The sequence below is a fragment of the Actinoplanes sp. NPDC051411 genome (genome assembly GCF_040682075.1).
Classification (GTDB): Bacteria; Actinomycetota; Actinomycetes; order Mycobacteriales; family Micromonosporaceae; genus Actinoplanes.
This window is the reverse complement of record NZ_JBFBAD010000019.1, coordinates 55,170-107,022: the sequence shown is the minus strand read 5'-3', so window position 1 is coordinate 107,022 and position 51,853 is coordinate 55,170. Positions and strand designations below refer to the sequence as shown.

At 70.4% G+C, this 51,853-nt stretch carries 43 protein-coding genes (1 of these 43 running past the window's edge); 22 read left to right on the top strand and 21 right to left on the bottom strand.

What is annotated here, in order from left to right; all coding sequences use genetic code 11:
- Positions 1 to 115: 115 nt before the first annotated feature.
- From AB0M88_RS13540 to dnaK, 8 genes are read right to left on the bottom strand one after another with little or no spacing between them, the layout of a single operon-like run.
- A complete protein-coding gene (locus tag AB0M88_RS13540) occupies positions 116 to 703 on the bottom strand; it encodes an HdeD family acid-resistance protein (protein ID WP_364100284.1) in 588 nt (195 codons plus the stop codon).
- A gap of 17 nt (positions 704 to 720) precedes the next feature.
- Positions 721 to 2,382: an FAD-dependent oxidoreductase gene (locus AB0M88_RS13535; protein WP_364100281.1), complete on the bottom strand. Its 1,662-nt coding sequence runs from the start codon at positions 2,380 to 2,382 to the stop codon at positions 721 to 723.
- On the bottom strand, positions 2,379 to 2,813 hold the full coding sequence (gene trxA, locus AB0M88_RS13530) for a thioredoxin (protein WP_364100278.1): 435 nt from the start codon (positions 2,811 to 2,813) through the stop codon (positions 2,379 to 2,381). Before trxA ends, AB0M88_RS13535 begins: the two co-directional genes overlap by 4 nt.
- 1 nt (position 2,814) lies before the next feature.
- Positions 2,815 to 5,436, bottom strand: coding sequence for an ATP-dependent chaperone ClpB (clpB, locus tag AB0M88_RS13525; RefSeq protein WP_364100275.1), 2,622 nt, complete (start codon positions 5,434 to 5,436; stop codon positions 2,815 to 2,817).
- The gene (locus tag AB0M88_RS13520; protein WP_364100272.1) at positions 5,427 to 5,729 is read right to left on the bottom strand and encodes a chaperone modulator CbpM; all 303 of its coding nucleotides are present in this window, start codon (positions 5,727 to 5,729) and stop codon (positions 5,427 to 5,429) included. The genes clpB and AB0M88_RS13520 overlap by 10 nt, the downstream gene beginning before the upstream one ends.
- Positions 5,729 to 6,688, bottom strand: coding sequence for a DnaJ C-terminal domain-containing protein (locus AB0M88_RS13515; protein ID WP_364100269.1), 960 nt, complete (start codon positions 6,686 to 6,688; stop codon positions 5,729 to 5,731). The genes AB0M88_RS13520 and AB0M88_RS13515 overlap by 1 nt, the downstream gene beginning before the upstream one ends.
- A complete protein-coding gene (locus AB0M88_RS13510; protein WP_364100266.1) occupies positions 6,688 to 7,179 on the bottom strand; it encodes a nucleotide exchange factor GrpE in 492 nt (163 codons plus the stop codon). Before AB0M88_RS13510 ends, AB0M88_RS13515 begins: the two co-directional genes overlap by 1 nt.
- A gap of 7 nt (positions 7,180 to 7,186) precedes the next feature.
- Entirely contained in the window at positions 7,187 to 9,082 is a 1,896-nt protein-coding gene (gene dnaK, locus AB0M88_RS13505) for a molecular chaperone DnaK (protein WP_364100263.1), read from the bottom strand.
- A gap of 188 nt (positions 9,083 to 9,270) precedes the next feature.
- Here dnaK and AB0M88_RS13500 point away from each other — a divergent pair, with 188 nt between their 5' ends.
- From AB0M88_RS13500 to AB0M88_RS13485, 4 genes are all read left to right on the top strand, one after another.
- Positions 9,271 to 11,799: a LuxR C-terminal-related transcriptional regulator gene (locus AB0M88_RS13500; RefSeq protein WP_364100260.1), complete on the top strand. Its 2,529-nt coding sequence runs from the start codon at positions 9,271 to 9,273 to the stop codon at positions 11,797 to 11,799.
- Positions 11,800 to 11,906: 107 nt separating this feature from the next.
- The gene (locus AB0M88_RS13495) at positions 11,907 to 13,091 is read left to right on the top strand and encodes a hypothetical protein (protein ID WP_364100257.1); all 1,185 of its coding nucleotides are present in this window, start codon (positions 11,907 to 11,909) and stop codon (positions 13,089 to 13,091) included.
- Between the two features lie 102 nt (positions 13,092 to 13,193).
- Complete coding sequence (locus tag AB0M88_RS13490) at positions 13,194 to 13,667, top strand: Hsp20/alpha crystallin family protein (protein ID WP_364100254.1); 474 nt, start codon at positions 13,194 to 13,196, stop codon at positions 13,665 to 13,667.
- Positions 13,668 to 13,671: 4 nt separating this feature from the next.
- Complete coding sequence (locus AB0M88_RS13485) at positions 13,672 to 14,574, top strand: PrsW family glutamic-type intramembrane protease (RefSeq protein WP_364100251.1); 903 nt, start codon at positions 13,672 to 13,674, stop codon at positions 14,572 to 14,574.
- Positions 14,575 to 14,595: 21 nt separating this feature from the next.
- Here the strand turns inward: AB0M88_RS13485 and AB0M88_RS13480 are convergent, their stop codons facing one another.
- Positions 14,596 to 16,731 carry a bifunctional diguanylate cyclase/phosphodiesterase gene (locus tag AB0M88_RS13480; protein WP_364100248.1) on the bottom strand — a complete coding sequence of 712 codons (2,136 nt, stop codon included), beginning with the start codon at positions 16,729 to 16,731 and terminating at the stop codon, positions 14,596 to 14,598.
- A gap of 370 nt (positions 16,732 to 17,101) precedes the next feature.
- Here AB0M88_RS13480 and AB0M88_RS13475 point away from each other — a divergent pair, with 370 nt between their 5' ends.
- From AB0M88_RS13475 to AB0M88_RS13460, 4 genes are all read left to right on the top strand, one after another.
- A complete protein-coding gene (locus AB0M88_RS13475; RefSeq protein WP_364100245.1) occupies positions 17,102 to 18,139 on the top strand; it encodes an AraC family transcriptional regulator in 1,038 nt (345 codons plus the stop codon).
- A 60-nt stretch (positions 18,140 to 18,199) separates the two neighbouring features.
- Complete coding sequence (locus tag AB0M88_RS13470) at positions 18,200 to 19,162, top strand: DUF2267 domain-containing protein (RefSeq protein WP_364100242.1); 963 nt, start codon at positions 18,200 to 18,202, stop codon at positions 19,160 to 19,162.
- A 6-nt stretch (positions 19,163 to 19,168) separates the two neighbouring features.
- A complete protein-coding gene (locus AB0M88_RS13465) occupies positions 19,169 to 20,245 on the top strand; it encodes a hypothetical protein (protein WP_364100239.1) in 1,077 nt (358 codons plus the stop codon).
- Between the two features lie 105 nt (positions 20,246 to 20,350).
- A complete protein-coding gene (locus AB0M88_RS13460) occupies positions 20,351 to 21,475 on the top strand; it encodes a Vms1/Ankzf1 family peptidyl-tRNA hydrolase (protein ID WP_364100237.1) in 1,125 nt (374 codons plus the stop codon).
- Positions 21,476 to 21,487: 12 nt separating this feature from the next.
- Here AB0M88_RS13460 and AB0M88_RS13455 read toward each other — a convergent pair whose 3' ends face one another.
- Positions 21,488 to 22,408: a PrsW family glutamic-type intramembrane protease gene (locus AB0M88_RS13455; protein WP_364100234.1), complete on the bottom strand. Its 921-nt coding sequence runs from the start codon at positions 22,406 to 22,408 to the stop codon at positions 21,488 to 21,490.
- A gap of 158 nt (positions 22,409 to 22,566) precedes the next feature.
- Here AB0M88_RS13455 and ctaD point away from each other — a divergent pair, with 158 nt between their 5' ends.
- Positions 22,567 to 24,546, top strand: a complete 1,980-nt coding sequence (gene ctaD / locus AB0M88_RS13450; protein WP_364100231.1) for a cytochrome c oxidase subunit I — start codon at positions 22,567 to 22,569, stop codon at positions 24,544 to 24,546.
- Between the two features lie 45 nt (positions 24,547 to 24,591).
- Here ctaD and AB0M88_RS13445 read toward each other — a convergent pair whose 3' ends face one another.
- Entirely contained in the window at positions 24,592 to 25,269 is a 678-nt protein-coding gene (locus tag AB0M88_RS13445; RefSeq protein WP_364100228.1) for a hypothetical protein, read from the bottom strand.
- 358 nt (positions 25,270 to 25,627) lie between these two features.
- Here AB0M88_RS13445 and AB0M88_RS13440 point away from each other — a divergent pair, with 358 nt between their 5' ends.
- Both AB0M88_RS13440 and AB0M88_RS13435 read left to right on the top strand, forming a co-directional pair.
- The gene (locus tag AB0M88_RS13440) at positions 25,628 to 26,824 is read left to right on the top strand and encodes a sigma-70 family RNA polymerase sigma factor (protein ID WP_364100225.1); all 1,197 of its coding nucleotides are present in this window, start codon (positions 25,628 to 25,630) and stop codon (positions 26,822 to 26,824) included.
- A gap of 92 nt (positions 26,825 to 26,916) precedes the next feature.
- Positions 26,917 to 28,269 (top strand): hypothetical protein, encoded by a 1,353-nt coding sequence (locus tag AB0M88_RS13435; protein WP_364100222.1) that lies wholly within the window; start codon positions 26,917 to 26,919, stop codon positions 28,267 to 28,269.
- On the opposite strand, the gene AB0M88_RS13430 is transcribed toward AB0M88_RS13435, so the two are convergent.
- Positions 28,266 to 29,315: a LuxR C-terminal-related transcriptional regulator gene (locus AB0M88_RS13430; protein ID WP_364100219.1), complete on the bottom strand. Its 1,050-nt coding sequence runs from the start codon at positions 29,313 to 29,315 to the stop codon at positions 28,266 to 28,268. The genes AB0M88_RS13435 and AB0M88_RS13430 overlap by 4 nt on opposite strands.
- A gap of 261 nt (positions 29,316 to 29,576) precedes the next feature.
- Here AB0M88_RS13430 and AB0M88_RS13425 point away from each other — a divergent pair, with 261 nt between their 5' ends.
- From AB0M88_RS13425 to AB0M88_RS13405, 5 genes are all read left to right on the top strand, one after another.
- Positions 29,577 to 30,467, top strand: a complete 891-nt coding sequence (locus tag AB0M88_RS13425) for an MEDS domain-containing protein (RefSeq protein ID WP_364100216.1) — start codon at positions 29,577 to 29,579, stop codon at positions 30,465 to 30,467.
- Between the two features lie 48 nt (positions 30,468 to 30,515).
- Positions 30,516 to 31,592 carry a hypothetical protein gene (locus AB0M88_RS13420; RefSeq protein WP_364100213.1) on the top strand — a complete coding sequence of 359 codons (1,077 nt, stop codon included), beginning with the start codon at positions 30,516 to 30,518 and terminating at the stop codon, positions 31,590 to 31,592.
- A 265-nt stretch (positions 31,593 to 31,857) separates the two neighbouring features.
- The gene (locus AB0M88_RS13415; protein ID WP_364100210.1) at positions 31,858 to 32,733 is read left to right on the top strand and encodes a S1 family peptidase; all 876 of its coding nucleotides are present in this window, start codon (positions 31,858 to 31,860) and stop codon (positions 32,731 to 32,733) included.
- Positions 32,734 to 32,861: 128 nt separating this feature from the next.
- The gene (locus AB0M88_RS13410; protein ID WP_364100207.1) at positions 32,862 to 34,811 is read left to right on the top strand and encodes a histidine kinase; all 1,950 of its coding nucleotides are present in this window, start codon (positions 32,862 to 32,864) and stop codon (positions 34,809 to 34,811) included.
- Positions 34,812 to 34,936: 125 nt separating this feature from the next.
- Positions 34,937 to 36,262 (top strand): MFS transporter, encoded by a 1,326-nt coding sequence (locus AB0M88_RS13405; protein WP_364100205.1) that lies wholly within the window; start codon positions 34,937 to 34,939, stop codon positions 36,260 to 36,262.
- A gap of 22 nt (positions 36,263 to 36,284) precedes the next feature.
- Here AB0M88_RS13405 and AB0M88_RS13400 read toward each other — a convergent pair whose 3' ends face one another.
- Positions 36,285 to 37,658: a hypothetical protein gene (locus tag AB0M88_RS13400; protein WP_364100202.1), complete on the bottom strand. Its 1,374-nt coding sequence runs from the start codon at positions 37,656 to 37,658 to the stop codon at positions 36,285 to 36,287.
- Between the two features lie 315 nt (positions 37,659 to 37,973).
- The gene (locus AB0M88_RS13395) at positions 37,974 to 38,567 is read right to left on the bottom strand and encodes a molybdopterin-dependent oxidoreductase (protein ID WP_364100199.1); all 594 of its coding nucleotides are present in this window, start codon (positions 38,565 to 38,567) and stop codon (positions 37,974 to 37,976) included.
- Between the two features lie 288 nt (positions 38,568 to 38,855).
- Here AB0M88_RS13395 and AB0M88_RS13390 point away from each other — a divergent pair, with 288 nt between their 5' ends.
- Positions 38,856 to 39,188, top strand: coding sequence for a nuclear transport factor 2 family protein (locus AB0M88_RS13390; protein ID WP_364100196.1), 333 nt, complete (start codon positions 38,856 to 38,858; stop codon positions 39,186 to 39,188).
- Positions 39,189 to 39,291: 103 nt separating this feature from the next.
- A complete protein-coding gene (locus tag AB0M88_RS13385) occupies positions 39,292 to 40,506 on the top strand; it encodes an MFS transporter (protein WP_364100193.1) in 1,215 nt (404 codons plus the stop codon).
- Positions 40,507 to 40,530: 24 nt separating this feature from the next.
- Here the strand turns inward: AB0M88_RS13385 and AB0M88_RS13380 are convergent, their stop codons facing one another.
- The 3 genes from AB0M88_RS13380 to AB0M88_RS13370 are packed head-to-tail and all read right to left on the bottom strand — an operon-like array spanning position 40,531 to position 44,011.
- Positions 40,531 to 41,220, bottom strand: coding sequence for a substrate-binding domain-containing protein (locus AB0M88_RS13380; protein WP_364100190.1), 690 nt, complete (start codon positions 41,218 to 41,220; stop codon positions 40,531 to 40,533).
- 22 nt (positions 41,221 to 41,242) lie between these two features.
- On the bottom strand, positions 41,243 to 42,883 hold the full coding sequence (locus AB0M88_RS13375) for an MFS transporter (RefSeq protein WP_364100187.1): 1,641 nt from the start codon (positions 42,881 to 42,883) through the stop codon (positions 41,243 to 41,245).
- Positions 42,884 to 42,910: 27 nt separating this feature from the next.
- Positions 42,911 to 44,011, bottom strand: a complete 1,101-nt coding sequence (locus AB0M88_RS13370; RefSeq protein WP_364100184.1) for a tannase/feruloyl esterase family alpha/beta hydrolase — start codon at positions 44,009 to 44,011, stop codon at positions 42,911 to 42,913.
- Positions 44,012 to 44,042: 31 nt separating this feature from the next.
- Between AB0M88_RS13370 and AB0M88_RS13365 the strand changes: the two genes are divergently transcribed.
- On the top strand, positions 44,043 to 44,267 hold the full coding sequence (locus tag AB0M88_RS13365) for a hypothetical protein (RefSeq protein WP_364100181.1): 225 nt from the start codon (positions 44,043 to 44,045) through the stop codon (positions 44,265 to 44,267).
- Positions 44,268 to 44,401: 134 nt separating this feature from the next.
- On the opposite strand, the gene AB0M88_RS13360 is transcribed toward AB0M88_RS13365, so the two are convergent.
- A complete protein-coding gene (locus AB0M88_RS13360; RefSeq protein WP_364100178.1) occupies positions 44,402 to 47,152 on the bottom strand; it encodes a BTAD domain-containing putative transcriptional regulator in 2,751 nt (916 codons plus the stop codon).
- 173 nt (positions 47,153 to 47,325) lie between these two features.
- Between AB0M88_RS13360 and AB0M88_RS13355 the strand changes: the two genes are divergently transcribed.
- Positions 47,326 to 47,694, top strand: a complete 369-nt coding sequence (locus AB0M88_RS13355; RefSeq protein WP_364100175.1) for a hypothetical protein — start codon at positions 47,326 to 47,328, stop codon at positions 47,692 to 47,694.
- A gap of 7 nt (positions 47,695 to 47,701) precedes the next feature.
- Here the strand turns inward: AB0M88_RS13355 and AB0M88_RS13350 are convergent, their stop codons facing one another.
- On the bottom strand, positions 47,702 to 48,160 hold the full coding sequence (locus AB0M88_RS13350; RefSeq protein ID WP_364100172.1) for a hypothetical protein: 459 nt from the start codon (positions 48,158 to 48,160) through the stop codon (positions 47,702 to 47,704).
- Positions 48,161 to 48,314: 154 nt separating this feature from the next.
- On the opposite strand from AB0M88_RS13350, the gene AB0M88_RS13345 reads away from it, so the two are divergent.
- A complete protein-coding gene (locus AB0M88_RS13345; protein ID WP_364100169.1) occupies positions 48,315 to 49,124 on the top strand; it encodes an SAM-dependent methyltransferase in 810 nt (269 codons plus the stop codon).
- A gap of 149 nt (positions 49,125 to 49,273) precedes the next feature.
- Positions 49,274 to 50,194 (top strand): hypothetical protein, encoded by a 921-nt coding sequence (locus tag AB0M88_RS13340; RefSeq protein WP_364100166.1) that lies wholly within the window; start codon positions 49,274 to 49,276, stop codon positions 50,192 to 50,194.
- Positions 50,195 to 50,213: 19 nt separating this feature from the next.
- Here the strand turns inward: AB0M88_RS13340 and AB0M88_RS13335 are convergent, their stop codons facing one another.
- Positions 50,214 to 51,236 (bottom strand): LacI family DNA-binding transcriptional regulator, encoded by a 1,023-nt coding sequence (locus AB0M88_RS13335; protein ID WP_364100163.1) that lies wholly within the window; start codon positions 51,234 to 51,236, stop codon positions 50,214 to 50,216.
- A 23-nt stretch (positions 51,237 to 51,259) separates the two neighbouring features.
- Positions 51,260 to 51,853, bottom strand: the 3' portion of a protein-coding gene (locus tag AB0M88_RS13330) for an MFS transporter (RefSeq protein ID WP_364100160.1). The gene runs 570 nt beyond the window's last position; only the last 594 of its 1,164 coding nucleotides appear in the window; its start codon lies beyond the right edge, outside the window; it ends in the stop codon at positions 51,260 to 51,262.

Below are 51,853 nucleotides of genomic sequence, written 5' to 3'. Positions count from 1 at the left end.
GGGTTGGTGGCACCGGGGCTTAACCACATTAAAAACCAAAAACACGACCCGGGCGACCCCCCCCGGGGCCGGGGGGGGCCCCCCTTGGGGGGGCCCCCCCGTCAGTGACCGGCGGTCAGGCGGTAGCCGAAGTGTGGCGCGCCCGCCCGTTCATGCGCCCCACCTCGCGGTGCTGCCGGCGAAACTGGAAGGCCAACGCGAGGGCGAGCACGCCGAACACGATCGCGTAGGCCCCGATGAGAGTCACCAGAGCGAGTGCCCCGGCCGCCGGCCAGACCACGAGCAGCACGGCGAACACGACCGCGAGCAGGCCGCTGAGCCCGAGCAGCCACTCGTGCCGCAGTTGCCGGCGCCGCCGGATCGCGGCGACGATCTCGACTACGCCGACCACGGCCGCCCAGGCCGCGATCAGGTACAGCAGCGCAAGTGTCGTGATGGCCGGCCACAGCAGCGTCACCAGGCCGGCCGCGATGCCGGCCAGGCCACGCAATGCGACCCACACCCGGTCGCCGGCCGCGCGGCCCCGGGCGACGAACGCGCCGCAGAGCGCGACGACGCCGTCGACCAGGACGTAGGCGCCGAACAGGACGGTCAGCGCGAGTACTGTGAGCTGGGGCCACGCGAGCGCCAGCACACCGAAGAGGACCGCGGCGACGCCGTGCAGCGCCGGGACCCACCAATCTCGATCGGACTGATACGGCATTTCTCAGCTCCTGTCTGCTAGTGATGCGAACCCACCAGCCGCCCGCGCCGGGCCAGGTACTGGTGGATCAGCCGGACGGCCATCGCTCCCTCGCCGACGGCGGACGCGACCCGCTTGATCGAGCCGCTGCGCACGTCGCCGACCGCCAGGACGCCGTCGAGGCTGGTCTCGAGCAGTTCGCGCCATTCACCGGCGTCCGGCCGGGCACCGGTCCGCACGTAGCCTCCTTCGTCGAGGTCGACGGTGCCCGCCAACCATCGCGTGCACGGTGTCGCCCCGATGAACACGAACAGCGCCGCGCAACCGAGTTCGCTGCGCTCCCCCGTGCGTACGTTCTGCACGACGACCTGCTCCAGCCGGCCGCCGTGGCCGGCCAACTCGCGTATCTCGGTGTAGGGCAGCACCCGCACGTTGGGCAGTTGCTCGATCTGGTCGACGAGGTAGCGCGACATGTCACGGCGCAGATCGCCGTGGTTGATCACCAGATGCACAGCGGAGGCGTAGCGGGACAGGAATACGGTGGCCTGCCCGGCCGAGTTGCCGCCGCCGACGATGGTGATCGGGCGCCGGGTACAGAATCCGGTCTCCATCGTGGTGGCCGCGTAGAACAGGCTGGTGCCCTCGAACTCGGTGAGCCGCGGCAGGTCCAGCTTGCGGTAGCGGGCGCCGGTAGCGATCACGACGGTCCGGCCGCGCAGCTCGGTACCGTCGTCGAGCTCTACCACGTGGTCCGGGCCGTGGCGCCGCAGGCGTACCGCCTCGCCGGGCAGGACGAAGTCCGCACCGAACCGCTCGGCCTGCACCACCGCCCGGTCGGCCAGTTCCCCGCCCGAGATGCCGGCCGGAAAGCCGAGGTAGTTCTCGATCCGGGAGGACGTGCCGGCCTGCCCGCCGGTGGCGGTCGCCTCGACCACCACGGTCTGGAGTCCCTCGGAGGCGCCGTAGACCGCGCTCGCCAGGCCGGCCGGTCCGGCGCCGACGACGACCAGGTCGCAGGTGCGCGTCCGATCTCCCGGGCGCAGTCCGGCGAGGCGGGCCAGGTCCTGGTTGGACGGGTTCCGCAGCACCTGGTCACGCCAGATGACCACCGGTGTCTCCTCGGGCCGTACACCCAGCCGGCGCAGCATCCCCTCGACGTCGGGGTGGTCCTCGCAGTCCACCCAGGTGTGCGGCACCCGGTTGCGGGCCGCCAGCTCGCGCAGCCGGCGGGCGTCCGGGCTGTACCGGGATCCGATGATCCGGATGCCCTCGACGGCATCGAGGAGCAGTTCGCGCCGGCGCAGGAAGCACCGCAGCAGCAGGTCGCCGAGCTGCTGGTCGTCGCGGACCGCGTCGAGGAGCTCGGGCACCGGCACCACGAGCACCTCGCCCGGTTCGGCGACCACCGCGGAAACGAAGGACGGCTGACCGGTGAGCAGGCCGAGCTCGTCGAGGAAGCGACGCTCGCCGTGCACGCGTACCGTCCGCTCCCGGGCCGTTCCCAGTCCTTCGACCGTCGTTACCAGCCCGGCGAGCACCACGTGCAGCGGCCGTTCGCGTTGCCCCTCGCGGTAGAGCACCTCGCCGGCTGTGGTGCGGCGCCGTTCACCACACCGGCCCAGGGTGGCGATCTGTTCGTCGGTCAACCGGGGGTACGCGCCACCGGCGTCAGGCGTCTCCCGCAGCTTCTCGGCGGTCACGGCCTGGACCCCAGCTCCTCGTCCACCCATCCGCGCAGTGCCGCCACGGGGGCGGCGCCGGCCCGCCGGCTCAGCACTCGGCCCTGGCGTACCAGCATGAGGGTGGGAACGGCCCGCACGGAGAACCGCTCGGCGGTCTTCGGTGACCGGTCCACGTCCACCTTGACCAGCTTCAGTGTGCCGGCCCGGTCCCGGGCCAGCTGCTCGAGCGCCGGGCTCACCTGCCGGCACGGCACGCACCAGTCGGCCCACATATCGACCAGGACCGGGATGCCGGCCTGCTCCACCCGGTCAGCGAAGTCGTCGTCGCCGGCCTCGGTGATCCACGGCAGCGGATGCCCGCAGTTGCCGCAGCGCGGCACGCCGTCCGCGGACGGCGGCACGCGGTTGCGCCGTCCGCACTCGAGACACGTCACGATGCCGGTGGCCATGTCAGGCCGCCACCGGGTCGCGGAACCGCACGGCGAGCTCCCCGTCGGACAGCTCGACCCGCACCACGGAGCCGTCGCTCACGTCGCCGGCGAGCAGCGCCCGGGCGATCCGGGTCTCCACCTCGCGAGCGATGAAGCGGCGCAGCGGCCGGGCGCCGTACACCGGGTCGAAGCCCTGCCGGGCGATGTGCCGGCGGGCGTCCTCGGTGAGCTCGAGGGTCATCCGCCGTTCGGTCAGCCGCTCACGCAGCTCGCCGAACATCAGATCGACGATCCGTTCGATCTCCGGCTGGGTGAGCGGCTTGAACAGCACGATGTCGTCCACCCGGTTGAGGAACTCGGGACGGAACTGCCGGCGCAGTTCGGCCATCACCAGCTCGCGGCCCTCGGGCTTGATCTCGCCGGACTCGGTGATCCCCTCCAGCAGGTACGCCGAGCCGATGTTCGAGGTCATGATCAGCACGGTGTTGCGGAAGTCGACCGTGCGGCCCTGGGCGTCGGTGAGCCGGCCGTCGTCGAGCACCTGCAACAGCGTGTTGAACACGTCGGTGTGGGCCTTCTCGATCTCGTCGAAGAGCACCACCGCGTACGGCCGGCGCCGGACCGCCTCGGTGAGCTGACCGCCCTCCTCGTATCCGACGTAGCCGGGCGGGGCGCCGACCAGGCGGCTCACCGTGTGCCGCTCCTGGTACTCGCTCATGTCGATGCGGACCATGTTGTCCTCGGCGTCGAACAGCGCCGCGGCGAGCGCCCGGGCCAGTTCGGTCTTGCCGACCCCGGTCGGGCCCAGAAAGATGAACGACCCGATCGGCCGGCGCGGGTTCTTGATCCCGGAGCGGGCCCGGATGATGGCGTCGGTGACCAGCTGGACCGCCTCGTCGTGGCCGATCACCCGCTCGTGCAGGATCTCGTCGAGGTGCAGAAGCTTCTCCCGTTCGCCCTCGGTGAGCCGGCTGACCGGGATGCCGGTCCACCGGGACACGATCGCGGCGATCTCGGCGTCGGTGACCACCTCGCGCAGCAGGCGCCGGCCGCCCTGCTTGGCGGCCAGCCGCTCCTCCTCGGCCGACAGCCGGCGCTCCAGGTCGGGCAGCCGGCCGTGGCGCAGCTCGGCGGCCCGGTTCAGGTCGTAGTCCCGCTCGGCCTGCTCGGCCTCCAGGCGTACCTGTTCGATCTCGCGCCGCAGGTCCTGCGCCCGGCGCAGGGCCTGCCGCTCGGCGTCCCACTGTGCCCGCAGCGCGTCCACCTCGGCCCGCAGGTCGGCCAGCTCCTTGCGCAGCTGGTCGAGACGCGCCTTCGACGCGGGGTCCTCCTCCGCGCCCAGCGCGGCCTCCTCGATCTCCAGCCGGGTCTGCCGGCGGACCAGCTCGTCCAGTTCGGCCGGCATCGAGTCGATCTCGGTGCGCAGCATCGCGCACGCCTCGTCGACCAGGTCGATGGCCTTGTCGGGCAGGAACCGGTCGGCGATGTACCGGTGGCTGAGCACGACGGCGGCGACCAGCGCCCCGTCCTGGATCTTGACGCCGTGGAAGACCTCGAGCCGCTCGCGCAGGCCGCGCAGGATCGAGACGGTGTCCTCCTCGGACGGTTCGTTGACGAGCACCTGCTGAAAGCGGCGCTCCAGGGCGGCGTCCTTCTCGATGTGCTTGCGGTACTCGTCCAGCGTGGTCGCGCCGATCATGTGCAGCTCGCCGCGGGCCAGCATCGGTTTGAGCATGTTGCCCGCGTCCACGGCGCCCTCGGCCGCGCCCGCGCCCACCACGGTGTGCAGCTCGTCGATGAACAGCAGAATCCGGCCCTCGGCGGCGGTCACCTCGGCGAGCACCGCCTTGAGTCGCTCCTCGAACTCGCCGCGGTACTTCGCGCCGGCGACCAGTGAGCCCATGTCCAGCGAGAACACCGACTTGCCGCGCAGGCCCTCCGGTACGTCGCCGTTGGTGATCCGCTGCGCCAGGCCCTCGACGATGGCGGTCTTGCCGACGCCCGGGTCGCCGATCAGCACCGGATTGTTCTTCGACTTGCGGGACAGAATCTGGATCACCCGGCGGATCTCGGTGTCGCGGCCGATAACCGGGTCGAGCCGCCCGGCCGCGGCATCGGCCACCAGGTCACGGCCGTACTTGCCGAGGGCTTCGTAGGCGACCTCCGGCATGGCCGAGGTGACGCGCTGGTTCCCGCGGATCCGCGTGAGCGCCTCGAGGAACGAGTCCCGGGTCAGCCCGGCGCCGGCGAGCAGCCGGCCGGCCGCACCGTCGCGGCCTTCGGTGAGCATCGCGATGACCAGGTGCTCGACGGAGACGTACTCGTCTCTGAGCCGTTTCGCTTCGCGCTCGGCGGCGTCCAGCAGCCGGGACAGCCGCTGGGTGACATAGATCTGTCCGGGCGCGGCCCCGGGCCCGGTGACCCGGGGCCGGCGGGACAGTTCGGCCTCGACCTGGGCCCGTAGCGCATCCGGATCGGTGTCGGCGGCGGTCAGCAGCCGGGGCACCAGGCCTTCCGGCTGCTCGAGCAGGGCCAGCAGCAGATGTTCGGTGTCCACCTCGGTGTGCCCGAGCCGCACCGCTCGTGACTGGGCATCGTGCAGGGCCTCCTGCGACTTCTGCGTCAATCGGCTCAGGTCCATGGCCGTCCTTCGCTGCGGTTGGTCCGTTCCAGCTCGGCGATCCGGTCGAGCAGGTTCATCACGAGGTCGAGTGCGGCGTAGTTGAGGCCGAAACCGGTGCGCAGGCGACGGATCCGGCCCAGAGCCCGCATCTGCTCACGGCCGAACCACAGGGCATCGTCGGCGTCCCGCTCCGGGTTCAGCAGGCCGAGGGCCACGAACCGGCGCACCAGGTCGGGGTGCGTGCCCGTGATCCGGCAGAAGGTGGCGAGGTCGAGCCGACCGGCGGGCCGGTGTATCAGGGCGTAGCTCATCACTGGCTCCTCGGATCGAAGGTCGACGTGGTCGCGAGTTGCTCGAACAGGCGCCGCTCGTCGGCGGAGAGCCGGGCCGGCACCTTGATGCTGGCTTCGGCGTAGAGGTCACCGGGACGGCCGCGCGGGTTGGGCAGCCCCCGGCCCCGTAGCCGCAGCCGCCGGCCGCTGGACGTGCCGCGCGGGACGCGCACCTTGGCCTCGCCGCCAGGCGTGTCGATGGCCACCGACGTGCCCAGTGCGGCCTCCCACGGGGAAAGTGGCAGTTCGGCAGTGATGTCCCGGCCGGAGACCCGGTAACGCGGGTGCGGGATCAGGCGGACCACCAGGTACAGGTCGCCGGCGGTGGCTCCGGCGGCGCCGGAGCCACCCTGGCCGGCCAGCCGGATGCGCTGGCCGTCGGTCACCCCGGGCGGGATGGTCACGGTGAGCGTGCGTGGCCCGTCGGGCGAGGCGAGCGTGACGGTTCGGCGCCCGCCGGTGTACGCCTCCTCGACGCTCAGGTCGAGCTCGGCTTCCTGATCGGCGCCGGGGGCCGGCCCGGCCCAGCCACCACCCGCGCCGCCGAACAGGTTGCCGAACAGGCTCTCCAGGTCGATGTCCGGGCTTCCCGCGGTGCGGAACCGGGTGCCGGACGCGGTGCCGCGGCGACGCCCTTCGCCTCGGCCGCGGCCCTCGCCCGAGCGCCCGGCCGCGTTGATCCGCGACCAGGTCTCCGGATCCATGTCGGGCGGCACACGACGGAAGTCCTCGCCGAAGGCGTCGTAGCGGCGCCGCTGCTCGGCGTCGGCGAGCACGGCGTACGCCTCGGCGACGTCCTTGAAACGCTCCTCGGCCCCGGGGTCCTTGTTGACGTCGGGATGATAGGTGCGGGCAAGCTTGCGATAGGCCCGCTGGATCTCCTCCGGACTCGCACCACGAGGCACGCCGAGCGTGGCGTAGAAGTCGCGGGACGCCATCAGGGCGCCTTGGCCACGACCACCGAAGCGGGCCGCAGCGACCGTTCGTCGTTGCCGTAGCCGGGACGCACGACTCGGACCACCGTACCGGGCGGCGCCTCCGGGTCGTCGAGGATCGCGACGGCCTCGTGCCGGCTCGGGTCGAACGGTGCGTTCATGTCGGCCCGGCGCGGAAAGCCGAGTTCGCCGAGGATGTCGAGGGCCTGGGCCCGGACCGCATGCACGCCCGACACGATCGAGGCCGGGTCGGCGGCGGCATGCTCGAGCGCCTGGTCGAGACCGTCCAGGACCGGCAACCAGCGGGCCGCTACCTCGGCCCGTTCCGCCTTCCGCTGGCGGGCGGCCTCACCGGCGGTGCGCTTGCGCAGGTTGTCGAAGTCGGCCACGGCCCGCCGCCACCGCTCCTCCATCTGCGCCAATGCCGCCCGTAGCCGGGCCGGCTCGTCGTCCTCGGCCGGCGCCGCTGATGTCTCATCCGGTTGATCGCTCATGGTCGCCTCACCCGGTGGTGAACTCGGCGTCGATCACGTCGTCCTCCTGGCTGCCGCCGCCGGAGCCCGCGCCGCCGCTGCCGTCGGCATCGGCACCGGATCCGGAGCCCGCGCCGGCGGCAGCCAAGCTCTGGTAAACCTGCTGCAGTTCGCCGGTGAGTGCGCGCAGCCGGTCCAGCGGCGCGTCCTCCTGCAGGGCCTGCCGGGCGTCGTTGACCAGCATCTCGGCGCGGCCCTTCTCGTTCACCGGCAGCGAGTCGCCGAGGTCGCCGAGCCGGCGCTCCACCCGGTAAGCGGCGGAGTCCAAGGCATTGCGGGCGTCGATCAGCTCGCGGGTCCGGGCGTCCTCGGCCCGGTGCTGCTCGGCGTCCTTGACCATTCGATCGATATCCGCCTGGTCCAGGTTCGAGCTCTCGCTGATGGTGATGTTCTGCTGTGCGCCGGTGTCCTTGTCCTTGGCGGAGACGTTGACGATGCCGTTGGCGTCCACGTCGAAGGTGACCTCGATCTGCGGTTCGCCGCGCGGCGCCGGGCGGATGTTCTCCAGACGGAACCGGCCGAGCACCCGGTTGTCGGCGGCTTTCTCCCGCTCACCCTGCAGAATCACGATGTCCACCGCGGGCTGGTTGTCGGCCGCCGTGCTGAACGTCTCGGTGCGCCGCGCCGGGATCGTCGTGTTCCGCTCGATGATCCTGGTGTTGACCCCGCCCATGGTCTCCAGCCCGAGCGACAGCGGGGTGACGTCGAGCAGCACGACGTCCTTCAGCTCGCCCTTGATGATCGCCGCCTGCAACGCGGCACCGACCGCGACCACTTCGTCGGGATTGACGGTCATGTTCGGGTCCTTGCCGCCGGTCAGCCGCCGGACGAGTGCCTGCACGGCCGGGATCCGGGTCGAGCCGCCGACCAGGATGACCTCGTCGATGTCGTTGGCGGTCACCTTCGCGTCGGACATGGCCCGCTCCACCGGACCCAGACAGCGTTCCACGAGATCCTGGGTGAGCTGCTCGAAGGTCGAGCGGGTGAGCGCCGTGGTGAGGTGCTTGGGACCGTTCTGGTCGGCGGTGATGAACGGCAGGTTCACGGTGGTCTGGGTAACCGACGACAGTTCCACCTTGGCGCGCTCGGCCGCCTCGAACAGCCGCTGCAGGGCCTGCGGGTCGCGGCGCAGATCGATGCCCTCGGCGTGCTGGAACTCGTCGGCCAGGTGATCCACCACTCGGCGGTCGAAGTCGTCGCCGCCCAGGTGGGTGTCGCCGGCCGTGGAGCGGACCTCCACCACACCGTCGCCGACGTCGAGCAGGCTGACGTCGAACGTGCCGCCGCCCAGGTCGAAGACCAGCACGGTCTCGTGGCCGCGCTTGTCCAGCCCGTACGCGAGCGCCGCCGCCGTGGGCTCGTTGATGATCCGCAGCACCTCGAGGCCGGCGATCCGGCCGGCGTCCTTGGTGGCCTGACGCTGCGCGTCGTTGAAGTACGCCGGCACCGTGATCACCGCCTCGGTGACCTTCTCGCCGAGGAACTTCGAGGCGTCGTCGACCAGCTTGCGCAGGACGAGCGCGGACACCTCCTCGGGGGCGTACTGCTTGCCCCGCACGTCGAACCGCACCGATCCGTCCGGCCCGGGGACGACGTCGAACGTGACCGTGTTGATCTCGTTCGCCACCTCGTCGTAGCGACGGCCGATGAACCGCTTGGCCGAATAGATGGTGCCCTTCGGGTTCAGGATGGCCTGGCGGCGGGCGAGCAGGCCGACCAGCCGCTCGCCCTGCTCGGTGAAGGCCACCACCGACGGCGTGGTGCGGGAACCCTCCGCGTTCGGGATCACCGTAGGTTGACCGCCCTCCACCGTGGCGATCACCGAATTCGTGGTACCCAGATCGATACCGACTGCCTTGGGCATGGCGGTCTCCTCCAACGTGGCGGGACGGCGTCTGCGTTCTCCGTCCCATCCGATCAGCCGGCTCCGGAGGCGTCGATTGGCAGATCTACCTAAATAGGCCGGGCATCGGCAGACCTGCCAATCGACACGGCCGCACGGTGTTTGATGTGATCGGCCGGTCGGCAGTGGACTCCGGGATAGGCGGTCCGATGACGATCGTCGAAGACTCCCCGGCACCGGGCCGGCCCAGGGTGGACCGTCTGGTGTCCCGCCCTCGCCTGCTCGCCCGCCTGGACTCCGCGGGGACCGCGCTCACCGTGGTCTCGGCGGCGGCCGGCTGGGGCAAGTCCACGCTGTTGGCGTCGTGGGCGCGGCACCGCCGGGGTCAGGTCGTCCCAGTGGCCGCCGGCAGCGCGGCGGGGATCTGGGCCCGGGTGTCGGCTGCGGTCTCCTCCGCGCTGCCCGTCGACGCGCAACCCGTCGACCGTCCGCCGGACGGCCCGGACGGGCTGGCCGCAACGCTCGAACGGCTTCGCTCGCCGATCGCGATCGTGCTGGACGACTGCAACGACGCCGCCCCGCCCGACGCCCTCGCCGTGCTGGCCCACATGACCGGCTCCGGCGGCGCCCTGACCCGGCTGGTGCTGGCCTGCCGCGGTACGCCCGCCCTCGATCTGCACCGATGGAGGATGGACGGGCAGCTCCTCGAACTGACGGAGGACGATCTGGCATTCTCCGTGGACGAGGCCGCCGAACTGCTCGGTGACATCCCGGCGATGTCCCGGGCCGGCGTGGCTGATCTGCGGGCCCTGGCCGAGGGCTGGCCGACCGGTCTCGGACTGACCGCCGTGGCCCTGCGTCGTCAGGTCGATCCGGCGCCGGCGGTCCCGGCCGCCGAGGCAGCCGAGTTCGTCGGTGACTATCTGCGCGCCGAGGTGCTGGCCACCCTGGATCCACCGCGGCGTGATCTGCTCGCCGCGATGTCGGTGGCCGAGCGGCTCACGGCCGGCCTGGTCAACGCGCTCACCGGCCGGGCCGACGGCGAGGCACTGCTCGTCGAACTGCACCGGCAAGGCATCTTCCTGCGCGGCTGTCCGGGGCCGGGCGACTGGTACCGGCTGCATCCGATGCTCGCCCGGGTGCTCTACCAGGAGCTCAGCCGGGACGACGACCGGCTGCTGCGGGCACACCGCCGTGCGGCCGGTTGGTACCTGATGCACGGCCCACCGGTGGAGGCGCTGCGGCACCTGCTCGCGGCCCGCCAGTGGGCGACCGCGGTCGAGGTTCTCGACCGGCACTGGGCCGACATCACCGCCGGGCGGCGGCGGCTCGGCGTCCGGCCGATCATCACCCCACCGGACCTTCCCCCGCACCCGCGCCTGGCGCTGGCGCTGGCCGCCGAACGCCTCGACGCGGGCGACACGACCGCGGCACGCCAGCTGGTCAGCCTGGCCGGCGACGATACGGTGGCGACCGCCGTGCGGCTGACCGCGGCGCGGGTCGAAGGTTCGCACGGCGGGGTCGGTGCCACAGCCAACGCCGCGGCCGGCGAACCTCTGCTGCGGCCGCACGCTCTGCTCTGCCTCGGCGCGGACGAACTGCAGCACGGCCGGTTGACCGAGGCGCAGCGGCACCTCGGTGAGGCATGGACCCTGGCCCGGCAGCACGGTCTCGACCATGTCGCGATCAGCGCGGCGGGACAGATCGCGGTCCGGCACGCGACGATGGGCCGGCTCTACGACGCCGTCCGCGTCGGCACCGGATCGCTCGAACAGGGTTGCCGGATCGGGCTCGCCGAATCGGTCGACTTGAGCTGGAGCCGGCTGGCGCTGGCCGAGGCCTACCTGCAGTGGGACCGCTTCGACGAGGCCTGGCGGTGCGTCGAGGCGGCGCAGGCCGGGTCCGGTGGTGATCGAGCGGTCCGGCTCGCCGCCGCGGTGCTGGAAACCCGCGTACGGGTGGCGACCGGCCGGCTGGCCCAGGCGTACGAGACGTTGCGGGCGGCCCAGCACGAGTCCGCGGCCGGTGACGTGCCGGCGCCGACCCGGCGGGCGCTCGGGCTCGCGGACGCCGAGCTGAGGCTGGCCTGCGGCGACACCGCCGCGGCGCACAAGCGGCTGGCGAGCTGGGCCGGGGATGACCCCTGGCCGGGCGAGGCCGCCGTCGTCGAGGGGCAGGTGCTGCTCGCGCTCGGGCGTCCGGCCGCCGCCGGCCGGGTCGTGGCGCCCTACCTGGCGGACGGGCCGGACACCTCGCTCACCTGCCGGTGCGCCGCCGGGGTGACGGTCGCCCTGGCGGCCGAGGCGGTGGGCGACCGGCCGGCCGTGGTACGCGGGCTGGAGGTGGCACTCACCGTGGCCGACGAGCAGGATCACCGGCGCGCGTTCACCGCGGCCGGGCACCGGCTGCGGTCGCTGCTCGAAGCGGTGGCGCCGACCATGGCCAGTTACGCGCCGGTGGTCGCCGCGCTGGCCGCTCCGCCGGAGGCGCCCGCGGGGCCGGGCCTTGCCCGACCGCCCGGGCCGGCCGTCGACGGGCCGACGGTCGAGCCCCTGACCAGCCGCGAAATGACCGTGCTGCGGTACCTGCAGGGCACGCTCTCGCACGTGGAGATCGCCGCGCTGCTCTACATCTCGGTCAACACGGTGAAGACCCACGTCAAGAACATTTACCGCAAGCTCGGCGCGGCGCGGCGTACCCAGGCTGTCCGCGTCGCGCGTGACCTACGCCTGTTGTGACCGCGCCCAAAACCACCCGCCGTGGGTGAGCCCGGACCGCCCGGACGCAGCCGACCGTCACAGCGCGACCCGATCCGAATGCCGGCCGCCACCATGGAGGTGCTGTTGTGTTCGACCCGCTGCAACATCACGGAATCCCGGCCGACCGGCACGACGGGCACTGGCGCGAACAGGACGATCCGCTCACCGGCGGGTGGCCGGCCGACCCGTACCTCAGATGCCGCGTGACCACGGCGGCCGCGGTGGAGATCGACGGCGCCCGGCGGTATCGACGAATGCTCGCCGGCGTCGACGACGTCGACGCTCGCCGCGGTGCCGGCGCGCTCGGCGAGGCCGCGGGCCGCCGGGGCGAGCGGCTCGCCGGGCTGCTACCGACCGGCCGGAGCCCACGGCAGCGCACCGCCGACGACCGGGAGGCCCGCTCCCGGCTGCTCGGCTGGCTCGAACGCAGCGAACCGGACCCACCCGCGGTGGCCCTCGCGGCACGTGTACGGCGCACGTCGCCGGCCGAGGCCGGTGGCTGGGCCGCCATGGTGCTGCACGAGGCGACCGCCTGCTATCTCTACCACGCCTTTCTGCACCTCGAGACCGACCGCCGCCTGCGCGCCCTGTGGGAGCTGCATCTGCAGATGGCGCTCACCCGGTTGCGCACGGCGGGTGACCTGCTGCGCCGGCACGAAGGTGGCGAGCCGCGGATGATGATCGGTGCCGGCTTCGCGGACCCACTCCCGATGGACGACCGGCGCCCGCGACGGGGGCGTCGCGGTCGCCCGGCCGACCTGGTGGAGTTACTCGGCGAGCAGCACGACCGGATGGCCGAACTGTTCCGGCACGCCGTCCCGACGACGCGGACCCGACCGGAGGCCGCGCACGCCACGTTCGGCCGCCTCGCCCGGCTGATCACCGCACACGAGGTCATCGCGGCCGAGCTGGCTCATCCGCTGATGGGACACCTGGACCCGGACGGGCATCTCGCCGAGCACCTGCTCGACGAGGAAGGCGAGCTCAATGAGGCGCTCGAGGACGCGGTCCGCGCCGACGCGGCCGGGCGCCCCGAGACCCGGATCGACGCGCTGCGCCGTCTCGTCGTCGGGCACGGGCACGACGAGCGGCGCTACGAGCTTCCCCGGCTGCGCGCGGCTGTCCCCGGCGACGAACGGCGGGCGCTGGGCCGGGCGGCACGGGCGGCCGAGCAAGCCGCCGGGGTGGACCACGAACCGGCCGAGGTGACACCACAGGAGCTGCCGGGGATCGCCGACAGCTCCCGCGACGCCGTGCACGCTGCCGTCTGAGCGCCTGAATCGCCCCGACCGGGTGAGGCCACCTCACCCGGTCGGCCGCCATCGTCCGGACGTGGCAGCGCAGCGCTGCCCGCTATCGAGAGGACGGCCAACGTGACCACCACCCCTGCGCGCTACCGCGGTACGGCCGGAGCGCCCGCCCGCCGCACCGACCCGTTCACCGAATTCCAAAGCCTCCAGGAGCAGATGGCGGAAATCTTCGGCAACATCTTCCAGCAGCCCCAGTCGGCCGACGGCGCACCCGTGTGGGCTCCGGCCGCCGACATCGAGGAGGAAGACGACGCGTACATCCTCGAGCTGGAGGTGCCCGGTGTGCGCCGCGAAGACGTGAACATCGAGCTGCGCCAGAACGAGGTGCGCATCAGCGGCGAGATCAAGCAGAAGGAGCGCACCGGCGTGCTGCGCCGGCGGACCCGGCGGACCGGCCAGTTCCAGTACGTGGTGACGCTGCCCGGCGAGATCGATCCGGACCAGGTCGACGCCGATCTGCACAACGGTGTGCTCACCGTACGGCTGGGCAAGGCCACCAAGAATCAGCCACGGCAGATCTCGGTCCGGGAGTCCTGACACCATGCATCTCGCCACCCCCGCCGAGAACAGTGCCGTCGGGACCCGGCGGTGGCCGCGCACTTTTCTGGGCGGGCTGGCCCTCTGGGTCGCGACCGTCGTGGTCGTGTTGCTCACCGGCAGCCTCGCCCTGGTTCCCACGCTGATCCTGCTGGGCAGTTTTCTCGTCCCGGTCACGTTCGTGGCCTGGGCCTTCGAACGTCGGGACAGCGGGGAGTTGACCGCGACCCTCGTTTTCTCGACCTTCGTCGCGGGCGGGGTGCTCGGGGTGCTGGGCGCCTCGGTGCTCGAACGATACCTGCTGCATCCGTCGGCCTGGCTGTTCTTCGGGGTCGGCCTGATCGAGGAGGCGGCGAAGCTCGGTGCGTTGATGCTGCTGACCCGCCGGCTGCGGACCCGGTCCGTGCACGACGGCATCATCCTCGGCGCAGCGGTCGGGTTCGGCTTCGCCGCCTTCGAGTCCGCCGGCTACTCGCTCGCCGCCATGTTCACCGTGGACGGGCTGTCGGTGTCGCAGATCGTGCAGACGGAGGTACTCCGCGGGCTGCTCGCACCGTTCGGGCACGGATTGTGGACGGGCATCCTGGGCGGCGTGCTGTTCGCCGGGTGGCGACGCGGATCCTGGCTCACGCCACGGCTGGTGTTGGCCTACCTCGGGGTGTCGATCCTGCACGGGCTGTGGGACTCGATGGACGGCATCGCGCTGTTCCTCACCCTGATCCTCACCGAAACTCCGGCGTTCCGGTCGACACCCAACGGCTGGCTGGTCGCACCCACTCCGGAACAGATCGATCTCTTCTCGGTGCTGCAGTGGGCCGGCCTCGCGATCATCGCTGTGATCGGCCTCGCCTGGCTGGTCACCCTGTGGCGACGGGCGTCGCGCCGCGCCGCGCTCGCGGGCCGGTGACGACGGTGCCGGGCGATTCGATCACGCCGCCGATGCGGACGGTGCTCGACGTCCGGCGCCGGCGTCACCAGTGTGTCCCCGGTCGAAGTCGGGTTCGGTGACGGGACGGCCGAAGTGGTAGCCCTGCAACAGCCGGTAGCCGAGCTGGTGAAGCGCGACGGCCTGCTCGGCGGTTTCGACACCTTCGGCGACCGCCACAATGCCGAAGGCGGCGCTTATCCGGATGAGCGTCTCCGCTATCACGCTGTGCCGGCCGGCCTCGGTGATGTTGTCGACGAAGGACTTGTCGACTTTGAGGATGTCAACCGGCACGGTCTGCAGCAGACCAAGTGACGAATGCCCGGTGCCGAAGTCGTCCAGCGCGACCTGTACCCCGAGCCCACGGAGTTCGTGCAATGTCGCCACAGCCTGGCCGCCCTCGAAAACGGCGGTCTCGGTGACCTCCACGGCGAGGCAATGCGGAGGAAGTCCCGTCTCGGCCAGGGTGTCGGCGACCGTCGCGGCGAAGCCGGGCCGGTCGAGTTGGCGGGCGGAGACGTTGACACTGACCTTGTCGGGTGCGCGGCCGCCCAGTTCCGCGCGCCACTTCGCCATTTGCCGGCAGGCCGTCCGCAGAATCCACGTGCCGAGTTCGATGATGAGGCCGTTCTGCTCGGCCACGGGCACGAAGCGCGCCGGGCTCACCATCCCTCGCTGCGGGTGATCCCAGCGCACCAGCGCCTCCACCGCGACGACCCGCTGCTCAGGGACCGCCACGATCGGCTGGTAGACCAGCCGGAACTGCCCGGCGTCCAGACCGTTCCGCATCTCGGCGCCGAGCTGGGCGTGTCCCGCCGACTGTTCGTCGATGGCCGGTTCCCACCGTCGGTACGTCTGGCCGGCGTGTTTGGCGGCGTACATCGCGGCCTCGGCCCGGCGCAGTAGCTCCATCGGCTGGTCGCTGTCGCCTTCGGCGAGGCCGATTCCGACGCCTACCAGCACATCGTGGCCACCCAGGTGGACCGGTTCGCGCAGCTGGGCGGCGAGATGCGTGGCCACCGTGCCGAGATGTCCCCGGCTTTCGCCGGGCAGCAGGACGGCGAACTCGTCACCGCCGATCCGGGCGAGCAGAGCGCCCTGCGGCACCGCCCGGGCCAGCCGTTGGGCGAGCGAACAGAGCACGCGGTCGCCGATGGGGCGGCCCAGTTCGTCGTTGACGTTCTTGAAACCGTTCAGCCCGAGAAACGCCACCCGGGCCGGGCCGTCGGCCAGTGCCGCGCGCAACGCCTGCTCGAATCGACGCCGGTTGGGCAGCCCTGTCATCTCGTCATGCAGGGCCAGCCTTTCCAGGTCACGTGACTTGGATTTCAGGCTCGTCAGGATCAGAGCCATCCGGGCGATGGTGAGCAGGATAAGGACGATGCTGCCGCAGGCGATGGCCGTGCGGTCGACGGTGTTGGCCCCCGCGTACGGCGTCAGGAGCAGCGCCGGGCCGAGCAGTGAGCATGCGGCGGGTGCGCACAACCGGGCCGCACTGTGCTCAGGGCGCAGGTCGCGCATGACGGCCGGGTCCGCCGTCATCGACGGGTGCAAGGCGGCCGCTGCCCAAAGCAGAGTAGAAGCGACGTATACCCCGTCCAGCACGAATGGATCGGCATGGAAGTAGGAGGTCAGCACGGAGTAGCTGGTGTCCGCGGCCAGGAGCGTCGCGGCGGCGGCATTGAGCAGCCTGTTGCTGGGAGTACGGCTTCGCGGGTTGGTGAACAACCAGGCCAGTATCCCCAACAACAACAGGTCGGCCACGGGATACACGGTGCTGATCACTCGAGCCAGTGCCGCGGTCGACGGGTCCGCCGCGCTCGGGTGGAGGATGAACGTCCACGGCACCATGCCGAGGCCGATGACGGCGATGGCGGCGTCGATCAGGTGACCGGCCCTGTCGCGCCGGCGGAGGCGGGGCAGCAGGAGCAGGCCCATGATGCGGAACGGGTAGGCGGCAAGGTAGAAGGCGTCGGCGGTGGAGGGGTACGGCACGCGCCCCAAGCCGTACAGGTAGTAGTCGTAAGTGATATCGCCGAGCACCGAGAGGATCTGCCCCGCCGCGAACCAGTACCACATGCCGGGGCGCTGGGGCCGGTAGAGCCGCACACCGACGAGGATGGCGACCGCGGCGGCCAAGCCGATGACGTTGTAGCAGACCCTCGCCGCGAGCGACGAGGCAGGCAGCAGGAAATATCCGGTCGTCGCCAGGGCACCGGCCATGAGCCACCGGTGCCAGATCCGCGTATGCCTCACGACCCAGCCATCGGCCCACCATAACCGTATCTGAGCCCCGGTACAGAGGTCACCCGTCCTGGTGGGGCAGCTCGTTGCGGGACCCGGATGGGCCCTTCGGGATCCGGATATCTCCGGCCCGGCGCACGGACGGCACGGGTGTATCCGCCGCCGATGTGGGTACGCAACATCGTTGCACAGTGTCACCGCCGCCTACCTGGATGGCGACCATACCCTCCGAATGCCGACTAGAGTGATGTCGAGGTGATGCCATTTGTCCCCCAGCGACGCCGATGGCGGGACCGAGGCGGTCACACTGCGCAGCTCAGACCTGGATGAGACCCGGGTCGTCCTCGGGAGGCATTTCTACTCCAATTTCGTCGACGTGCTGGAACCCTCCCGGCACCTCGACACCCAGCTGCGAGTCACCAAGCTCGGGCCGGTCACCATCGGGGACGTGCGTTTCGGCACGGACCTCAAGCTGAGGCTCGACGAGCTGGGCGCCTACCACGTCGACGTGCTGCTCTCCGGCCGGCTCGAATGGCAACAGGGCCGGGACGAACCCCGGGTGGCCACCGACACCAGCGCGGCGGTATTCCAGCCGGTCGGCGACACGGTTCTGCACCGGTGGACCGGCGACTGCCGATTACTGGCCATCAAGATCGATCGCCAGGCCCTGGAAGTACAGCTGGCCCACATGCTCGACGCTCAGGTCGGCTCCCCGATTCTGCTCGGCCCCCAACTCGACCAGTCCCAGGGACCCGGCCGCACCTGGACCAACATGGTCCGCGTGCTCGCCGCGGACGCTTTCGGCGGGAACAGCGGCCTGACGCAGAACCCGATCCTCGCCGAACCCCTCCAGGAGATGCTGCTGCGCGGCCTGCTGCTGGCCAGCGACCACCCGTACCGGGACCGGCTGGCCACGACCGGCGGACCGTACCCGGCGCCCCGCGCGGTACGACAGGCGATCGACGTTCTGCACAGTCATCCCGAGCAGCCGATCACCATCGCCAAACTCGCCGACCTCACGTGCGTAAGCGAACGGGCACTTCAGGCCGGCTTCCAGCGATACGTCGGCATCTCGCCCACCAATTACCTGCGGCAAGTCCGCCTCGACCGCGCCCACCAGGAACTTCGCCAGGCGGACCCGCACCACACGACGGTGGCGGACGTCGCGCACCGCTGGGGATTCGCGCACCTCGGGAGATTCGCGGGCTCCTACCGCGAGCGATACGGCGTGACGCCGTCCGAAACACTCAACGCCTCCGCCGGCTCACGCGCGGCATCCGACGTACCGCGACGACAGCCATGACTTGAGGCGGAGTTCGGCCGCGGCACGCATATTGTGCCTCGCGGTGGGAAGGCGGCCGGTATGGCCAAGGAGATGGAAGGTGACAATCAGAAGCGGCGACAGCTCGCTCGGGCGGCGCGCGAGCAGGGCCTCAGCGCCGGGGCAGCGGGAGTGAGCCTCGGCGGTTCGAAACAACGAGAGCACGCCGAACACGCCCGCCGGCAAGGCCCGCCGGACGCGGGAACGCACAAGCCCGGGCCGCAGGCAGCGCGCCCGCGGCACGACTCGGAACCGGCTGCCGAACGTCCCAGCCGCGCGCCGCAAGACCTCGACCCGGGAACCGACCCGGGGGCTCCGCGGTTACGCTACCGGGAACTGGTCAGCTCGGCCGCGGCCTGGGCCGCTCTGAGCTTCGGCGAAGCCCGGGACGCCGCCCGGGCAACCGTGACGGTCCTGGCCGGGATGCTCGGCGAGGAGCACGCGGGTCTGCTGCGCGACGCCATGCCGGCCGAATTGCTGGACGAACCGGACGCCGCGTCCGGGCCCGTCGCCGACGACGATTTCGTCGGCGAGGTCGCCAGGCGCTCCGGGATCCCGCCCGAGCAGGCCCGGGTGCGGGCCGAAGCGGTGTTCGCGGCGATCGCCGACCAGACACCAGGCCTCCTGGGCGCGCTCGACCTGCCCGCCGGGGCGGCCGAGCTGGTCGGCGCACCGGTGCCGGGTGGCGGGCTGGTCGGCCCGGGCGGGCACAGCGCGCCGCTCGACGACGAGGAGCTCCGGGAGGCTCTCGATCAACTTCCCGACTGGACCGGTGACCGGCGAGCACTGGAACGCACCGTAGTACTTCCGCCCGACGAGCTCGACCGGGTCCTCGCCCGCCTGGACCGCATCAAGCAGGAGGCCGGCCGCGGGCCACACATCAGTCGCCCGGACCCGCAGACCGCCGTCCTCACCGTACGGACCACCAAGGCCTCCGCGGTGACCGCCGCGGACATCACCCTCGCCCGACGCGTCGACGAGGCGATCATCGGGCCCGGTGAATAGGTTCGAATGACTCAGAAGACGGTTGTGATCGGCCTCGTCGCCACGCCGCCGGACTTCCCGGCCCGGATCGCCGAACGGATCACCGATGAGCTCGCCGACCTGCTGTCCCAGCACGTCGACGGGGGCACGGTGTGGGAGGTGCGTACCGGATGGGGCGAGGTGGCGCCGCGCCGGGACGGCGGCGCCGAGGCCCTGCTCGACGACATGGCCCAGCGCGCCTCCGACGAAGGCTGGGATGTGGCGGTCTGCCTGACCGACCTGCCGTTCCAGCTCGAACGCCGGCCGGTTGTCGCCCTCTGCTCCAGCCGGCGGCGGGCGGCGTTGATATCGCTGCCGGCCCTCGGGTTCGGCCAGCTTCGCTCGGTCCGCGTGCTGCTGCCGTCCCTGGTGCGACGGCTCGTCGGCGACCATCCGCCGCAACCGGACGTCGAACGCCGGGTGGCGGCAGTGCATCGGGTGCTGGACGGCGACGAGGCCGGTGAGGTCGGCTGGGTGGCCTCCCGCCTACGCGGCGGTCTGCGGCTGGTACTCGGCATGGTCCTGGCCAACCGTCCCGGCCGGGCGCTGCTCGGGCTGTCCAAGCTGCTCGTGGGCGTCTTCGGCACGGCCGCGTTCGCCCTGGCCACCACCACCATCTGGCAGATGGGCGACTCGCTTGGTCCGGTACGGCTGAGTGCCGTCATGCTGGTCGGCCTGATATCGGTGGTGACCTGGCTGATCGTGGCGCACCACCTCTGGGAGAAGCCGGGCCGGGACACCACCCCGCACCTGGCTCGGCTGTTCAACCTGGGCACACTGCTCACCCTCGGCCTGGCCACGACCATCTCCTACGTCGTGTTGTTCACCGGCACCGCGGCGACCGCCGCTTTACTGATCAGCCCGTCACTGCTCGCGAGCCGGCTGGGGCACGGCGTCGGGCCGGCCGACTACCTCAACCTGGCGTGGATCATCAGCTCCATGGCCACGATCGGCGGCGCGATCGGTTCCGGACTGGAGGACGAGGCCACCGTACGAGCGGCAGCGTACGGCTACCACCCCGAGCCGTCGGGGTGGCGCGATGAGGACGACGGCCAGGCGAGCTGATCAGAGGCCCCGCAAACATTCGGGCCGCCAGGTGCGTCCCCGCCATTCGCGGGTACGCGGGTCACATCGCATCGACTTACCGCGACGTCCACTGGAGGTGCCGCCGTGAACCTCGACTTCCTACCCCCGCTGTTCGAACATCCAGGCTCCTGGGTGTCGGTCTATCTCGACGCCACCCGGGCCGAGCAGAACGCCGACCACGAGATCGACCTTCGCTGGCGTGCTCTGCGCGAGCGGCTGGCCGGCCGGTGCGCCGACACCGCCACCCTCGACGCGGTGGCGGACGAAATCCGGAACCACCCCTACCAGCCGGGCCGCTACGGACTGGCGATCTTCGCTCAGCGAGGCGCCGTCGCCCTGGCGGAGGCACTGTCCGCGCCTCCGGCGGCCGACGAGGCGTACCTGGAACCACTGCCGCACGTCATGCCGCTGATCGCACAGCGCGGCGCCGACGTGCCGTACGTGCGGGTGCTCGCCGACCGCACCGGCGCCGACCTCGACGCGCTCTCGGTCGGCGGCCTGGTCCGGCACCGGACGGTGACGGGCAGCGCCACCTTCCCCCTGCGCAAGGTGCACGTCGGCGGCTGGTCGCACCGGCGTTACCTGCAGGCGGTCGAGGAGTCCTGGAAGCGCAACGCCGGCGACGTGGCTTCGGCGGCTGTGGACCTCGCGGAGGCGGTCGGCGCTGAGGTCATCGTGGTCGGCGGTGACGTCCGAGCCGTGCACGATTTCGCCGGAAAGCTGCCGAAGCGCTGGCAGGAGCGCATGGTCGAGACGGACGCCGGGTCACGCCACGCCGGCGCCGATGAGGCGGCCCTGGACGACGTGACGATCCAGGCGATCGCCGACGTCGCCGACCGGCAGACCCGTGAGATCCTCGACCGCTACCGGGCCCAGCAGGGCGACGGCACGGCCGCCCGCGGACTGACCGACGTGGTCACCCGGCTCCAGCGAGGTCAGGTCGACACCGTCCTGCTGGTCGACGACCCGTCCTCCACCGACACGCTGTGGATCGCCCCGGACGACCCGACGCTGATCTCGGTCGACGACCACCCGCTGCGCGAGGCCGGCGTCTCCGACCCGCAGAAGGTGCGCGCCGACGCCGCCCTGGTGCGCGCGATCGCGGGCACCGGAGCGAACCTCGTCCTGATCGGCCCCGAGGAAGAGCCACTGGAGCACGGCATCGGCGCGGTCCTGCGCTACGCGGACGCCGCCAGCGCCGCCGGCTGAAGCGCCGCCGCGTCAGATCGGGATGCGCCACAGGACGGCCCGCGCCTCCTGGTCGGCGCGGCGGCGGACGGCGACCAGCCAGGCGATGCCGATCAGGGAGACGACGATCAGCCCGCCCCACGACAGCACCGTGAACAGATCGGCCTGAGTCCCCGTCGGCTGCGGTTCGTAGCCGCGTTCGAGCAGCCCGAACTGGTAGGGCGTGCCGGTCAGGACCAGCGTCACCAGCAGAGCGATGCTGTGCATGCCGTCCCACAATGCATGCAGCACCGAGACACCGACATACGCCAGCACCAGCCGCCGGGTGAAAGCGAAATGGGCACGGCCACTGGCGGAGAACAGAATGCCGCCGAGAATCGCCGTCCACAGTCCGTGCCCGACCGGCGCGAGCAGACCACGCAGCAGTTCCGTCTGCACCAGCTGCATCAGCGACAGGCCCTGCTCGGTGAACAGGGCGGTGAAGGCGTACCCGGCGGACTCGAAGGCGGCGAACCCGAAACCGACCGAGGCGCCCAGGATGAGGCCGTCGGTGGCGTACTTGTGCTGCAGCCGGCGGGTCAGGAAGGCGAGAACCGCCAGCTTGGCCGCCTCCTCGATCAGGCCCACGCCGAAGAAGAGGCCGGGCGACGGGTGCAGCAGATAGGTCTCCAGAAGGGAGGCCGCGAGCACACCCAGGACGCCGCCGGTGACGAACGTGGTGAACAGCAGCTCAGCGGTGACCTCTCCGCTGTGCCGCCGGCCGAACGCCCAGACCACGAAGGTCACCGGCACCAGGAAGCTGCCGAGAAGCACCAGCGTCGGCACCAGGTTCGGGTTGCCGGTCACGAAGGTGACGATCACGGTCAGCAGCCACAGCACCAGCCCGGTCAGGAACAGCCGGAGCCACGGGCGCCGCCGCGGCGCTGACGGTCGAACGGTGCTCGAATCGTACATATCGACTCCCGGCGATCGGTTCGAGTCGATCGCATACCCCGCCGGAGCACGGACACACCTGCCGCCGTTCGAAGTTGGGCTCGCCGGTCGGTTTAGGACCCATCCCGTCGGGTAGGCGGCGCATTCCTATCGACGGCCGAGACCGAAGAGGGTGCGCCATGGCCACCGACGCCGATCCGATCATCATCCGTACCGGCAGCCACCCGGGCTATCCCGGCCCGCTGCGCCGGCAGGTACGCGGCTCGGCCATCGCCCGGATCCTGCGCACCACCGACGCGAAGCAGATCGGTCTGATGTACATGACCACCGCCTTCGGATTCTTCCTGGTCGGCGGATTCATGGCGCTGCTCATGCGGGCCGAGCTGGCCCGCCCCGGCATGCAGTTCCTCTCGCCCGAGCAGTACAACCAGCTCTTCACCATGCACGGCACGATCATGCTGCTGTTGTTCGCGACCCCGATCGTGTTCGCCTTCGCCAACTACATCGTCCCGCTGCAGATCGGCGCTCCCGACGTCGCGTTCCCCCGTCTCAACGCCTTCGCCTACTGGCTCTATCTGTTCGGCGGCCTGATCGCCGTCGGAGCCTTCCTGACCCCCGGCGGTGCGGCCGACTTCGGCTGGACGGCGTACACCCCGCTGAGCGACAGCAGCCACTCCCCCGGCGTCGGCGGCAACATGTGGGTCGTCGGCCTGGCCATCTCCGGCCTCGGCACCATCCTCGGCGGCGTCAACATCATCACCACGATCCTGACCCTGCGTGCCCCCGGCATGACCATGATGCGGATGCCGATCTTCACCTGGAACATCCTGGTCACCAGCCTGCTGGTGATCCTGGTCTTCCCGTTCCTGGCGGCGGCCCTGCTGGCCCTGGGCGCCGACCGCATCCTCGGCGCACACGTCTTCGACCCCGCCACCGGCGGCCCGCTGCTCTGGCAGCACCTGTTCTGGTTCTTCGGGCACCCCGAGGTCTACATCGTCGCCCTGCCGTTCTTCGGCATCATCACCGAGGTCATCCCGGTGATGAGCCGCAAGCCGGTCTTCGGCTACCGGGGCCTGGTCGGCGCCACCATCGCCATCGCGATGCTCTCGATGAGCGTCTGGGCCCACCACATGTTCGCCACCGGCCAGGTGCTCCTGCCGTTCTTCAGCTTCCTCAGCTACCTGATCGCCGTGCCGACCGGGCTCAAGTTCTTCACCTGGATCGGCACCATGTGGCGCGGTCAGGTCACCCTGAACACGCCGATGCTGTTCGCGGTCGGCTTCATGGTGACCTTCCTGCTCGGCGGGCTCACCGGCGTGCTGCTGGCCAGCCCACCGGTCGACTTCCACGTGCACGACACCTACTTCGTCGTCGCCCACTTCCACTACGTGCTCTTCGGCACCATCGTGTTCGCGGTCTTCTCCGGCCTCTACTTCTGGTTCCCCAAGATGACCGGCCGGATGCTCGACGACCGCCTCGGCAAAGTCCACTTCTGGCTGACCTTCATCGGCTTCCACACCACCTTCCTCGTGCAGCACTGGCTCGGCACCCGGGGCATGGCCCGCCGCTACGCCGACTACCTGCCGACCGACGGCTTCACGACCCTCAACACCGTCTCCACCATCGGCGCCTTCATCCTCGGCGCCTCGACACTGCCGTTCCTCTACAACGTCTGGAAGTCCTACCGCATCGGCGAACTCGTCACCGTCGACGACCCCTGGGGCTACGGCAACTCCCTGGAGTGGGCCACCAGTTGCCCACCACCGCTGCGCAACTTCGACCACATGCCCCGCATCCGCTCCGAGCGCCCGGCCTTCGACGCGAAATACGGCGAGCGGGTGTCCGACCTCGGGCGCGAGCTGCGCACGGGCGACGCGAAGCCGAGGCAGACCCTGGGCGACGTACTGCAGCCGGCGGGCGGCCCCGACACCTCGGACGCGCCGGTTCCCGGCGGCGCGTCCGGCTCCCAGGCGGCAGAACAACATCAGCCGGACGAGAGGTCCGGCGCCCGGGGCGTACGCGTCCCCGAGCCCGACGACATCCGCGAGGAGGACGCCGCCGACCAGCCGGACGGGGCGTCCTGGGACGCCCAGGTCACCGACCGGGACAGTGACATCCGCGACCGGCAGGGCAAGCGACGCCCGGACGACCAGGACTGATCCGGGTGGTGGGATTGATCATTCCGGCGGCGGCCCGGAGCCGGCTCAGTCGGACCGCTGATCCGAGTCCGGTGTGACGGCGAGCGCGGCCCAGACCACTTTGCCGCCCGGGTGGGTGGTGCTCCCCCAAAACTCCGACATCGAATCGACCAACATGAGACCGCGGCCGCGGGCCATTCCCGGTTCGGCCGGCGAGCCGTCCTCGACGGCGACATACAGGTGGCGGGCATCGCGTTTCACATGCAGTGTCATCATCGTTCGGGCATGGTCGACGGCGTTGATCACGAGCTCGCTGGCCACCAGCGCCGCCGGACCGGCCAGGTGGGGCAGCCGCCAGCGAAGGCACGCCTCGGTCGTGATGTCACGAGCGTGTCGGGCCTCGTCCCAGGAAGGCAGAAGCTGTTCACTGATGTGTGAAGGACCGGCGGGCAGGGCGCAGCGCGCCTGCTCGACGGTGTCGAAGCCGTGCCGGCCGCCGCCGATGAACACTACCGGCGTGCCGGGCCAGCGCGCCGCCCGCCGTTCGATCTCCCGCAGAACCAGGTCGTCGAGCACGGTCGCGCCGGACAGCTCGACGATCAGCGCGGCCGGGCGCCGGCCGAGACAGTCCTCCACTGTCCGGTAGAGCCCTCCGGCATCGGCTGCGATCAGGTCGCCGGTCAGCGTGACGACCGTATCGGCAGGCTCTACGCGAACTCGCCAACGCAGGGGGGTGGACGGCACGGGGCGGACTCTCCAACCGAACTCGTGGGATCGATTCCCTATTCTGCCCAGACGCCGGGCCGGCAAATCACCGGCCGGGTGTAGAGATACGTCGATGCGACGCTGGGACACGCCGCGGTAGCCCGCGGGCCGAGGTGTCCGGCAATCTCGCTCCGAAGTGGTTTGGACACGGTCCGTCAATAAGGGGCCCGTCTTTCCCACGATCAGCTGATCGGATGAAAGAACCGGTGTTGAGCTGCCGAATGGGGGTAAGAGTGGTGGCCGACGTCAGTGGATCGGCTCGCAGTCGCGACGCGGCCGGACGCATCTGCCATCTCGCCGACGCGTCAACATCCTTCGGCGACGTTCGGGGGTTGCCATGCACGCTTCTTTTGTTGGCCCGAGTAGATCCGGCACCGTCGACCTCGACGTCGTAGCGGCTGACTACGCCCGGGCCTGGCATGCCGCCACGATCGCGGACCGCCGCCGGTTACGTGAGGATCTGATCCGCCGGCTGCTGCCGTTCGCCGACCGTCTGGCCAGTCGCTACCGCGAGCGCGCCGAGCCGATGGACGACCTGCGGCAGGTGGCGCGGCTCGCGCTGATCGCCGCCGTCGACCGGTACGACCCGGACGCCGGCTCGTTCACCGCCTTCGCGGTGGCCACCATCCGTGGCGAGATCAAGAAATACTTCCGGGACAGCACGTGGAGCGTTCACGTGACCCGGCGGTTGCAGGAGCTGAGCCTGGCCGTGTCGCGCGCGGAGGGCCTGCTGACCCTGCGGCTGACTCGCCGGCCGACGTCCGCCGAGGTGGCCGCCGACCTGCAGGTCAGCGAGGCGGACGTGCAGCGGGCCCAGTTGTGCCTCGGCGCGCACACCGCGCTACCGCTGAGCACGCCCACCAACGGCGATCAGACGAAGGTGCTGGGCGACCTGCTGGCCGACTCCGACAACACGGTCGACACCGTGCCCGACATGGTCACCGTGGACCAACTCGTGCGCCGGCTGCCGGAGCCGGTTCAACGTATCCTCGCGCTCCGGTTTCACGGTGACCTGACCCAGGCGCAGATCGCCGAGATCGTCGGCGTCTCCCAGATGCACGTCTCCCGCCTGCTCACCCGGTCGCTGACCTGGCTGCGAACCGGTCTGCTGACGGACACCGTGCCGCTCTGGGATGAACATCCTCACGCGCCGGACGACGGGATGCTGCGGCTCTGGACAGCGGAGCACGACGGCACCGTGACCGTTGTGGTGAGCGGGGAGGTCGACCGGGCCGTGATCACTCGCTTCCGGGTCGGGCTGCACGCCGGGCTGGCCCGGGCCCAGGCCCGCCGGATGCTGGTCGACCTCAGCGGCACCGCCCTGCTCGACGTGGCCGGCGCCGCGGTGCTGCGTGACCTGGGCATGGCGGCCGGGCTCAGCGGAACCACGGTGGTGGTGACCGGCATCGGACGGTACGCGGCGGCTGCCTTCGCCGCGATCGGGATGCCGGTTCCCGCCGGTAACCGGCTTCAGCTCGGTCATCAGGCCGCACCGGGCTCAGGCATCTCCGAGGCAGCATCCAGCGACCGCTGAGTGTTGTTTATCGACTGCGACCAGGGGTAGCCGGCGCTGTGGCGCTGAGCGATATTCCTATCCGGCCCGGTCCGGCACCGCCGGTCGATCAGGTGGTCTGTGCGGACGGCCTGGAACGTACGTTGCTGGAACTGGCCGCGCGGGCGACCGAGGGGCGAGACGGGCGCGATCTGGATGGCGTGCCGGTTCTGGGCCGCCGTCCATTGTTGAGCGAAGACCAGCGCCGGCCGGCTCTGGCGTTGCAGGCCCAGGCCCAGGCGGTGCCGGTCGAGGCGGCCGTACGCATCGATGCCGAGGCGGTGGCCCGATGGATCATCGACCACTACCGCGAGCCGCTCTATCCCGCGGCGGTGGTCGGCTCGCCGCACGGCGCCGCGGTACACATGGCCGCCGCGCTCGGCGCCGCGTGGCTCCCAGCCGCCTTCCCGGTGACCGTGGCCTGGCCGTGCGGCTCGATCGGCCGCTGGGAGGACGCGATGCAGTGGGGTGCCGCGATCGCGCGGCCCCTGCTGGCGGCGCAACCGGGCGTGACCGTACGTCAGGTGCACGACCCGGTGCGGCGCGGCAGCCTGTGCGGCACCACCGTCGCGCTGCATCTGCGATGGCGCCAACTGCCCGCGGCGTACCGGACCTTCCTGCGATCACGGATCGCTACCGGCGGCCACATCATCGTCATCCGCGACGCGCGAACCTGGCCCGTCAGCGGCGACGGTCCCGGTTACACGTTTCAGATCGGCAGCCCGGTCAGTGGCACCGCATCAGCCGGCTACGCCATGGGAGACCCGTCGTTCCGACGGTTGATGCATGAGCTGGGGGCCCGGAACTGGGGTCAGCCACCGCCCGACCTGCCGCCGGCGTACGCGGAGACGGCGGGCGAGCCCGGCCTGGACGCCGCGGTGCGACGACTCGGCACCAACACCGGGCGACCCGTCCACCACGTGCTCTATCCGGGCCCTGATGCGCTCAGCGCGTTCGTGGCCGACTCCTACCGGTCTTGGCTGGCCACGGCCGGGGCAGCCGCGCCGCGCTGCGTCGTCGAGACGGGGCGACTGCTGGATCCGTGGCGCGTCCTGGCCGGTGGCATGGTGCCCTACTGGTGCGAGTCTCCCGCCCGTCCGGCGGTCGATGCGGCCGAATGGTGGCTGGCCGCCAGCAGCCGATTCGCCGATGTCACCGTGCTGCCCGACCCTCCCGGTGTGGCCTTCGACGGTTACGCGACGCTCGCACAGTGGCATTCGCTGGCTCGGTTCGGTCCAGTCGACGGAAGCGCGGACCGGGTGGGCCTGAATCGCTATCCGCTGCTGCCGTTGCCCACCGGGCATGCCGGAAGGGTCTTGTCCAGCATGACCGACCCACCCTGGCCCGTGCCGCCGCTGATGCCGGTGGCTCATCTGATGGCTTCGCTGCACGAGTACGCCGTCCCGCTGGGCTTGTTCGTCACCTAGCAGCGTGGTCCGCATCCGCGGGCCACCTCGCCGGCGATCTTCGGGCGCATCGGGTCAGGATGAGGATCCGGCCGCGCCCGTCCCGACGGGCCGGCCGGCCGCCATGCCCTGCTGTCGGCAAGAGCGGCCAGCTCGGGCGGGATGTAAAGCCCCTGCCGCAGCGCCTGAACCGCCGCCACGGTCCGGCTCCCGGCCCTGAGCTTGGCCCGGATGTGGTCGAGATGCGCGGCCACCGTGCGTTCGGTGATGAACAGTTCAGCGGCGATGTGCGGGTTGCTCGACCCCTCGATCAGGAAACCGAGCACCTCGAGTTCGCGGCGAGTGAGCCCGCAGAGATTGTCCGGCCGGGAAACCAGAACCAGCGCCGCCAGCGAGCGCGGTGGCTGCCGGGGGGTGGCGATCGCGGTGATCTGCAGATAGTCGTCCCCCGAGGGGCTCAGGAACACGGCGGGCATGCGTCGATTCAGCAGTACGTCCTGCGCCACTCGCACCAGCGCGGACCGATCGCGAAGCGCCGGGTGGGCCGGCAGTCCGGGCACCGGGCCGGTCCGGCCTTCCCGGTCGACCACGGCCGCCGCGCAGGCGCCCGGCGCGAGCACGGTCAGCCCGGCGATCGTGGTCATCGGGTCGACCAGGTCGGCCAGCACCGGGGCAACCTGCTCGAGCGCGGCCCGAGCCGGGTCGCCCCACTCGGCCCGCCCGCCGGCGCGCAGGATCAACAGGCCAAGTCGGCGCCCGTCGCGAGCGATCAGGGGCAGGGCGATCCCATTCTTCAGATCGACCGGACCGCGCCGGTCCAGCAGGTCGGTCGCCAGGACCTCGCCGTAGAAGTCGTCCGACTCCAGATACCGCCGCGCGGCCACGTCATGCCCGACTTCGGCGACGGTGAAGAAGAGCTTGCGGCCGGAGTCGAGCAGGCCGAGCCAGCCCCTGTCGAACGACACCACCCGGCTGATCGGCTTCCACAGCCGATCCAGCCGGACCATCACACCACCGGTGGCGCGGACCTGGTTGATGTCGAGCGCCAATTGCGTCGCAGCCGCCATGCCGTCGCCTACCACGTCGGCGCCGCGCTAAACCGGGCCCTCGGCCGGAGGAATGCGGTCAGCATCAGCATCGCCGTCAGCCGGCGGCGCACCTACTCGATCGCCGTCGAATCAGGCGCCCGGACACCCGACGGCGCAGGTCAGGCCATATAAAAACACCTGCAAATTGGTAGTGCCACCTGTGGACACCGCTGCCCGACCATTCCAGACTGTAACGGCGAATCGTTGCGCAGGGTGAAGGAAACAGGGCGGGGACAGAGCATGGTCGCGGACCATGAACGACGCGGATGGATCGGCGCTCTCGACGGTGCCCCCCGCGACAACACGTTGAGACTGCTGGCGGTCGGCGAGTTCGACGCCGCCGACCGCGCGGACCTGACCGCGAAGCTACGCACCGCCGTCACCAGCGGCCTGCGGGCGGTCGAACTTGACCTCGGCCTGGTCACCCTCATCGATTCGGCCGTCGTCGATATTCTTCTGGCAACCGCCCAGCTCGCCGTCGCATACGGCTGCCGATTCCGCGTCGTCAACCCGATCGGCCTGCCGGCTCAGGTGCTGGCGATATTGGACACCGACCGCACACTCGGCCCCCAACCGCGCCACCAGGCCGGGCTACCTGACCCGGGCCTGCGACCAGGCGACCACGCCTGTGCGCTCATCACCGGGCCCGCCGAGTTACAGGCCACTGTGCAAGCCTTCATCGGTGCCGGGCTCCGCGCCGGCGACAAGTGTCTCTGCCTGCTCGACCACGGCTCCCCCACCGACGACGACACCGCACCATGCCAGCTCGAAGTGCGCCGCTCGACCGACGTCTACCTGTCGTCCGGCGCGTTCCGCCCCGCCGAGGTGATCGACTACCTCGACCAAACCCTGGACTCCGCGGTCAACTCACCCGACGGATACGACCGGGTCCGCGCCGCCGGCGACATGGGCTGGGCCGTCTCGCATCCGGCCGGCACCGACCGGCTCTTCGACTACGAGGCCGAGGTGAACCATCTCGCCCCACGCTATCCACAGATGCTGCTGTGCCTCTACGACCTCGCCCGCTTCGGCACCGACGTTCTACCCGAGCTGCTGCGGACCCACCCGAAGGTGCTCGTCGGAGGCGTACTGCTGGACAGTCCGCAGTACATGCGACCACCGCGCGAGTAACAAGTCGCCTTGCATAACAGGCCGGACCCGGAAGAGACCGAACATCCCATGGCCGCAAAGCAGCAGAATCGCATTCTCTACCTGAGAACTTTCCGGAGTCGGCCTGATCACCGGCTAGTGGTCAGCCTCGCTCTGGCAGTGGCGAATCCAGGCAAGCTCGTTATCGTGGGACCGGCAGAGGACGAGGCTCGTTTGCGGCAATGGACGCGCGCTCACGTCAGCGATGACAACACGATCCACCAGCATATCGAATACATAGTGTGCAGCGACGATCAGTGGCGTCGTGAAGTGAACCTGCAGATAAGCAAGGCGAGCTGCGTCCTCCTCTACATGGCGCCCAAGCGAAGAAAGTTCCCTTCTTTGCGAGCACCGAAAGCGGGCGACTTCGAGGACTTCTATTCGTCACCGGTCAAGGAGCCTGTCACTGGGCCGGGGCTGCTGCGCGAGATCGTGTACTTACGCAGGTTGGACAAATTGAAGAGCACTCTACTGCTCTGCGCCGCCTCCGACCTCCCATATTTCAGTCGCTTACTGCGGGACCTGCCCATTCACACAGGGCTCGGCCCCGATATGACTCCACTGCTGGGCTTCTACCTGTTTCAAAACACCCCGAAGGGCCTCCAGCCGATGGTGCCCCGAATATCCGCATACGATCGGCAGCTGGTGAACCTTCGAGCGGCTCGCGGCCTGATTTCATTCAGAAAGGGAGTGTTCTCGAGGTCTTCTCAGGTCAAGTTTTCTCATGACCTCACTGAGCTCGTGAACCAGGTCATACGGGATTCACGCTCCAGCCGCGTGCAACCCGATGTCATGCTAGGCAGATCCCCCCGGCCTCGACGATTGCCGCCGGACGGAGCCCGAAAGATCATCGAATTCACCAACGTCGAAGACCTCTTATACATACCGAGATACGAAATTGCCGATGTCGGACTGGCGGAAGTTCTGGAGATCCTTGCCGAGCCCGAAGCGAACCACGAGTGCCTAAGTTGTGGCGCATCCCTGTCAGACATTCTTTTCTACGTCCGGGGGCTGGACAGAGCGGCGAACAGCTCAATTAGAGGGCGGTGTCAGTTCTGTTTCGAACCGATGATTGTCGAATCCGGACAACTGCGTTGGTGGGGATAACGCAGTAGCCCGGTTTCCCACGGATCGACGGCGACGGGCCCCGGCCACGCGGGGTACGACCACCCCGCCGGCCGCGAGCGTCTCGCCGGACCGCGCGGGTAGCGGGCGATCTGCGCCTATGCCAAGTCGACACGTCCGGGGCCGAAGCGGTTGCGGTTCGATCGATGGCTTTAGATACTTGGTGGTCAGACACGGGCCCTTGCGGGCCCACTGGTTTCGTGGACGGGACCCACCCCCGGCCCCGTCGACTCCCGAGGAGGAGCCAGTGAGGACCATCCCCATCCACATGCGCGGCGGGCTCGGTCGGCTACTCGCCGGCATCGGCGCCACCGCCCTCAGCCTGTTCTTCCTGCCGACGGTCGCGAACGCGGCACCGCAGGCGTACAGCGCCAGTTCACTCGCCGCCGCCACCAGCGCGGTACAACAGTCCGGCGTCGACGGCATCTCGTGGTACACCGACGCCGTCTCCCACCGCGTGGTCGTCACCGCCGACAGCAGCGTCTCGAACGCCGAGATCGCGAAGCTCCGGCGCGCCGCGGGCACCGACGCGGGCGCCGTCCGCATCGACCGCACGGCCGGCGTGTTCACGCCGCTGCTGTCCGCCGGCGCCGCCATCTACGGCGGCCAGTACCGCTGCTCGCTCGGCTTCAACGTGGTCAGTGGCAGCACCTACTACTTCCTGACCGCCGGGCACTGCGGCGCTGTGGCCAGCACGTGGTACAGCAACTCCAGCCACACCACGCTGATCGGCTCGAACGTCTCCTACAGCTTCCCGGGCAACGACTACGCGCTGGTCCGCTACTCCAACACCTCGCTGAGCCACCCGGGCGGCTTCACCGTGGCGGACCCGGTCGTCGGTGAGCGGGTCACCCGCACCGGCTCGACCAGCGGCACCCACAGCGGCACCGTGACCGCGCTCAACGCCACGGTCCGCTACAGCGGGAGCCCGGGCGGAACCGTCAGCGGCCTGATCCAGACGAACGTCTGCGCCGAGCACGGCGACTCGGGTGGCCCGCTCTACGACGGCAGCAAGGCTCTCGGCCTCACCTCCGGCGGCAGCGGCGACTGCACGACCGGCGGCATCACATACTTCCAGCCCGTCCGCGAAGCGGCCAACGCCTACGGCGTGACCATCTACTGATCACTGCGGTTGTGTGCCTGGCCGGTCCCTGACCAGCCAGGCACACTCCGGGCACGAGCTCCCGCGCGCCGTAGCTGCCGCTCGCTCACCTGGTTGCCGTGAATGTCGCGGACAACGATGATGGGCGCGTGGCGGTGGCGGCACGGTTTGCCTGGGCGTTCCCGGTGGCATTCCTGTGCCTGATGCTTCCGCCCAGGGTCGGCGTCGCGTACGAACTGGGCATCGGTAACGCCGGCGCGGCCATGGTCGTGGCCTTGTTCGTGCTGCCACTGCTGTACACCGTTCCGTGGGGCCGGGCGATCTGGGCCCGGCACGTGTGGTGGCTGCTGAGCGTTCAGGCGGTTTTGACCTGTCTGCCGTTCGTCCTGTTCGGCCAGAAGTGGGCCCTGGGCCTGTCCGGCCTGCTCGGCGGCCTGCTGTTGCTGACGCTGCCGGCGCGGGTGTCGTGGCCGCTGTTCGCCGCCGTCGTCGCGGGCGAGGCGGTTCTGCGCATCGGGGTGTTCGGCGTCTATCCGACCGGCGGACTGCAGTTCTATTCGTTCGTCTTCGTCGTGCCGCTGGATATGGGCCTGCCGCTCTACGGGCTGGTCCGGTTGTCCGACCTCGTCGTCAACCTGGGCACGGCCCGGACCGAACTCATGGACCTGGCTGTCGCCCAGGAGCGACTACGAGCCGGGGTCCGCCTCCGCGCGGCGATCGGCGATCGCCTGGAGTCGGTCACCACCCGCGCCGCGTCGGCCCGCGACGAGGTGTCCGCCGCTGCCGGACAGGCCCGTGCGCGCCTTGCCGAGGCGGCCCGGGTGGTACGGCAGGCCGCTGAACAGGTGCGGCAGGTGGTCGCCGAGGAACGGCGGGACATCGGCCGGTCCCCGCCGCGCTTCCGGGGCCGCACCGTGGCGCCGCGGCTGGCCCTTCTGGTGCTGGTGGCGGACCTCGTCGCGCTCGGCGGGCACCACGTGGCGATCGTCGTCGACGCCGCTGTCACCGCGGGCGCCCGGTCGGTCGGTGTGATCGCCGTGGTCGCGATCGTGCTGCTGCAGCTGTATCACTCCCTCGGGGGCCGGGCGGACGCCCGTCCCCGCGCCTGGCAATGGACGCTGACCCTCCAGATGTTGCTCCTGGTCGTCCTGGTCGCGGCCACGCTGGGCGATGCGCGGGTCTCCGCGATCGGAATGGCGGCCTTCCCGGCGGGATCAGCGCTGCTCCTGCTGGCCGGCTGGTGGGCATGGCTGACCTTCACCGTCGTCGCGGCGAGCGTGGGGGTCCATTGGCTGCTGCTGTACCCGGCCGACCTTGCCGGCTCGGTCTACATCACCGCGGTGGCCGCGCCGACCGGTCTGGCCGTGTACGGGCTGTCCCGCCTGACCGACCTCGCCGAGGAGGTGGAGACGACCCGCCGGAACCTGGCCGACGCCGCCGCCGACCGGGAACGGCTGCGGGTCGCCCAGGACAGCCACGATCTGCTCGGCCTCGGACTTGCCGCGGTGGCGCTCAAATGCGATCTGGCCGGCCGCCTGATCGGTCTCGATGACGCCCGTGCCCGTTCCGAGATCGACGCCCTGATCGAGCTGGCGGCGCGGACCGGCTCCGACGTACGGAAGGTCACCTCCGGCGGCCCGGACCTGTCGCTGCTCCGCGAATTGGCGGCCGCTCGTGAACTGCTGGCCTCGACCGGTGTCGACGTCGAGATCCAGGCGGTGGATGAGGACGTCCGGGTCCTGCCGCGGCAGACCGGCGCGGTGGCGGCCACAGTGCTGCGCGAGGCGGTCACCAACGTGTTGCGCCACGCGCGGGCTACTCGCTGCGAGATCCGTCTGAGCACGGACGCGGAGGGAATGCGGCTGACGGTCACCAACGACGGCGTCGAGAACACTTCGAACGTCCGCACGCGCCGGCCCGACGGCGGACAAGGTCTGCGCAATCTCACCGCCCGGGTCGCGGCGATGGGCGGCCGCCTCGTCGCGCGACCCACCGGAAGCCGATTCGAGCTGACCGTCCTCGTGCCGGCGGCAATCGGCGCCGAGCCACCCGCTCCGGTCGGCGACGCGGACAGCGTCCACCCGCTTCCGCGCACCTAGCTTCGACGCGGTCGGCAGCCGGTCGCTTCCGGCGACATCGGCGTACGGATCGACCGAACGGGTACTCCATGCCCACAGCGGGCCGCGGCGCGTCGCGGCCCGCCGGGTCCTCGCTGGAGGTGGCCATGTCGGCAGCCGAGCACCCGTCCCCCCGGTCCTCACCCCGCCGGGTGATCATCGCGAGTCTGATCGGGACCTCTTTGGAGTGGTACGACTTCTTCCTGTACGGCTCGGCCGCGGCGCTCGTGTTCGGCAAGCTGTTCTTCCCGCACTTCGAGTCGCTGACCGGCACCCTGCTGGCCTTCGCCACGTACGCCGTGGGGTTCGTCGCTCGCCCGGTGGGTGGGATGATCTTCGGTCACTTCGGTGACCGGATCGGCCGCCGTAACGTCCTGGTGGTCACCCTGCTGCTGATGGGAGCGGCCACGTTCGCGATCGGGCTGGTGCCCACCTACGCCGCGATCGGGGTGGCCGCGCCGGTTCTGTTGGTGGTGTTGCGCTTCGTTCAGGGCCTGGGACTGGGCGGGGAATGGGGCGGCGCCGTGATCATGGCGGTGGAGCACGGCGGCGCGGAGCGGCGTGGCCTCAACGCCAGCTGGCCCCAGGTCGGCGTGCCGGCCGGGAACCTGCTCGCCGCGGCCGTGCTCTGGATACTCAACGGCTTGTTGTCGGACGCCGCGTTCCTGTCCTGGGGCTGGCGGGTGCCGTTCCTGCTCTCCGGCATCCTGGTGGCGGTCGGCCTGTGGATCCGCCTGACGATCAGCGAGTCGCCGTTGTTCGCCGAGATGGAGGAGTCCGGCGTCAAGGCGAAGACTCCGCTGGCCGAGGTACTGCGCCGCCATCCCCGCGGGTTGCTGGTCGCGATGGCCGGCCGGATCGGCACCGACGTGGCCTTCTACACGTACTCGCTGTACGTGCTCACCTATGTCACCGGCACGCTGGGACTGCCGCGCAGCGTCGGACTGGCGGCGGTCCTGATCGGCTCGGCGTTCCAGGTCGCCCTCATTCCGGCGTTCGGCGCGCTGTCCGACCGGGTCGGCCGGCGGCCGGTGTACGCCATCGGCGCGGCGACCGCGGCCGCCTGGGCGTTCGCGTTCTTCCCGCTGCTGGCCACCATGAACCGTACGATGATCGTGCTGGCCACCGTCGTCGCTCTGGCCACTCACGCCGCGATGTACGGGCCGCAGGCCGCGTTCATCGTCGAGCTGTTCAGCACCCGCCTGCGCTACTCCGGCGCCTCGATGGGCTATCAGATCGCCGGCATCCTCGGCGGGGCCCTCGCGCCGATCATCGCGATCAAGCTGGTGCAGGCGACCGGCAGCGCGTTCGCCGTGTCCGGCTATGTTCTGGTCGCGCTGCTGATCACCCTGGTGGCTCTCTGGTTCGCGCCGGAGACGGCCCGAGCCGACCTGCACGCCGAGCGGCCCGGCACCACCAGTGTCCTCAGTTGACCGCGGGACCGGACACCGAAGCTCAGGCCGCGTCGGCGACGACGTGGACGAGGTTGCGGGTCTGCTGCGTGATCGCCAGGCGCCAAGCGTCGAACGTCGCGTCGCTGGGAAGGTAGTCGGTCTCGAAGTGCTGCATGTCCGGGGTGTGGATGTGGCCGGCCGGAATGGTGCGGCCCGTCCGGTCGCGCAGCAGCGTGTTGCGGTAGGCGCTCTCGTTGGAGAGGTAGTTGCCGCCGCCGCCGCTGTAGGAACACGACTGCGGGTCGGGCGGGGCCGGCGGCGTCACCGGCGGGTACTGCACCGGCGGCGGGTCGTTGCGCGTCACCCGGGTGGTCGACGTGCAGTCGGGGAACTCGGTGTAGTTCGTGTGCCACACCACGCCGAACGCGACGGACTCGTCGGGCCATGCGTCGCCCGGTGGACGCGGCACGCTCGCGCCGGTCCGCGCCGCGATCATCGCGGCGACCGGCAGGGTGCTGGCCGTCCACTGCGGCGGGTCACGCAGGTCCAAAGTGGACGGACCGCCCCAGCGGTCCACCACCGTGATGTCGCACTCGGGATTGTTCACGGCCAGCTGGGGCACGTCGCCGACCGCCGGGCAGGGCCGGAACCGGTCGTTCCCCACCGAGACGCCGTGGTAGCGCGCGTTCCACTGCTCGAGGTTGAACACCGAGTCCACGGCCTGGCTGACCGTGATCGAGGCGTCGACCTGCCGTGGACCGGGCCGCATGAACGGCCCGACGGTGTCCTCCAGATATCCGCGGCGGAACTCCGGATAGCTCACCGGCAGCGTGTACGCCTCCACGTAGGCCGTCCGGCCGTCCGCGGTGCGGTAGTGCGTGCCGTCCAGGGACAGTGCCGCGGCACCGGAAGGGTTGCCGTGCCGAATGTTGTTGCCGGCCGCGCCCGGGGCCGTCCCGGCCGGCCCCCCGTCCAGCGTGTACGGGTCGAACCCGCTGACGATGACCCGCTTGACACCGGTTCCCCCGGGGAAGTCGATATCCGACATCCCGCGCGACGTCCGGTCGAACTTCTCGATCAGCTCCAGCCGTTGCCCCGAGAAGAGCGGGAACCGGGGCGTCCACTGCCGGATCGCCGCCGTCGCCTGGACCCGGGTCCAGTAGAGCGGCCGGTCGTCGCTGTACGGCAGGTCGCCCCGGACCCGCACCCGCCGCTGAGCGCGATCGACCGCCATGTTCCAGAGCCGGCCGGCGTCGGCGGACACGATCTTCTCTGCCGCGCCCAGCGAACCGGCCCGGCACAGTTGCGCCACCAGTGCCGGCGTGAAGTCCTGGAAGCCGGCCCCCTCGATCATCTGCTGGGCGAACGGTTCGCTCTGCGGCACCGCCGGGTCGTCGTTGTCCGGAAGGGTGAAGGTGAGGCGACTCTCCTCCACCGACAGCGCCGCGCTGTGGTCCCGACAATCCCGACCGGAGGGATGAGCTCCGGCGGAGCTCCCCGCCGTCATCGGGGTCAGCAGCGCGACCACGCTGATGCACGCGAGCGCGGAGGCGGGTCCGGGTCGGATCATCTGGTCGGCCCTCCGACAGATCTGCGACAGGGGAAGCGACGGTGGCAACGAGCCTCTGGCGACTCGCCCAACGTAGGCCGCCGCCGGAGACCGGTCAATAGACGTGGATCTATAGGAGGATCTATAGGAGGATCTATAGGAGGACCTATAGGACACGCAGCGGTGGGGAGGGCCGGGCACTCACCCGTAGCGCTCTTCCTTCCACGGATCACCGTAGATGTGGTAGCCGTTCTGCTCCCAGAACCCCGGCTCGTTGGACGGCATCAGCGTCAGCCCGCGGATCCACTTCGCGCTCTTCCAGAAGTAGAGGTGCGGGACCAGCAGGCGGGCCGGACCACCATGCTCGGGTTCGAGCGGCGCTCCGTCCGCCTCGATCGCGATCCACGCCTTGCCATCGAGGAGGTCCTCACGGGGAACGTTGCTGGTGTATCCACCGTACGAATGCGCCATCACGTAGTCGAAACCGGTCTCGACGTTCTCGAAGAGCTTGTCGAGGCTGACACCGCGCCAGGGCATGTCGAGCTTCGACCAGTGGGTGACGCAGTGAATGTCGACCCTGACGTCCTCGACGCCGAGTGCGAGGAGCTGTTCCCAGCTCCAGCGGTGCTCGGTGCCGCTCCCGTCGCGGATGACGAACTCCCACGTGCCGGTGTCGACCTGGGGTGTGGGACCTGCGGACAGGACAGGCCACCCTTGCACCAGAGTCTGCCCTGGCGGGAGCCGGTCGTCCGGCTTACGCCGGTGTCCGGAGAAACCACGATTAGCAAATGCCAACGCTCGCTCCCATCTTCAGTGATCGATCTCGCGGGATCGGAGAAACTCGTGTCCCGCACACCGGACCACGAGCCTGAGCGCGCGGCCGGCCGAGACGATACCTTAGGTGGACGATATAGTCCATGTATGCTCGACAGGGCGCCCGAAGCCGTGATCAACATAGCTGCTCAGCGCACCGGCAGCTCTCCTATGCTCGCTCTTAACAAAGGACGATATAGTCCTCGCGGCCAGGCATGGGCATAGCCGTTGAACACACATGTTCACCATCAGACAGAAGGGCCAGGAGACATGAGCGACATCAAACAGTCGGCCGAAGACCTTGCGGTCCTCGAACAGCTCAACGTCGACTACAACGACGCGGACCAGGCCAGCGACGCCAAGCGCTTCAGCGAACTGCTCGCTGAGGACTTCATCGTCCAGACGCCGGGCGTCACCCGTAACCGCGAGGAGTACCTCGAATACATCGCCAAGCCCCGGCCCTTCAAGGATCTCGCGCTGCGCGAGTCCAGGATCCGCATCCTCGGCGACGTCGCCCTGATCCACGGCCGCGCCACCTACACCATGATCGCGGACGGCACGGAGCAGGAAGCCCCTGTACACGGACGTGTACCAGAAGCGTGAAGGCACCTGGTTCTGTGTCTCGGCCTGTGCGATCGCTCCGGGCGCCTGACACCGATCGAGCGAAGCGACATCCGTGCAGAGGACAACAGGAAGGCGCAGCTCGATGCTCAACACGGCACCAGTGACCAACGTGACCGGCCGGGGCAGAACACTCCGGCTGGCCTTCATATCCGCGGTGTTCTCCCTGGCGGCCGTGTTTGTGGCGGTGGGCTCGACCATCCCGCTGTTCAACATCTACCGGGCGGAGGAAGGGTTCACCAACGCCGACATCTCGATGACCGTCGTCGCCTACTCCGTCGCCACTCTCGCCACGCTGTTGGTGCTGGGGCGCCTGTCCGGTCATCTGGGCCGGCGCCCCACCTCGATCGCCAGCCTGGTCCTGATTCTGCTGGGCTGTGTGCTGCTGGTGAACGTGCACGGCATCGGCATCCTGATCGCCGGCCGGTCGCTGATGGGCCTGGGCGCCGGCCTGGCGAGTAGCAGCCTCACCAGCTACGTCGTCGACGCGGCACCGGCCAGGCCGGCCTGGTTGGCCTCGGTGGCTTCCAGTCAGACGGTCATGCTCGGCCTCGCCGTCGGCGCTCCGGCCTCCGGCGCCCTGGTCCAGTTCGGTCCTCGGCCACGCGAACTCATCTTCCTGGTTGTCATCGGCCTCCTGCTCCTGTCCGTCGCTCTCCTTGCCCTCAGCCCGGAGACCGTGACCCGCAAGCCCGGTGCCCGGCGATCGCTGCGCCCCCGCGTCTACGTGCCGGCACGGGTCAGAGGACTGCTCCCGGTCGCGGCGGCGGTGTTCCTGGCCACCTGGGCGGCCGGCGCCTTCTACCAGGCATTCGTGCCCGCCCTGGTCGAGGATCAACTGCACACCGGCAGCCCGCTCATCATCGGGCTCGTGTTCGCCGCCTACATGGGTCCGAGCGTCCTCGGCGCTCCCCTCGGCGGCCTGTTCGCACCCGCGACCGCCCAGCGCGTCGGCATGACCGGCTTCCTGATCGGAATGACCGGCATCGTCACCGCGATCGCGACCGGCACGCTGGCGCTGTTCATCGCCGCGACCATCGTCGCGGGCGCCTCTCAGGGCATCGCCCTCAGCGCCGCCACCCGCGGGCTCCTGCAGGGCAACACCCTGGCCGACCGGGCACCGATCTTCAGCGTCATCTACCTCCTGAGCTACAGCGGCGCGACGATCCCCGCCCTCATCGCCGGCCAACTCTCCACCATCTTCTCGCTCCCGCAGATCGCCGTCGGATACGGCGTACTCGCCCTCGTAGCCACCGTGTTCACCGCCATCGGTGCGCACAACCCGCGAAACGGTGAGTAACCAGGTGCGCCTCGAAGGCTCGGGTCAGGCGACCGTCATGCCGGCGGCTATGACGTACCTCTGAGCCTCCTCCGAGGTGAGGAACTGGAGCACTTTCCGTGCTGATGCCTTGTTTGCCGACCGGGCCAGGACCGCCCCGCTGAATGTCGAGCGAATTGCCGCCGCGCCCGGGAGCGGACCGAGTATTCGTATCCCGGCGAGATCCGACAACTCGCTGCCCTGCTGGAATCCGAGGTCCGCTTCGCCGCCGGTCAGCAAGGTTCCGACGGGTATTCCTGATCGGGCCTGCACCAATCGGGGTTGAACCGCCTCGAGGAGTTCCCAGCGCTCGAGGAGGTCGATCAGTGCCTTGCCGCTCGGGCCGGTGGAGTACGCGATCCGGCCGGCACCGGTAACCGCCGCCTTCACGTCCGCGTCGGTCGAGAAGGTCACCGGTGCCGCGTTCTCGGGAACGGCGGCGACTACGTCGGAGACGAACAACGGCCTCAGCGTTCCGTCCTCGAACAAGCCGTCCGCGTCGAGGCCGGCCATCTGTTCGCTGCTGAGCACCGCGACGTCCGCCCGGACCCCGGCCCGGATGCGCCGGGCAACTTCGACTCCGCCGGCGGAATCGAAGTGCACCGGCCGCGATGACTGTCGTAGCCACGCCTCGCTCAGATCGGTCAGCAGGCCTTTCGTCGCCATCGACGAGAGTCCCAGGATCTGTTCAGTCACTTCGTCTCCTCGACGCCGCGGCCTACCGGGGGACGGTTTCGTCGGGGACGTCGATGAACGCGTGCGTGTAGGCGCGGCCGCCGAGCATCAGCGCGGCGATCGCCGCGGCGAGCAGGGCCGAGATGCCACAGACGAGATAGGCGAGGCCGTACCCGTGCGACAACGCGTGGAACGCGACGTCCTTGAGCGGGTTCGGTGGATTCGGGATCGCGTTCGCACCCAGGGGCCCGGAGTTCACCGCACCCTTGAGCTCGGGCGGCACCGTGCCCGAGGAGTTGAAGGCGGCGACGGACTGCTGAAGGCCCGGTGACCCGGCGACCTTGGCGCTGATCGCGTTGGCCGCACTGGTGAGCGCGATGGCCGCGACGATCGCCGGGCCGAGGGTCAGGCCGAAGTCGCGCACCATGCTGGTCGCACCACTGGCCATGCCCGCCTTGGAGGTCGGCACGCTGTTGACGGCGACGACCGTGATCGCGGTGACAGCGGTCTTGAAGCCGGCACCGACGACGAGCAGCGGGACGGCGACCGCGGTCAGGCCGAGGTGGGTTGCGGGGATCGCGGCCAGCCAGACGTCACCGATGCCGATCAGCCCCATGCCGGCCGCCAGCACCCAGCCCGGATTGAACTTCTGCAGCATCTTCGTGCTCACCGGGAACAGGATCACGCCCATGATGTTGAGCAGCACGAAGCCGACGGAGGTCCTGAGCGGCGTGTAGTTCTGGATCGCCGACAGCCGGATGCTGGTGCCGTAGGCCGTGCCGAGGTAGGCGAACATCCCCAGCACGGTCACCACGGCCGAGACCGTGAACATCCGGTTGCTGAACAGGTCGAGCTGGATGAGTGGCTTGTCGACGCGCCGCTCGATCACCACGAACAGGGCCAGGAACACCGCGAAGACCACGAATCCGGCGATGACGATGCCGCTGCCCCAGCCGTCCTCGGCGCCCTGGACGACGGAGTAGATCAACGCGAACAGCGCCACCGCGATCGCGAGCTGGCCGGGCCAGTCGAGCGAACGGCCGGCCGGAGAAGAGGAGTTCTCCGCCGCCACCAGCGTGATGACGATGCTGACGACGGCGATCACGGCCACGGCGAGGAACGCCCACCGCCAGCTGGCGTACTCGCCGCCGGAGTGGTGCACCTTGGACAGCACACCACCGAGCAGCGGCGAGCCGAACCCGCCGGTCGTGAGCGCGGCCGCCCAGATCGAGAGGGCCCGTGCCCGGTCGTTCACGGTGTGGGTGCCGGCGGCGAGCATCGCGATCGAGGTCGGGAACAGCGCCGCGGCGCCGATGCCGGAGACGACCTGGCCGGTCAGCAGCAGCCCGGCGCCGTGCCCCTCGGGGGTGAGGAAGGCGAGCAGGCCGCCGAGCGCCATCAGCGCGGCGCCGATGGCGAGCAGGCGCTTGCGCCCGAACAGGTCACCGACGACGCCGAAGCTCAGCTCCAGCACGGTGACCGGAACCATGAACGCATCGGAAACCCAGGTCAGCGTCGTGGACGTGGTGTGCAGATCCTGGTTGATGTAGCCCTGGGTGGTCGCCGGGATGCTGACCCCGAGCTGGGCGACGAAACAGGCCGCGACGGCGGCGATCAACGTGCCGGTAGCGAGCCGGGGCAGGACCGACGTCCTGCTGCCCGAGGCCGCGACGTTATGGCTCATGGTTGCTTCTCTCTGTGGGGGTGTGTGCTAGCCGGCCTTGCGGGTAAGCCAGGTCGTCGATGGCTTGAGAACCAGCTTCGGGCCGACCGCCTCGGCCCGCACCTGGTAGTCGCTGGAGAACAGGCGCGCGCCCAGCCAGTTGAAGTCGTCCTGGACCGGGTGGCGCGGGGTGTAGGAGACGAAGTTCGACGCGCTGTCGATGCTGCCGGTGCCGTCGTAGCGGGCGACCGCGGGGAACGGGTAGACCGGCCGGGTGCGGGTGACCGCGCCGGCGGAGTCGGTCAGCGAGGCGACGATCCTGGTCGGCGTCCGGCCGCTCTCCGTCCACGCCATCACCGGGGTGAGCACGTCGAAGACGTTCGGGCCCGTACCGCCGCCGCAGTGCGCGACCCCCGGGAAGAGGAAGAATTTCGCGAAGCTGTCGGTGGTTTTCGCACCCAGGGTTTTCTGTACGGCGTCGTAGTACTCGATCGTGCCCTGCGGGGAGATGTGCTGGTCACCCCAGCCGTGCCAGAGCACCAGCTTGCCGCCGTCGCGCTGGAACCGGCTCAGGTCGGGGTCGAGGGCGGAGAGGTAGCTGGAGGAGGGGATGAACAGCGTCCAGTCGAGCTCGGAGCCCCACTCGTGGGAGACCGCCGGTTCGAGCCGCTTCCCGTCGGCCGTGACGGCCCCGTTGTGCAGCCGCCGGACGACGCCGGCCTCGGCGGTGGTCAGGCAGGTCGAGGCGGCCAGCACCGCCTGGTGGATCAGCGGCAGCTTGTCGGCGAGCAGGATGTACCGGCCGGTGCCATCCACGTTGGTCAGCACGTTCCAGGCATGGTGGAAGATGTTCTGTACGTCCATGTCCTGGGCGGGCGCACCGGCCGCGATCCCGTCGAAGTCGCCGGGGTAGCGCTGGGCCTCCATGAGCGCCTCGCGGCCGCCGTCGGAGCAGCCGTCGAAGTAGGAGTAGGCGGGACGCTTTCCGTAGAACTTCGCGATGATCGCCTTGGCGGTCTGGGCGGTGACGTGCTCGGCCCGGTACGCGAAGTCGATGATGGCCTGCGGGTTGTCCGCCGCCCAGGAGCCGTCGGTCTGGCCCTGGTGGCCCATGTCCGTGGTGGCGCTCGCGATCTGGCCGCCGGTCACCGGGGTGCAGCCCGTCGCCTGGGTGTAGCTGATGTTCGCGCTGCCGCATTCGCAGGTCGAGGCCGGTCACCGCGCCGCAGTCGATGACCGGGGCGACCGCCGGCAGCTCGCGCAGGCCGTCGGCGTCGACCGCGACGGGCTTCCCGCCGCCGCGCGCGGACGCCACGCCGGGCGTGCCTGCCGCGGCGGCAAAGGTCGCCACCATGATGGCGGCGAGGAGCAGGCCGTGTCCTCGGAGAAGTTTTCGGGGACGTAGGAACTCATACATGGACAGCCTCCGGCATGTCGCTGCGGTGAGCACACTACGGCCGATTTACAGCCGTGTTTCGGATGCTAGCGAGATTGTTAACAATCGGGAAGACAATCCTGCGGGCAATCCAGCCCCACGGCTCAAGCCAGGCGGCCGCGAACGATTCCGGCGTCCGCGTGACCGATGGCCTCCAGGCCGGCCAGCGCCTCCTGCCACGACCGCCGGGCCGACTCCGGTTCTCCGGCCGCGTCCTGCGCATCCCCGAGGTGCCACAGGGTGACCCCGACGTTGTACCGGTCGTCCAGAGCCCGGTACAACACCAGGGCCCGCCGGTAGCTCGTCGTCGCGGCCGACGGGTCACCGCCGTGGTGCTGCGCGTAGCCGAGCGTGTCCCAGGCCGCGGCCTCACCGTCGCGGTCGTCGAGCTCCCGGTACAGGGTGAGGGCTTCCCTGGCGTACGTCAGGGCTTCGGACGTGTTCCCGGCCTGGGCGAGCATCCAGCCGACCGAGTTCAGCGCGCTGGCCAGGCCGTCGAGCCGGCCGGCGCGGCGATACAACTCGACCGCGCGCCGGGCGTGCCCGACCGCCTCCGGCCGGCGCCCCTGCTTGGCCAGCACGTGACTGAGGTTGTCGTGCGTGGTGGCCTCCCCGGCCGGATCGCCGAGTTCGACGAACAGGTCCAGCGCCTGGCGGAAGTGGGCGTACGCGTCCTCGTGCTCGCCCATGTTGCCGAGCGCGCGGGCCAGGCTGCGCTGGGCGGCGGCCTGGCCGGGCCGGTCACCCAGCCGCCGTGCGGCGGTCACCGCCGCCCGCTGCGTGCCCGCCCAGTCCGGCCAGTACCCCTGGCGCAGCTGGAAGGTCATCAGCGTCCAGGCGAGCTGACAGACCGGCCGGTCCCAATTGCGGTCCGCGCAGCGGCTCACCGTGGACAGCAGCACGCGGTGCTCAGCGGTGAACCACTCCAGTGCCTCTCCGTAGTCGGCCAGCCGCCGCACCGAAACTCCGGGACGGGGTGCGGCGAGAACGATCGGTTCGCGGCCGGGATAGAGCAGCATGGCCGCCCCGTACCCGGTATGCAGCAGGTGATCGACCAGCCGGCCGAAGGCGGTGTCCCGCTCGTCCGGCGGGTCGATCCGGTCGGCGAGTTCACCCGCGTACGCCCGGAGCAGGTCGTGCATGTCGTATCGGCCCGGCTGGTGCTCGCGCAGTAGGTGCGCACGGGTCAGTTCGGCCAGCGCCGCTCGGATGCCGGGCACGGTTTCGCCGGCCAGACTCGCCGCGGCGGCGGTGCTGATGTCGGGGCCGGTGTGCAGGCCGAGCAGGCGGAACAGGCGAGCGGCGGGCGGCCGCAGCGTGTGGTACGACCAGGACAGCACCGCGCGTACGTGGTCGTCCCGGTCATCGCCGTCCAGGCTGTCCAGGGCATCGCGGGCGTGGTCCAGCTCGGCGGCGATCGCCGACAGCGGAAACGACGGATGGCCGGCCGCGCGCACCGCCACCATGGCCAGAGCCAGCGGCAGCCCCGTGCAACTGGCGACGATCCGGCTGGTCGCCGCCGGCTCGGCCGCGGTGCGCTCCGAGCCGATCCGGGCCGCCAGAAGCTGCCGTGACTCCTCGGGCGCGAGCAGGTCGAGGGTGACCGGGCGGGCGCCCTCGGCGACCAGGCCGGCGAGCCGGTCACGGCTGGTCAGCACGGTCAGGCCGGCGGAGGCGCCGGGCAGCAACGGCCGTACGTGTTCGGCGTCCCGGACATTGTCGAGCAGCACCAGCATCCGCCGGTCGGCGAGCAGGCTGCGGTACAGCGCGGTCTGCTCGCGCAGACTGGTGGGCACGTGCTCGGCCGGAATCCCCAGCGCGGTGAGGAACGCGCGAACGGCCTCGGCGGCCGTCACGAGGGAACCGGCCGGCGCGAAGCCACCCAGATCGAGGTAGAGCTGCCCGTCCGGAAAACGGTGCCGCTGCCCGTGCGCCCAGTGCACGGCGAGCGCGGTCTTGCCCACCCCGGCGGTCCCGGTGATGCCCAGGACGAGACCGGCCGCGTCCTGCTTTCCCAGCGCATCGAGATGATCGAGGTCCGCGCGGCGCCCGGCGAAATCCGGGAGGTCCGCGGGCAGCTGGGCGGGGACCGGCAACGGCGGGCTCTCGCGTATCGCGACGGCCGGGGCCGCGTCGCCGAGCAGGACGGCCTGGTGCGCCTGCCGCAGTTCGGCCCCCGGTTCGACACCGAGATCGTCGATGAGCCGGCGGCGGGTGGCGGTGTAGAGGTCGAGTGCCGCCGCGGTCCGGCCGGCGTTGTGCAGGGCGCGCATGTACACCGCGGTGAGCGGCTCCACCAGCGGATGCTCCTCGACCAGGGACGACAGACGGCCGACCACGTCATCGGTGTCGCCCGTCTCCAACGCGGACCCGGCCCAGGCGATCACCGCGTCCAGGTACTGCTGGCGCCACCTCTCGCGGATCTGCCCGGCCCACCGCCCCGTCATCCCGGCCAGGGGCTCCCCCGCCCACAGGTCGATCGCGCGGCGCAGCAGAACGGTGCGGTCCGGCCCGGGCTCGCGGGCCTGTCGGCCGAGCCGGTGGAACCGGAGCACGTCCACCCGCTCGTCATCCAGGTCGAGCAGGTATCCCCCGGACCGGCGGATCAGGCCCACCGGCTCGTCGAGGTCCTGGCAGACCCGGCGGATGCGGGTCAGATGGGCCTGCAGCGCCCGCCGCCCGCGGTCGGGTGCCTCGGCTCCCCACACCCGGTCCACCAGCGTCTCGACCGGCACCGACCGGCCGGCATCGACGGCCAGAGCGGCCAGGACGAGCCGGCGCTGTGGTGGTCCGACGTCGACGGCACGACCGGGCGTGATCAGCTCCACCGGGCCCAGCAGCCGGACCACCACCACGTCGCGCCTCCTCGTCCCGGCAAACCGACCATCGCTGCCAGGACGACAACATATCGACAACGTTCCACCATCTACTCACGACGATCATTCCCGAGGACCGGCGAACGTATCGGCCGCCGAGCCGGCCCGGCCGCGGTCTCCGGAGACGTTCGTGACAAGGGGGAGGAACGCACATGAGGGGCAAGTTGTCCGCCGTTCTCGCAACGGCGGCCACCGCTACCGTTCTGGCCGGGGGCGCGACGAGCGCGAGCGCGGCCACGGCCAAGGCGGCCAATGACGGCTGGGGATGTCCGTCCGGTTACGTCTGCATCATCGCGCCGGACGGCGCCACCATCAAGAGCAAGTTCTACACCTACGGAGCCCACAACCTGTCCAACATCTACGGCGTCAACACCGTGGACAACAACCAGACCGGCGGGGCCACGGCCACCCTCTGCTACGGCTACAACGGCGTCGACTGCACCGGTCAAACCGTCGTGGTCGGGTGGGTGTTGCACTACAACTTGACGCCGTACAACTCGATCCGCCTGAACCGGCCGTGACCGGCGTCTAGGCACGACGCGGCTCGGCCAAGGGGCTACGGGGGCGGGCCGCCGACCGGAACAGCCACGCGCCGGTGAGCGTCCCCGCGACGCCTGCCACCAGCAGGAAGAACCACCGTGGGAGCGGTTCGGCCGGCTCGCTCAACGCGCAGTACTCCGGCGTCCATTCGACCGGGATCTGCGCGTTGAGCGGGGGCAGGACGTGGTCGGGGAACGCGATCTTGCCCATACTGCAGGTCACCACGCCCCGGGAGGTGACCGCCCGGACCGCCACGTAATACGGACGGCCGAGAGCGTCCGGCACCACAGCGTAGACAGTGGCGGTGACCAGTTCACCGCGCGGCGGCCGGGGCTCGAAGTCGCCGAACAGACCGACCAACAGAAAGCTGACGGTCAGAACGACCCCGAGAAGAGGAAACGCGACGCGCGCCCGGCTCTGGAAGTAGTCGGGCTCGTTCATCGGCATGGGTAGAGGTTAATGACCGTGATCAACCGGACGAGGCGGTGACGCCGTCCGGATCCGGGGTCACATCATCGGTGACATCGACGGGACCCGCTCCTGAACCCCTGTATCCTGGCGTCGATCCACAGTGGCCGCCGCACACCGAGGGGCAACGCCGATGACCGATGAGACGCAGCCGTCCGACGCGAGTACGGCGGCCAAGATCGATACCGCTGTCCCGCAGACAGCGCGGGTCTGGAACTACTGGCTCGGCGGCAAGGACAACTACGCCGTGGACCGCGCCCTCGGTGACCAGATCGCCAAGGAATTCCCGATCATCGTCGATATCGCCCGTGCCGACCGGGCCGTCCTCAACCGGGCCGTGCGTTACCTGGCCGGCGAGGCCGGGGTGCGTCAGTTCCTCGACATCGGCACCGGCCTGCCGACCACCAACAACACCCATGAGGTGGCCCAGCAGGCAGCACCGGATGCCCGCATCGTCTACGTCGACAACGACCCGCTCGTCCTGGTGCACGCTCGCGCCCTGCTGACCAGCGGCCCGGAGGGCGCGACCGACTACATCGACGCCGACCTTCGCGACACGGACACGATCTTTCGCGAGGCGGGGCGCACTCTCGACCTCACCCAGCCGGTTGTGCTGATGCTGTCGGGGATCCTCGCCCACCTTCCCAGCGTGGAGGAGGCCAGGACCGTGGTGCGGCGGACCATGGACCGCCTGGCGCCGGGCAGCTATCTCGTGGTTTGTGACGGCACCAATACCAACCCCGAACTCAACGAGGTCATGAAGATTTGGAACGCGACGGCCAATCCGCCGTACGCGATGCGCAGCCCGGAGGAGATCGCCAGTTATTTCGACGGTCTGGAACTGGTCGAGCCGGGCCTGGTCGATGTCACCCGGTGGCACATCGACCCCGCCGGAACGCAGCCGCTGCACAACCTCGTCGGCGTCGCCCGCAAACTCGCCTGAGCCGGCGGCCGTCGCGCCGGCCGACGAGGGGTGACAGCCGGACCACACGCCCCGAAGCGACTGTTGCAATCGATTGCGGCCTGATCTAGCGTACGTTTCCGCAGCTGCTCCGCCTGCGGTTTCGGTCTGGTGCGAGATGAGGCCTCACGATGGATGAATGGGACTGGTCCACGGACGCGGTGCGGACCGAGGCGCTCGCCGGATCCGAGCTGCCCGCGCACTACTTCCTGGCCGAGACGCTGGACGGGCTGTACGTGCCCTACGCCCTGCGGCTGCCCGCGGGTGCGGGCCCGCATCCGTTCGTGTTCGTCGCCTACGGCAACGGCGGCGGCGGGTTCGCCTGGTTGCGGGATCGTGTCCACCGCTTCCGGCACATCACCGACGTGCTGCTCGACGCCGGCTACGCGTGCGCCTGGAGCCGGTACCGCACCGAGGTGGAGCTCGGCTACCAGACCGGTGGACGGTTACGCACCGACACCCGCCAGGGCATGGACCTGATGAGCCGCGCGCCGCTGGAGTACGAGGACGAGGTCGCGGTGCTGCGGCACGTCGCGCGGCACCCGCGCATCGACGCCGACCGGCTGTTCCACCTCGGTGTCAGCCATGCCGGCGAAATGCTGTTCAAGCTGTGCTCGCAGTACAGCGGTCTGCTGCGGGCCGCCGTGGCGGCGGAGCCGGCCTCGCACGAGCTGCTGACCTTGCGGCTGGACGACCACCCGACGGTGCGGACCACCGACGGGCTGCGCGACATCGAGAGCCTCGAGATCCGCAGCGTCGACCGGGCGCGGGCCCGGATCACCGACCCGGACGAGGTTTCCGGCCGCCTGGACGGCGTCGACATCCCGGTGCTGGTCCTCGGCCGCGAGCAGGACGAGCTCCAGGGCATCTTCCGGCTCACGTACGACCTGCTGGCCGAGAAGCGGGCCGACGCCGAATGGCGCTCCTGGAGTCACGACATCCACGGCTACATCTACCCCGAGACCGGCGCCGACGGTGTCCCGCAGGTCGACGAGGTCCAGCGGGAGGCGCTGGCGGTCATCGTCGACTTCTTCGAACGCCACCGCGCCTGAGCCCGGCCGCAGATCTCGCTCAGGCCGGGTGCGGCGGCGCCGTCGACGCCCGCACCAGCAGGGAGGGCGCCAGCAGCACCGAGCGGGAATGCCGCTCCGGCTCGTCGAGCGTGTCGAGCAGCAGCCGGGCCGCCTCGCCGCCGATCTCGTAGTGCGGGATCGCGACCGTGGTCAGCGGTGGCCGCATCTTGTCGAGGAACGGTATCTCGTTGAAGCCGATCACGCTGATCTCGTCGGGGCAGCTGATGCCGCGCTCGGCGAACACGTCGTAACAGCCGAGCGCGATCAGGTCGTTGCCCGCGACGACCGCCGTGAACGAGGCGCCGGAGTCGAGCAGCTTGCGCAGCCCCTGCGCGCCCTCGGTCTCCGACCAGTAGCCGCACTCCACGGTCAGCGCCGGGTCGGCGGCGAGCCCCCGGTCGATCATCGCGTGCCGGAACGCGCGGGCCCGGCTCAGGCCGGTGGACGTCTGCTGCGGCCCGGCCAGGTGCGCTATCCGGGTGTGCCCGAGGCCGGTCAGGTGGGCGACCGCGAGCGCGATGCCCGCGTCGTCGTCGGCGGCCACGGACGGCAGGTCGAGCCCGTCGACCCGGCGGTTGACCAGCACCATGCGTACGCCCTGCTGGTGCAGTTGCACCAGGAGCGGGTGTTCCCGCCGGGCGGTCGCGACGATCAGCCCTTCCACCTGCCGCGACCGAAGCGACTCCACCTGGGTTTCCTCGCGGCGTGGGTCGTTGTCGGTGTTGACGATCCAGGCGCTGTAGCCGGCCGGCGTGAGAACGTCCTCGATGCCGCGCACGATCGGCGGGAACAGCGGGTTGGTCAGGTCGGGAATGACCAGGCCGACGGTGCTGCTGCGGGCGGTCTTGAGGCTGCGCGCGATCGGGTTGGGCTGGTAGCCGATCGACTCGGCGGCGCGCAGCACCTTGCGCGCGGTGTCCGCGTTGACCAGCGGGCGGGTCTGCGGGTTGAGGGCCCGCGAGGCGGTCGCGGGGTGCACCCCGGCGAGCTGCGCCACATCACGGAGTGTCGGGGCCGTCATCCGTACGACTTTAGGCTCACCCATCACGATCCTCCCGCCGGCACCAGGCTTACCTGCCAGCGGGCCCGCGCCACCGTGGCGAGCACGCCGAGCGGGATCGCCGCGACCGCCAGCCCGGCGAATGCCGTGCCGTAGTGGCCCGCCTCGGCCGGGCCGGCCACCAGCGCCGAGGACAGCGCGCTGCCCGCGAACAACGCTCCCGCGAAGCCGGAGACGACGGTCGCCCGGGCGGACGGCAGTACCTCGGTGGCCCAGGTCTGCAGCGAGGAGTGCATCGCGGCCCAGGCCACGCCGATCAGGATCGCGACGCCGGCCGCGACCCAGGCCCGCTGGGACATGGCCGCGACCGCGCAGGCGGCCACCGCGGCGACCGCGCCGATCCCGATCAGCCACCAGGTCGGCCAGCGGCGGGAGAGCGCCCCGGCGACCCGGGCGAAGACCAGCACCGCGAACCCGTAGACGGCGGTGATCGCGCCGGCCAGCGCCGCGCTCACCCCGGTCGACTCGATCGCCGGCGGCAGCAGCGTCAGCGCGCCGAGCAGCACGCCGCCCTCGATGAAGGCGAGCAGCAGCACGAGGAGCGCGGACCGGGAGCGGAGCAACCGGCCGACCGGGGC

What these genes read in the sequence shown, in the direction of transcription:
- AB0M88_RS13390 (WP_364100196.1), top strand. Translation starts at nt 38,856, where the DNA reads ATGAGCGACATCAAACAGTCGGCCGAAGACCTTGCGGTCCTCGAACAG.
- AB0M88_RS13425 (WP_364100216.1), top strand. Translation starts at nt 29,577, where the DNA reads ATGGTCGCGGACCATGAACGACGCGGATGGATCGGCGCTCTCGACGGT.
- AB0M88_RS13510 (WP_364100266.1), bottom strand. Translation starts at nt 7,179, where the DNA reads ATGAGCGATCAACCGGATGAGACATCAGCGGCGCCGGCCGAGGACGAC.
- AB0M88_RS13350 (WP_364100172.1), bottom strand. Translation starts at nt 48,160, where the DNA reads ATGCCGATGAACGAGCCCGACTACTTCCAGAGCCGGGCGCGCGTCGCG.
- ctaD (WP_364100231.1), top strand. Translation starts at nt 22,567, where the DNA reads ATGGCCACCGACGCCGATCCGATCATCATCCGTACCGGCAGCCACCCG.
- AB0M88_RS13440 (WP_364100225.1), top strand. Translation starts at nt 25,628, where the DNA reads ATGCACGCTTCTTTTGTTGGCCCGAGTAGATCCGGCACCGTCGACCTC.
- AB0M88_RS13485 (WP_364100251.1), top strand. Translation starts at nt 13,672, where the DNA reads ATGCATCTCGCCACCCCCGCCGAGAACAGTGCCGTCGGGACCCGGCGG.
- AB0M88_RS13500 (WP_364100260.1), top strand. Translation starts at nt 9,271, where the DNA reads ATGACGATCGTCGAAGACTCCCCGGCACCGGGCCGGCCCAGGGTGGAC.
- AB0M88_RS13470 (WP_364100242.1), top strand. Translation starts at nt 18,200, where the DNA reads ATGGCCAAGGAGATGGAAGGTGACAATCAGAAGCGGCGACAGCTCGCT.
- AB0M88_RS13455 (WP_364100234.1), bottom strand. Translation starts at nt 22,408, where the DNA reads ATGTACGATTCGAGCACCGTTCGACCGTCAGCGCCGCGGCGGCGCCCG.
- AB0M88_RS13345 (WP_364100169.1), top strand. Translation starts at nt 48,315, where the DNA reads ATGACCGATGAGACGCAGCCGTCCGACGCGAGTACGGCGGCCAAGATC.
- AB0M88_RS13355 (WP_364100175.1), top strand. Translation starts at nt 47,326, where the DNA reads ATGAGGGGCAAGTTGTCCGCCGTTCTCGCAACGGCGGCCACCGCTACC.
- AB0M88_RS13365 (WP_364100181.1), top strand. Translation starts at nt 44,043, where the DNA reads ATGTTCGCGCTGCCGCATTCGCAGGTCGAGGCCGGTCACCGCGCCGCA.
- AB0M88_RS13340 (WP_364100166.1), top strand. Translation starts at nt 49,274, where the DNA reads ATGGATGAATGGGACTGGTCCACGGACGCGGTGCGGACCGAGGCGCTC.
- AB0M88_RS13335 (WP_364100163.1), bottom strand. Translation starts at nt 51,236, where the DNA reads ATGACGGCCCCGACACTCCGTGATGTGGCGCAGCTCGCCGGGGTGCAC.
- AB0M88_RS13375 (WP_364100187.1), bottom strand. Translation starts at nt 42,883, where the DNA reads ATGAGCCATAACGTCGCGGCCTCGGGCAGCAGGACGTCGGTCCTGCCC.
- AB0M88_RS13405 (WP_364100205.1), top strand. Translation starts at nt 34,937, where the DNA reads ATGTCGGCAGCCGAGCACCCGTCCCCCCGGTCCTCACCCCGCCGGGTG.
- dnaK (WP_364100263.1), bottom strand. Translation starts at nt 9,082, where the DNA reads ATGCCCAAGGCAGTCGGTATCGATCTGGGTACCACGAATTCGGTGATC.
- AB0M88_RS13430 (WP_364100219.1), bottom strand. Translation starts at nt 29,315, where the DNA reads ATGGCGGCTGCGACGCAATTGGCGCTCGACATCAACCAGGTCCGCGCC.
- AB0M88_RS13385 (WP_364100193.1), top strand. Translation starts at nt 39,292, where the DNA reads ATGCTCAACACGGCACCAGTGACCAACGTGACCGGCCGGGGCAGAACA.
- AB0M88_RS13420 (WP_364100213.1), top strand. Translation starts at nt 30,516, where the DNA reads ATGGCCGCAAAGCAGCAGAATCGCATTCTCTACCTGAGAACTTTCCGG.
- clpB (WP_364100275.1), bottom strand. Translation starts at nt 5,436, where the DNA reads ATGGACCTGAGCCGATTGACGCAGAAGTCGCAGGAGGCCCTGCACGAT.
- AB0M88_RS13515 (WP_364100269.1), bottom strand. Translation starts at nt 6,688, where the DNA reads ATGGCGTCCCGCGACTTCTACGCCACGCTCGGCGTGCCTCGTGGTGCG.
- AB0M88_RS13520 (WP_364100272.1), bottom strand. Translation starts at nt 5,729, where the DNA reads ATGAGCTACGCCCTGATACACCGGCCCGCCGGTCGGCTCGACCTCGCC.
- trxA (WP_364100278.1), bottom strand. Translation starts at nt 2,813, where the DNA reads ATGGCCACCGGCATCGTGACGTGTCTCGAGTGCGGACGGCGCAACCGC.
- AB0M88_RS13465 (WP_364100239.1), top strand. Translation starts at nt 19,169, where the DNA reads ATGACTCAGAAGACGGTTGTGATCGGCCTCGTCGCCACGCCGCCGGAC.
- AB0M88_RS13540 (WP_364100284.1), bottom strand. Translation starts at nt 703, where the DNA reads ATGCCGTATCAGTCCGATCGAGATTGGTGGGTCCCGGCGCTGCACGGC.